We start from the raw sequence: 57,671 nt of genomic DNA, 5'->3' as shown, positions 1-57,671 counted from the left end.
CTCGCGCTGCTCCTCGGCGCGGCCGTGATCATCGCCGTCCTCCCCTCCGCCCGGGCCCTCGTCGACCTCTTCGGCGCCTCGGCGACAGCGGCGCCGTACGCGACGACCTATCTGCGCATCTCCGCGCTCGGTATCCCGGCCATGCTGATCGTCCTCGCCGCGACCGGTGTCCTGCGCGGCCTCCAGGACACCAGGACCCCGCTGTACGTCGCGATCGCCGGCTTCGTCGCCAACGCGGGCCTCAACGCCGGGCTCGTGTACGGCGCCGGCCTCGGCATCGCGGGGTCCGCCTGGGGGACGGTCATCGCGCAGTGGGGCATGGCCGCGGCCTACCTCGTGGTCGTCGTGCGGGGAGCCCGGCGCCACGGTGCCTCCCTGCGTCCGGACGCCGCCGGCATCAGGGCCTCCGCGCAGGCGGGGGCGCCCCTGCTGGTCCGTACGCTCTCGCTGCGGGCCATGCTGATGATCGCGACCGCGGTCGCCGCGCGCCTCGGGGACGCGGACATCGCCGCCCACCAGATCGTGCTGTCCCTGTGGAGCCTGCTCGCCTTCGCGCTGGACGCCATCGCGATCGCCGGCCAGGCGATCATCGGCCGCTATCTGGGGGCCGGCGACGCGGAGGGCGCCCGGCAGGCCTGCCGACGGATGGTGGAGTGGGGGATCGCCGTAGGGGTGGCCCTCGGCATCGTCGTCATCCTCACGCGCCCCCTGTTCCTCCCCCTGTTCACGAGCGACTCCGTCGTGAAGGACGCCGCGCTCCCCGCCCTCGTCCTGGTGGCCCTCTCCCAGCCGGTCAGCGGCATCGTCTTCGTCCTGGACGGCGTCCTGATGGGAGCGGGCGACGGCCCCTACCTGGCGGGCGCGATGCTGGTGACCCTGGCGGTCTTCGCCCCGATCGCCCTCCTGATCCCGACACTGGGCGGCGGCCTCACGGCCGTATGGGGGGCGATGACGCTGATGATGACGATCCGGATGCTGACGCTGTGGGCACGTACGCGTTCGGGCCGATGGATCGTGACGGGCGCTACGCGCTGAGCGTTTCACGTGAAACATCGCCCTGCTTAATCGCCCTGTTTCACGTGAAACATCGCCCGCCCGAGACCACGAACCCGAGCCCACGAAAAGGGACCGCACCTCAAGAGGTACGGTCCCTTTCCTGTCGGCTCAAGCCGAGCGCAGCGTTACGCTGCGACGACCTCGATGTTGACCTTCGCGGCCACCTCGGGGTGCAGGCGCACAGCCGCCTCGTGGGCGCCCAGCGTCTTGATGGGCGAGCCCAGCTCGACACGGCGCTTGTCGACCTTCGGGCCACCGGCAGCCGCGATCGCGGAAGCGACGTCGGCCTGGGTGACGGAACCGAAGAGACGGCCGGCGTCGCCGGAGCGAACGGCCAGACGGACCTTCACACCTTCGAGCTGGGCCTTGATGCTGTTGGCCTGCTCGATGGTCTGGATCTCGTGGATCTTGCGAGCACGACGGATCTGCTCGACGTCCTTCTCGCCACCCTTGGTCCAGCGGATCGCGAAGTTCCGCGGGATCAGGTAGTTACGGGCGTAGCCGTCCTTGACGTCGACGACGTCGCCCGCGGCGCCGAGGCCGGAGACCTCGTGGGTGAGGATGATCTTCATGTTTCGGTCACCCTTCCTTTATCGCGCCTGGGCGGTGTACGGCAGCAGCGCCATCTCACGGCTGTTCTTGACGGCCGTGGCGACGTCACGCTGGTGCTGCGTGCAGTTGCCGGTCACGCGACGGGCACGGATCTTGCCGCGGTCGGAAATGAACTTCCGCAGCATGTTCGTGTCCTTGTAGTCCACGTACTGGACCTTGTCCTTGCAGAACGCGCAGACCTTCTTCTTAGGCTTGCGCACAGGCGGCTTCGCCATGGTGCTTTCTCTCCTGTGTGATCAAGAAGTGTGAGTACGCCCCACCCCTCGGCCCTGGGGCCTAGAAGGGGGGCTCGTCCGAGTAGCCGCCGCCGCTCTGGCCGCCGCCGGAGTTTCCACCCCAGCCGCCGCCACCGGCGCCGCCGCCCTGCTGGCCACCGGCGGGTGCGCCGGTCGCCCACGGGTCGGCCTCGGGCGCACCGCCGCCGCCCTGCTGGCCGCCGCCGGAGCCTGCGCCCCAGCCGCCGCCGGCCTGACCGCCGCCGTAACCGCCCTGGCCGCCACGGGCACCGCCGCCACCGCCACCGCCACTGGTCTTGGTGACCTTGGCCGTGGCGCTGCGCAGGCTGGGGCCGACTTCCTCGACGTCCAGCTCGTAGACCGTGCGCTTGACGCCCTCACGGTCCTCGTAGGACCGCTGCTTCAACCGGCCCTGCACCATGACGCGCATGCCTCGCTGGAGCGACTCCGCGACGTTCTCCGCCGCCTGGCGCCAGACCGAGCAGGTCAGGAAGAGGCTCTCGCCGTCCTTCCACTCGTTGGTCTGGCGGTCGAAGGTGCGGGGAGTGGACGCGACACGGAACTTCGCGACCGCCGCACCGGAGGGGGTGAAGCGCAGCTCGGGGTCATCGACAAGGTTGCCGACGACCGTGATGACGGTCTCGCCTGCCATGGGGGAACCTCTCGGCGGGTTTGCTCTGGCTGCTTGCTGCTACTCGGATCCCGGGACCGGGTGAGCCGGAGCTCAGTGGGTCTCGGGGCGGAGGACCTTGGTCCGGAGGACCGACTCGTTCAGGTTCATCTGGCGGTCGAGCTCCTTGACGATCGCGGGCTCAGCCTGCAGATCGATGACCGAGTAGATGCCCTCGGGCTTCTTCTTGATCTCGTACGAGAGACGACGACGGCCCCAGGTGTCGACCTTCTCGACCTTTCCGTTGCCCTCACGGACGACGGAAAGGAAGTTCTCGATCAGGGGGGCGACAGCGCGCTCCTCCAGATCGGGGTCGAGGATGACCATCACCTCGTAGTGACGCATGTGGAACCCACCTCCTTCGGACTCAGCGGCCACGGTCGATCCGTGGCAGGAGGGTTGTGATGCGTAGCAGCGGTGTCGCCGGCAGAGCCAGGACAGACACCGATGCAGACGGTACAGACTACCCGCACCCCCGCTTGCGGTTGAAATCCGGCCGTCCGGACCCTCAATCTGTACACATCGGGTGTGTACGGCGCTACGATGCGCCGCCTTCCGCAGGAGGTGCCCCATGGCACAGGCATTGCGACCCAACACCGCCGGCTCTCTCTTCGCCACCGACGGCCGAGCCCACCCCCTCCAGGACACGCTGCTCGCGGTGACCCTGGTCCTCGGGGTGACGGCCTTCGTCACGGCGATGTTCCACAACCTGCATCTGCTCAGTTCCTGGACCGGTCTGGCCGGGATCCTCACCGGCGCCTACGGGCAGTGGGTCTCCGAGACCACGCGTGAGCGGTTCGGCCTGATCCTGGGCCTCGGCGCCAGCGCCGTCGGCTTCTTCCTCGGCATGGCCCACGGCGGCCTCTTCGGAGGCGTCATCGGGGGGTGACCCCTCCGCACGTGAGCAACGCGTAGGCCGGGTACGCCACCTGACGGATCGCGTCGGCCGTACCCGGGCCCGAACGCAGGTTCCGTACGCCCAGTCGAGGCGCTCGCGGGGCGCAGTAGGCTTCGGCGCTAGAGCCGGAGCCCCTGTACCCATGGGGACACCCCAGCCCGAGGAGCGCCCCGAATGAGCCTGACCCTGAGGACGATCAGCCGCGAGCAGCATCTGGCGTACATCCAGAGCCTGCCGGCGGCGAGCCACATGCAGGTACCCGCATGGGCCGACGTCAAGGCGGAATGGCGTTCGGAGAGCCTCGGCTGGTTCGACAAGGCCGGCCAGCTGGTCGGCGCGGGCCTGGTGCTCTACCGGCAGCTCCCGAAGATCAAGCGCTACCTGGCCTACCTGCCCGAGGGCCCGGTGATCAACTGGTACGCGCCGAACCTGAACGAGTGGCTGGAGCCGATGCTCGCGCACCTGAAGCACCAGGGCGCGTTCTCCGTGAAGATGGGCCCGCCGGTGATCATCCGCCGCTGGGAGGCCATCTCCATCAAGGCCGGGATCCAGAGCCCGGACGTGAAGCGGCTGCGGGACATCGAGGCCGACTTCATCGAACCGCGCGCCTTCGAGGTGGCCGACAAGCTGCGCCGGATGGGCTGGCAGCAGGGCGAGGACGGCGGCGCGGGCTTCGGCGACGTCCAGCCCCGGTACGTCTACCAGGTGCCGCTGGCGAACCGGTCCCTGGAGGACGTCCACAAGAACTTCAACCAGCTGTGGCGCCGCAACATCAAGAAGGCCGAGAAGGCCGGCGTCGAGGTCGTCCAGGCCGGCTACCACGACCTGGAGGAGTGGCAGCGGCTGTACGAGATCACGGCCGTGCGCGACCACTTCCGGCCGCGTCCGCTGTCGTACTTCCAGCGCATGTGGTCGGCCCTCAACTCCGAGGACCCCAACCGGATGCGGCTGTACTTCGCCCGCCACAACGGGGTGAACCTCTCGGCGGCGACGATGCTGATCGTCGGCGGCCACGTCTGGTACTCGTACGGCGCCTCGGACAACATCGGCCGCGAGTTCCGGCCGTCGAACGCGATGCAGTGGCGGATGCTGCGGGACGCGTACGCGCTCGGCGCGACCGTGTACGACCTGCGCGGCATCTCGGACTCGCTGGACGAGACGGACCACCTCTTCGGCCTGATCCAGTTCAAGGTCGGTACGGGCGGCCAGGCGGCCGAGTACCTCGGCGAGTGGGACTTCCCGCTCAACAAGCTGCTCCACAAGGCCCTCGACATCTACATGTCGCGCCGCTGACGTCACGTTCAGTGCTTCGATACTCCTGACACCTCACCCCCCAGAAAGGTCCCAGGTCCGGCCATGGCGCTCACCCTCTACGTCGACACCGCGCGCTGGCGGGCGCACCACAAGCACGTGCAGGACCAGTTCCCGGGCCTCGTCCCGGTCTGCAAGGGCAACGGCTACGGCTTCGGGCACGAGCGCCTCGCGGAGGAAGCGACCCGGCTGGGCTCGGACGTCCTGGCCGTCGGGACGACGTACGAGGCCGCGCGGATCAAGGACTTCTTCGGCGGCGACCTGCTGGTGCTGACGCCCTACCGGCGCGGCGAGGAGCCCGTCCCGCTGCCGGACCGGGTGATCCGCTCGGTCTCGTCGATCGACGGCGTGTACGGCCTGGTGGGCGCCCGGGTGGTCATCGAGGTGATGTCCTCGATGAAGCGGCACGGCATCAGCGAGCAGGACCTGCCGCAGCTGCACGCCGCGATCGAGAACGTCCGCCTGGAGGGCTTCGCGATCCACCTGCCGCTGGACCGCACGGACGGCTCGGACGCCGTCGAGGAGGTCATCGGCTGGATGGACCGGCTGCGCGCGGCCCGGCTGCCGCTGCACACGATGTTCGTCAGCCACCTGAAGGCCGAGGACCTGGGACGGCTCCAGCAGCAGTTCCCGCAGACGCGCTTCCGGGCGAGGATCGGTACGCGGCTGTGGCTGGGGGACCACGACGCCACGGAGTACCACGGCTCGGTCCTGGACGTCACGCGCGTCGCGAAGGGCGACCGGTTCGGCTACCGCCAGCAGAAGGCGGCCTCGGACGGCTTCCTGGTGGTCGTGGCGGGCGGTACGTCGCACGGGGTGGGCCTGGAGGCGCCGAAGGCGCTGCACGGCGTCATGCCGCGCGCCAAGGGCGTCGCCCGCGCGGGCCTGGCCACGGTGAACCGCAACCTCTCGCCGTTCGTCTGGGGCGGCAAGCAGCGCTGGTTCGCGGAGCCGCCGCACATGCAGGTGTCGATCCTGTTCGTCCCCTCCGACGCCCCGGAGCCGAAGGTCGGCGACGAGCTGGTGGCCCATCTGCGGCACACCACCACGCAGTTCGACCGCCTCCTCGACCGCTGACGAGGACCGCTGACGAGCACCGCACCGCACGACAGAGGCCGTACGCGACATCCCGCGTACGGCCTTCTGCGTACCCCAACAGGTCCGTTCGCCCAGAGCGAACGGGCCGTCAGGTCTCCTTGCCCCAGCTGACCTGCGGCCCGTCGAGCGGCTCGTCCCTGCGCATCGCGGCCCCGACGGCGCTGAGGACGAAACGGTCCTCGGCGCCGTCCAGCACCCCGCCGGACGGGTCGTCGTCCCCGCTCTGGCGTACGACGTCCCGCTCGGGCATGAGGATGTCGCGGACGACCATGCCGCAGAAGTAGAGCGTGCCCAGCAGATGGCAGGCGATGGCCCAGTGGTAGCCGTCCATCGACAGTCCCTTGTGGGCGTCCCCGCTGGTCGTGTACGCGAGGTACATCCAGATGCCGAGGAAGTACGCCACCTCGCAGACCTGCCAGGCGAGGAAGTCGCGCCACTTGGGCCGGGCGAGCGCCGCGAGCGGCACGAGCCACAGGACGTACTGCGGCGAGTAGACCTTGTTGGTGAGGATGAACGCGGCCACCACCAGGAAGGCGAGCTGCGCGAAGCGCGGGCGGCGCGGGGCGGTCAGGGTGAGGATCGCGATGCCGAGGAAGCACAGCAGCACGAGCAGCGTGGCCAGTGTGTTGACGCTGTCGGTGGTGAGCGGGTCGGAGGAGTTCTGGGCCAGGATCAGCCAGAAGGAGCCGAAGTCGACGCCCCGCTCCTGGCTGAACGTGTAGAACTTCGACCAGCCGTCGAAGGCGAACAGCATCACCGGCAGGTTGACCACGAGCCAGGCGACCGCGGTGCCCCCGAAGGCCTTGCCGAAGTCCTTCCACTTGCCCGCCCGCCAGCACAGCAGGAACAGCGGCCCGAGCAGGAAGACGGGGTAGAGCTTGGCGGCCGTGGCGAGCCCCAGGAGGACACCGAAGGCCAGCGAGCGGCCCCGCGCCCACATCAGCATCGCCGCGGCCGTCAGGGCGCCCGCCAGCAGGTCCCAGTTGATGGTGGCGGTCAGCACGAAGGCGGGCGCCAGGGCGACCAGCAGACCGTCCCAGGGGCGGCGGGCGTGCGTCCGGGAGACGCAGACCGCGATGACCGCGGCGCAGATCATCAGCAGCCCCGCGTTGACCATCCAGTACCACTGTTCCTGGTGCTGGATGGTGCCGCTGTGCGGGGTGAGCCAGCTCGCGACCTGCATGAACACGCCGGTCAGCACCGGGTATTCGAGGTACTGCATATCGCCGGCGAACCGGTCGAAGTACGGCACGAGCCCGTCGGCGAAGCCGCGTCCCTGGTAGAGGTGCGGGATGTCCGAGTAGCAGGCGTGCGTGTACTGCGTGGAGGCGCCGAAGAACCAGCCGCCGTCGTAGCAGGGCGCCTTCTGGATCAGCCCGAGGGCGAACATCCCGATCGCCACGAGGGCGACGACCCGGACGGGGGTCCACCAGGACGTCCCGGTCAGGGCACGCCGTCCGATGGGTCCGCCGATCAGCTCGCTGCCGGCCTCGGCGATCCGGTCTTCCTTGGTGGGCCGTACCGGGTCGGTGGGCCGTACCGGAGCCGGCTCGTGCTCGGTCGCGGGCGTCGATTCTGCACTGGGCATGGCGCACATCCTGCCGTACCGGGCTGGGAAAAAACCGAGGGCCGCCGCACCTCGTCCGGTGCGACGGCCCTCAAGGGTTCGGGGGGCGCTCCCCGGTGGCCGGGGGACGCTCTTCGTTTCACGTGAAACATCGCGATGTTTCACGTGAAACACCCGAGTCGGGCAAGTGGCCCGTTATCCGGTGGAGGTGCCTCCCGAGTTCGCTCCCCCGAAGAGGCCGCCCGAGCTGCCTCTGGACGTGTCCCCGGTGTCGTCGCTCGGCGACGGCGACGGAGTGGAGCCGGTACCGCCGTTGTCGCCGCCCTCCGTGGTGCCCGCGTCCGTGCCGCCGTTCTCGCACCCGAAGCCGAAGGCGCCGCAGGTGTCGGACGGGCTCGGCGAGGGCGAGGGGCTGTTCTGGCTGGGCGACGGGCTCGGCGACGCACTCGGCTCGTCGCTCTCGGAGGCCGAGGGCGACGGGCTCGGCGAGGGCTCGGGGTTGAGGACCTCACCGATCGGCTCCGGCTCCGGGAACGCCTTCACGGGCTGGCCCTTGAGGGCCTCCTCCATGTAGTCGTGCCAGATCTCCGCCGGGAACGAGGCGCCGTGGATCTTCTTCTGGCCACCCGTGCCGAACATCTTCAGGAACTCACGGTTCTTGTTGGTCTCGTCGTCGTCATACCGGAACATCGTGATCGCGGTCGACAGCTGCGGGGTGTACCCGACGAACCAGGCGGACCGGTTGCCGTCGGTGGTGCCGGTCTTGCCCGCCACGTCACGGCCGGTGAGCTGGGCGGCGGTGCCGGTGCCCTTGTCTACGACGGTCTTGAGGATGTCGGTGACGTTGTCGGCGACCTTCTTGGTGAAGGCGTCCTTGGAGACGGTCTCGTGCTTGAAGTTCACCTCCTTGCCCGTGGCCTCCGTGACGGAGAACGGCTCGCGCTGCTTGCCGCTGGCCGCGAAAGTGGCGTACGAGGACGCCATACGGATCGCGCTGGGGTCGGAGATGCCGATGGAGAACGACGGGAAGTTGGTGCCCGTCAGGCTGCCCGGCTTCAGACCCGCGCTGACCGCGGCCTCCTTCACCTTGTCCAGGCCGACGTCCATGCCGAGCTGCACGAAGGCGGAGTTCACGGACTCGCGCATCGCCTCGCGCAGGTCGATCTTGAAGTCGGGCGGGTTGCCCAGGGAGACGTTGCCGTCGTTGGTCTGGAGCCACTCCCCGCCCTTGTCGTCCTTCCAGACGTTCCCGTCGTACTCCTCGATCTTGAGCTTGTTCTTGCCGCTGAACATGCTCTTGGGGGAGACGATGGTGCGCTCGTCCTGGGCCTGGGAGGTGCCGAGGTCCGGGTTGCGCACGCCCCAGGTCATCGCGGCGGCGAGGACGAAGGGCTTGAAGGTCGAACCGACCTGCGCACCGGTCTGGTCGGCGTTGTTGGTGAAGTGCTGGGTGGAGTCCGTACCGCCGTAGATCGCCTCGATGGCGCCCGAGTCCGGGTTGACCGAGGCGCCGCCGAACTGGACGTGCGTGTCCTCGGGTCGCTCCTCGGGCTTGATGTTGGCGTCCTGGACCGCCTTGACCGACTTCTCCAGCTCGTCGACCTTCTTCTTGTCGAAGGTCGTGTAGATCGAGAGGCCACCGCGCTGGAGCCGGTCCTGGCTGATCCCGGTCGTCTGCTCGTTCGTCACCAGGTAGGCGTTCGCGAGGTCGACCAGGTAGCCGGTCTGGCCCTTCAGATTGGTGTTCGAGCGGGGGTTCTGCCACTTGGGGAGCGTCGTGTACTTCGCCCGCTCCGCCGCGTCGAGGTGGCCGTACTCGACCATCTTGTTCAACGTGTCCTGCATCTGGCGCGTGGCCCGGATGGTGTTCTTCTCGGCCGAGGCGTTCGGGTCGACGGACGGCAGGCCCGCCGGGTCGTAGTACGTCGCGCCCTTCAGCATCGCCGCCAGGAAGGCGCACTCACCGGGGTTGAGTTCCCTGGCCTTCTTGTTGAAGTACGCGTGCGCCGCGGCCTCGATGCCGTAGGCGTTGCGCCCGTAGTAGGCCGAGTTCAGGTACCCGGCCATGATCTCGTCCTTGGAGACGTTGTTGCCGACCTTGATCGACACGAAGATCTCCTTGAGCTTGCGGGAGATCGTCTGCGACTGGTCGGCGAGCATGGCGTTCTTGACGTACTGCTGGGTGATCGTGGAGCCACCCTGCGTCTGGCCGCCCCGGGCCATGTTGAAGACGGCGCGCGCGATGCCCTTGGGGTCGATGCCGCTGTCCGTGTAGAAGGACTTGTTCTCCTGCGAGATGACCGCGAACTGCATCGCCTTGGGGATCTCGGGGAGATCGACGATCTGGCGGTTCGTCTCACCCCCGGTGGCGACCATCTGGGTCTTGTCGCTCCAGTAGTAGACGTTGTTCTGCGCTGTGGCGGTCTCGTCGAGCTTCGGGATGCCCACGAAGGCGTACGCGACGCTCGCCGCGGCCATGAGGCTGCCGAAGAAGGCGAGGCACAGCCCCGTGACGAGCTTCCAGGACGGCACCCAGCGCTGCCAGCCGTACTTGTCCTGGCGCGGGTAGTCGATCAGGCGCTTGCGGCCGGAGGGCTGACGGCCCCGGCCCCGGCCGGGACCTGGATCGGGTGCCTTGCGGCGGCCTCCTGCGGAAGGTCTCTGCGCTGCGCGCCGGGCGTCGGCCCGGCCGCCGGACGGCCGTTCCTCGGCTCCCGACTGGTACAGACCGTCGGAAGGGGACTCGGTGTCGCCCCGCGGTGCCGCGCGGCGGCCGGAGGACGAGCCGGACTGGCCGCGCCGGGCCGCGGCACGTCCGCCTCCTTGCGGCTGCGACTGTTTGCGACGGTGCTCGCTCATCGAACGACTACTCCTCGGGCAGGCGCACCCGTGGGCGCCTGGAAACAACGGCGGCTTTTTTCCGGTCCCCCCGATGTACGGACGCGGCCGGTATCGCATTCATCCGTACGGCAGCGGGGGCGGTGGCGCCCTCCGGCGTCACATGGCTCCCGGTGGTCTGCATGGCGCACACACTACGCACCGCCAAAACCCGTCGAGCTCCGAAGTTCACCCCAAATCAGGCAAGTTGATTCGAACGTTTCGGTGATGTGATCCCGTTCACCGATCTCCCCCTTGTCCGCTCCGGAAGGTCGTTCTATCGTCGTGATGTATCGAGTCGATACATCGGAGCGACATAGACATGTCGGGGACGGAGGAGGAGTGATGAGCCGGCGGTCAGGAATCCTCGAGTTCGCCGTCCTCGGACTGCTCCGCGAGTCCCCGATGCACGGCTATGAGCTGCGCAAACGGCTCAACACCTCGCTGGGCGTGTTCCGGGCCTTCAGCTACGGCACGCTCTACCCCTGCCTCAAGACGCTGGTCGCGAACGGCTGGTTGATCGAAGAGGCGGGGAACACCCCCGAGGAAGCCCCGGCCGTCCCGCTCACGGGACGCCGCGCCAAGATCGTCTACAGGTTGACGGCGGAGGGCAAGGAACACTTCGAGGAACTCCTCTCGCAGACCGGGCCCGACGCCTACGAGGACGAGCACTTCGCTGCTCGCTTCGCGTTCTTCGGGCAGACCTCCCGTGACGTGCGCATGCGCGTCCTTGAGGGCCGGCGCAGCCGTTTGGAGGAACGGCTGGAGAAGATGCGCGCCTCGCTCGCGCGCACCCGGGAGCGCCTCGACGACTACACGCTCGAACTCCAGCGCCACGGGATGGAGTCCGTGGAGCGCGAAGTGCGCTGGCTGAACGAGCTGATCGAGAGCGAGCGGGCAGGCCGGGACCTCAAGAGCCCCGGCCAAGGAGAACCCGCTCGCGACACCACAGAGGGAGCGCCGGGCGTCCTGCCCCGGACCGGGGACAACCCCGGGCCGGATACGCCCGGCGACACCACCGCGTGAGGCTCCTGCCAGGGCCTCACTCATACAACAGGGAGCAACCGGAATGGGTTCGGTTCGCGTAGCCATCGTCGGTGTGGGCAACTGTGCCGCGTCGCTGGTGCAGGGAGTCGAGTACTACAAGGACGCCGACCCGGCGGCCAAGGCACCGGGCTTGATGCATGTGCAGTTCGGCGATTACCACGTCCGTGACATCGAGTTCGTCGCCGCCTTCGACGTGGACGCGAAGAAGGTCGGCCTCGACCTCGCGGACGCGATCGGCGCGTCGGAGAACAACACCATCAAGATCTGCGACGTCCCGCGCACCGGTGTGAAGGTCCGGCGGGGTCACACCCTCGACGGCCTCGGCAAGTACTACCGCGAGACCATCGAGGAGTCCGACGCCGAACCGGTCGACGTCGTCAAGATCCTCAAGAAGAAGCAGGTCGACGTCCTCGTCTGCTACCTGCCCGTCGGTTCCGAGGCCGCGGCGAAGTTCTACGCCCAGTGCGCCATCGACGCCAAGGTCGCCTTCGTCAACGCCCTCCCGGTCTTCATCGCCGGGACGAAGGAGTGGGCGGACAAGTTCACCGAGGCCGGTGTCCCGATCGTCGGCGACGACATCAAGTCGCAGGTCGGCGCCACGATCACGCACCGCGTCATGGCGAAGCTGTTCGAGGACCGGGGTGTGATCCTGGACCGCACGATGCAGCTGAACGTCGGCGGCAACATGGACTTCAAGAACATGCTGGAGCGCGACCGGCTGGAGTCCAAGAAGATCTCCAAGACGCAGGCCGTCACCTCCCAGATCCGTGACCGCGAACTCGGCGCCGACAACGTCCACATCGGCCCGTCGGACTACGTCGCCTGGCTCGACGACCGCAAGTGGGCGTACGTCCGCCTGGAGGGCCGCGCGTTCGGCGACGTCCCGCTGAACCTGGAGTACAAGCTGGAGGTCTGGGACTCCCCGAACTCCGCCGGCGTCATCATCGACGCGCTGCGCGCCGCGAAGATCGCCAAGGACCGCGGCATCGGCGGCCCGATCCTCTCCGCGTCCTCGTACTTCATGAAGTCCCCGCCGGTCCAGTACTTCGACGACGAGGCCCGCGACAACGTCGAGAAGTTCATCCGCGGCGACGTCGAGCGCTAAGCACCACCCCGGCGAGCCATGTTTCACGTGAAACATCGCGTTCCCGTTTCACGTGAAACACGGTCCGCCACCCACCGAAATTCGCTCCTGCCAGGGCTCATCAGAAAGGTCCCCGGGTCGACCGACCCGGGGACCTTTCCCTGTGTGAGGCTGTGCCCATGTCCGTCGTCCGTGATCTGCGCGTCCTGCTGCGCCTGGAGAACTTCCGCCGTCTGCTCGCCGTACGGCTGCTCTCCCAGTGCGCGGACGGCGTCTATCAGGTCGCGCTGGCGACGTACGTCGTCTTCTCCCCGGAGAAGCAGACCTCACCCGGCGCGATCGCCTCCGCGATGGCGGTCCTGCTGCTGCCGTACTCCCTCGTCGGCCCCTTCGCCGGCGTCCTGCTCGACCGCTGGCGGCGCCGGCAGGTTTTCCTGTACGGCAATCTCCTGCGCGCCGGCCTCGCCTCGGTCACGGCCGTGCTGATCCTGGCGGACGTGCCGGACTGGCTCTTCTACGGCTCCGCGCTGTGCGTCACCGCCGTCAACCGCTTCGTCCTCGCGGGACTGTCCGCCGCGCTGCCCCGGGTGGTCGACGCGGAGCGGCTGGTCGTCGCCAACTCCCTCTCCCCGACGGCCGGAACGCTCGCGGCGACGGCGGGCGGCGGTCTCGCCTTCGGCGTACGGATCCTGGTCGCCGACTCCGACGCGGCGGTGGTCCTGCTGGGGGCGGCGCTGTACCTGTGCTCAGCGCTGGCGTCCCTGCGGCTCGCCGTCGAGTTGCTCGGCCCCGAACTCGGTCCGGTCCGGCCCCGGTTGGCGGAGGCCCTGCGCGGTACGGCCCGGGGGCTCGCGGCCGGGGTACGGCACCTCGCCGCGCCGGAGCGACGCACCGCCGCGTGGGCGCTCGGCTCGATGACCCTCATGCGGTTCTGCTACGGCGCCCTCACCGTCACGGTGCTGATGCTCTGCCGGTACGCTTGGTCCTCGAACCCCGACGACGGTCTCGCCCTCCTCGGTCTCGCCGTCGGCATCTCCGGGGCGGGCTTCTTCGTGGCCGCGCTGGTGACTCCGTCGGCTGCGGGGCGGCTCGGTCCCGTCCGCTGGATCGTCACCTGCGCAGCGGCTGCCGCGCTCCTGGAACCGGCGCTCGGCCTGACCTTCGCCCAGCTCCCCGTCCTGATGCTGGCGTTCTTCCTGGGCCTCGTCACGCAGGGCGCGAAGATCGCCACCGACACGATCGTCCAGTCCGCCGTGGACGACGCCTACCGCGGCCGGATCTTTTCGCTCTACGACGTCCTCTTCAACGTCGCGTTCGTCGGCGCGGCGGGCGTCGCGGCGCTCATGCTGCCGCCGGACGGGCGTTCAATCTCGCTGGTGATAACAATCGCCGTTATCTACGCGGCAGTAGCTGGTGCTATGCGGCGTTTTGCCCGTTCGTAAGGTTCACGTCAAGGTCACAGATCATTTTTACGTACCGGCGATGTCAGTGGTGGCCGGTATTTTACGTGGGTCTTATCTCGCGCCGGGCGTTCGGACGTCCGGCATGCGCATCCACGTTCCAGGGGGGACACCTCAGCATGACGACTCCGCCGCCTCAGGGCCAGAACCCGTACGCCCAGCAGCCCGTCCCGATGGGCCAGCAGCAGACTCAGCCGTACGGCCAGTTCCCGGACCAGGGTGCACCGTTCCAGGGAGCGCCGGTTCCGCCCGCGCCGCCGAAGCGGAAGAGCAAGCTGGCCCGCGTCCTCGGCGTCGTCGTGGTCGCGGTGGTCGCCATCGTCGTCAAGCTGGGTATCGGCGCGGTGTTCAGCAGCGACACCGAAGCCGAGGGCACCTCGGTCGGCGCCTGCATGCACAACGACGGCACCGACTCCAAGCCCGACCTCACCGAGGTCGACTGCTCGTCGAGCAAGGCCGAGTACAAGGTCGTCCAGAAGTTCGACGACACCAGCGACGACTCGAAGTGCCAGGCCGTCAAGGAGGCCACCGTCTCCTACTACCAGATCGGCACCGGCCACAACGTCGTGCTGTGCCTGAAGGACGTCTGATCGGGCCCTGCCGATCGGGCTCCGCCTGAGAGGTTCCGAGGGGCGATGTTTCACGTGAAACATCGCCCCTCTTTCATGCCCTCACCCCTGCTCCGCCCACCACTCCTTGAGCGCCCCCACCGCCGCGTCGTACTCCATCGGCCCGTTCTCCAGCCGCAGCTCCAGCAGGAACTTGTACGCCTTCCCGATCGCCGGCCCCGGACGGATTCCCAGGATCTCCATGATCTGGTTGCCGTCGAGGTCGGGGCGGATCGCGTCCAGTTCCTCCTGCTTGCCGAGTTCGGTGATCCGCTCCTCCAGCCCGTCGTACGCACGCGAGAGGCTCACGGCCTTGCGGCGGTTGCGGGTCGTGCAGTCGGAGCGGGTCAGCTTGTGGAGGCGGGTGAGGAGCGGACCGGCGTCACGGACATAGCGGCGGACCGCAGAGTCGGTCCACTCGCCGGCGCCGTAGCCGTGGAAGCGCAGGTGGAGTTCGACGAGCCGGGAGACGTCCTTCACCAGCTCGTTGGAGTACTTCAGGGCCGTCATCCGCTTCGCGGTCATCTTCGCGCCGACCACCTCGTGGTGGTGGAAGGAGACGCGGCCGTCGTCCTCGAAGCGCCGGGTGCGCGGCTTGCCGATGTCGTGGAGGAGCGCGGCCAGACGCAGGACGAGGTCGGGGCCGTCCTCCTCCAGGGCCATCGCCTGTTCGAGGACGATCAGCGTGTGGTCGTACACGTCCTTGTGCCGGTGGTGCTCGTCGCTCTCCAGCCGCAGCGCGGGCAGTTCGGGCAGGACGCGGTCGGCGAGGCCCGTGTCGACGAGGAGCGTGAGGCCCTTGCGGGGGTGCGCGGAGAGGATCAGCTTGTTCAGCTCGTCCCGGACGCGCTCGGCGGAGACGATTCCGATCCGCTCGGCCATGTCCGTCATCGCGGTGACGACCTCGGGGGCGACCTCGAAGTCGAGCTGGGCGGCGAACCGCGCGGCCCGCATCATCCGCAGGGGGTCGTCCGAGAAGGAGTCCTCGGGGGTGCCGGGGGTCCGCAGGACGCGCGCGGCGAGGTCGTCGAGGCCGCCGTGCGGGTCGATGAACGTCCGCTCGGGGAGGGCGAGGGCCATCGCGTTGACGGTGAAGTCCCGGCGGACGAGGTCCTCCTCGATGGAGTCGCCGTAGGACACCTCGGGTTTGCGGGAGGTCCGGTCGTACGCCTCGGAGCGGTAGGTGGTGACCTCGATCTGCCAGCCGTCCTTCTGCGCGCCCACCGTCCCGAAGGCGATCCCGACCTCCCACACCGCGTCCGCCCACGGCCGGATGATCTTGAGGACGGCCTCGGGGCGGGCATCGGTCGTGAAGTCGAGGTCGTTGCCGAGCCGGCCCAGCAGCGCGTCCCGGACCGAGCCGCCGACCAGGGCGAGAGAGAACCCGGCCTCCTGGAATCGGCGGGCGAGGTCGTCGGCGACGGGCGCGACGTCGAGGTTGTCTTTGTTGGCGTTCGGCACAACAGAAAAGGGTACGTGGCCCCGGGGGCGCGGGGCTCCCGGATTACGGGCGGCAAACCCCGTGAAGACAGCCCGCCCGATACCTGCACAGAACCCGCGCGCACCCCGTCCAGAGGCGCTCCCCTATATAAGGGCCCCTTTACAAGGACACATTGGGGACGCCTCACCCGCACTTTCCGATCTTGTGGACCAGTCCGCGGCACTTCCCCTCAGCGCGCATCGTTACCATGCGTGGACGCACATTCCGACGACCACTGACGACGACGAGGGACGGCGAACGCGTGGCCGAGGCGGCAGACAACCCGGGGTCCACCCCCTCACCTGCCCGCCGCTGGCTGCGGCGCACCGGAGCACTGCTCGCGGGCGCGCCTCTGCTGGCCGGGCTGCTGCTGCCCGCTGCCACGACGGCGCAGGCGGCGCCCGAGGCCCCCAAGGAGGCGTCCGACGCGGGCACGGTGTCCGTCGCCGTCGACGCGCTCACGCCGAGCGTCCCGAAGGACGGCGACACGCTGACCGTGTCCGGCACGGTGACGAACAACGGCAAGCAGGCGGTGACCGACGCGCACGTCGATCTGCGCGTGGGCTCCGTGCTGACGACCCGCTCGGCCATCGCGGGCGCCGCCAAGCGCTCCGACTCCGTGTCCGGCGCGAGCGGCAGCCCGGTGGGCGGGGCGTACACGGCGAAGTTCACGACGCTCACGCCGGGCGTGGCCCAGCCGTTCACGATCACCGTCCCCGTCGACAAGCTGGAGCTGGACGGCAACGGCATCTACCCGCTGGGCGTCACGCTCTCCGGCGAGACGGCCGCACAGTCCTGGGACCAGGTGCTGGGCGCGCAGCGGACGTTCCTGCCGTGGCAGCCGGACGAGCCGGACGCGACGACGAAGACGACCGTCCTGTGGCCGCTGATCTCGACCGTCCACGTGACGGCGGAGACGGGCTCGAACCAGCAGCAGACCCCGGTCTTCCTCAACGACGACCTCGCGGCGGAGATCGCGCCCGGCGGCCGTCTCGAACAGCTCGTGGCGCTGGGCAAGACCCTGGACGTCACCTGGGTGATCGACCCGGACCTGCTGGCGTCCGTGGACGCGATGAGCGGCGGCTACCGCGTCGAGGCCGGCGACGACACCACCGTCGCGGGCACCCACTCGGCCGTCGCGAAGCAGTTCCTCGACGACCTCCAGGGCGCCGTGACCGGCAAGGAGGTCGTCGCGCTGCCGTTCGCCGACCCCGACCTGGCCGCCCTCGCGCACAACGGCACGAACGTCACGGGCATGCTGAGCCAGCTCAAGGCCGCCACGGACGTCGCCGCGACGACGGTGGAGACCGTCCTGCACGTCACGGCGTCCACGGACTTCGCGTGGCCGGTGAACGGCGCCGTCGACCCGTCGATCGTCAAGGTCGCGACCTCGGCGGGCGCCGACAAGGTGATCGCCCGCAGCGACAGCCTGGAGGACGACCTGTCGTACGCGCCCTCAGCGGCCCGCCCGATCGGCGGCGGCACCACGGCGGTCGTCGCGGACTACCGGCTGTCGGCGGCGTTCCAGGGCGACCTGACCAGCGCCTCGGCAGCGACGCTCGCCGTACAGAACTTCCTGGCGCAGAGCCTTTCGCTGAACCTCCAGAACGACAAGCAGCGCAGTGTCGTCGTCGCGCCGCAGCGGATGCCGACCGCCGCGCAGGCGCAGGCGCTCGCGAAGGCCGTGACCGCGTTGCAGGGCGGCCCCTGGTCCGAGGCGCAGGGGCTGGCGGCGACCTCGGCGGTCAAGCCCGACCCGGGTGCCACCACGACCGTGCCGGGCAGGTCGTCGTACTCGTCGGCGCTGCGCAAGCAGGAGATGGCGAAGACGGCGTTCCAGGACATCGCGGACACGCAGGACAAGCTCGACAACTTCAAGGTGATCCTGACCGACGAGTCGCGGGTCGTGACCCCCTTCGGGCGGGCCATAAACCGTGAGATGTCGACGTCGTGGCGCGGGCGCGGCACGGCGGCGAGCACCTACCGGCAGGGCGTCGCCGCGCATCTGACGACGCTCACCGACCAGGTCCGGCTGATCGACAAGTCGGAGACCAAGCTGTCGGGGCGCAGCGCCACGATCCCGGTGACCGTGCAGAACAGCCTGGTGCAGGGCGTCGACCACCTGGTCCTGCGGATCACGTCGACGAACTCGACCCGGCTGGAGATCGCCGGCCACGACTGGGCCGAACAGGACATCGCGGTCTCCGGCGGGCACAGCACGAGCGTGAAGTTCACCACGTCCGCCAACGCCAACGGCAAGACGGCGGTGATCGCGCAGCTCTACACCCAGGACGGCCAGCCGTACGGCAAGGAAGTCGTCTTCGACGTGAAGGTCACCGAGATCACGGCCACCGTCATGCTGGTCATCGGCGGCGGCTTCCTGCTGCTCGTCCTGGCCGGCTTCCGGATGTACACCCAGCGCAAGCGCGCCGCCGCCCGCGCGGCACAGAGCGACGCGGGCGAGCCCACCGAGGAGTCCACCGCCCGGCCGGGGGAAGACGACCCGCAGCAGCCGAGTGACGAGTCACCGGACACCGCAGCGGAAAGCACGGACCCGTCCGGCACGGGTGAGAGAGTGGACCGTTGAGGATGTCGTGGCCGGTCGGCCCGGGACGATGAGGTGGGGTAACCATGAACGCGCCGTACGACGGTGACCGGGGCCAGGGTGTGGGCGGCTCGGGCCACCCCGAGGGCCCGCCGCCGCCCGAGCACGGCCAGGTGCCGCAGCAGCCCGCCGACCCGTACCTCCAGGACGCCTTCGCCCAGGACCCCTACCGCGCGCAGGACCTCACCGCGCAGGACCCGGTCACCGAGGCGCTGTACGACCGCGCCGCGCACCCCCCGCCGCCGCCCGGCACCTACCCGGGCCCGCTCTACGGCCAGCCGCAGCAGTCGCCGTACGCCCCCGACCCGCAGGTCTGGGCCCAGCCCCCGGCGCCCGAGCCGGAGGGGCCGACGCAGTACCTGCCGTACGGCGACGACGCGCGCACCACGCAGTTCGTGGGCGTGGACGACCTGGTGACGCACTCCGGCGAGGAGCAGCCGCAGCCGGACGCGTTCGCGCACCTCTTCCGCGACCAGGGACAGGGCGGCGCGCCCCGGCCCTCCCAGGCGCCGCGCCCGCAGACCGACCGTCCGCACATGGAGAACCCGCAGGTGCCGGCGCCGCAGTACCCGGTGCCCGCCGACGACCGGACGATGAACCTCACGGCGGCGGTCTCCGAACCCCCCGAGCCGGTCCCCGCCGCTGCCGCCCCCGGCGCTCCCGCCCCCGCCCCCGCTCCCGCTTCGGCTCCGGCGAAGAAGAGCGGCAAGGCCGCCGGGCTGCTGAAGTCCAGCGCGGTGATGGCCGCCGGCACGATGGTCTCGCGCCTCACCGGCTTCGTCCGCTCCGCGATGATCGTCTCGGCGCTCGGCGTCGGCCTCCTCGGCGACACCTTCCAGGTCGCCTACCAGCTCCCGACGATGATCTACATCCTGACCGTCGGCGGCGGCCTCAACTCCGTCTTCGTGCCGCAGCTCGTGCGCGCGATGAAGGAGGACGACGACGGCGGCGAGGCGTTCGCCAACCGCCTGCTGACCCTCGTCATGGTCGCCCTCGGCGTCCTCACCGCCGCGTCGATCTTCGGGGCGCCGCTGCTGATCCGCCTGCTGTCGGACTCCGTCGCCAGCGACCCGGCCGCCAACAACGTCGGCGTCACCTTCGTCCAGTACTTCCTGCCGTCCATCTTCTTCATGGGCGTACACGTCGTGATGGGCCAGATCCTCAACGCGCGCGGCAAGTTCGGCGCGATGATGTGGACGCCGGTCCTCAACAACATCGTCATCATCGTGACGCTGGGCATGTTCATCTGGGTCTACGGCACCGCCGCCGACTCCGGCATGAAGGTCACCAACATCCCGCCGGAGGGCCAGCGCCTGCTCGGCGTCGGCATCCTGCTCGGGCTCGTCGTCCAGTCGCTCGCGATGATCCCGTACCTGCGCGAGACCGGCTTCCGGATGCGGCTGCGCTTCGACTGGCGCGGCCACGGCCTCGGCAAGGCCGTCACCCTCGCGAAGTGGACGTTCCTGTTCGTCCTCGCCAACCAGGCGGGCGCGCTCGTCGTCTCCCAGCTGTCCACCACGGCCGGGAAGGAGTCGCCGGTCGACGGCACCGGCTTCTCCGCCTACGCCAACGCGCAGCTGATCTGGGGCCTGCCGCAGGCCATCATCACGGTCTCGCTGATGGCCGCGCTGCTGCCGCGCCTCGCGCGCTCGGCCGCCGAGCACGACGCGGGAGCGGTCCGCGACGACATCTCGCAGGGCCTGCGCACCACGGCCGTCGCCATCGTCCCGATCGCCTTCGGCTTCCTCGCGCTCGGCATCCCGATGTGCACCCTGATCTTCGGCTCCTCCGGCACCTCGGAGGCCACGAACATGGGCTTCATGCTGATGGCCTTCGGCCTCGGCCTGATCCCCTACTCCGTGCAGTACGTCGTCCTGCGCGCCTTCTACGCGTACGAAGACACCCGCACCCCCTTCTACAACACGGTCATCGTCGCCGCCGTCAACGCGGGCGCCTCGGCGCTGTGCTACTTCGTCCTGCCGTCCCGCTGGGCGGTGATCGGCATGGCCGCCGCGTACGGTCTGGCCTACGCGATCGGCGTCGGGGTCGCCTGGGCGCGGCTGCGCAAGCGGCTCGGCGGCGACCTCGACGGCGCGCGCGTGCTGCGGACGTACGCGCGGCTGTGCATCGCCTCGGTGCCGGCCGCGCTGCTCAGCGGCGCCGCCTGCTACGGCATCGCCCACACCCTCGGGCAGGGCGTGATCGGCTCGTTCGCCGCGCTGCTGGCGGGCGGTGTGGTCCTGCTCGGCGTCTTCTTCGTGGCCGCACGGCGGATGCGGATCGAGGAGCTCAACTCGCTCGTCGGTATGGTGCGCGGACGACTCGGTCGCTGACCGGGGGCAAGCGCACAACCATCGCCCGCCGCCGTGTGTCGTGCATAGCGGCGGACTGTGGGCACAATTGGTTCGGTGTCGAACGGCGTGCACGATCGCCGACGACACGCGATGACTAGGGGAGGCAGGGAGCGACGGTGGCGGAACGGAGCACGGCTGCCGTCGACGTGGCAGCGAACGGTGGCGCCGAGCCGCCGACCGCACAGGCGGACGAGTCCACGGCCGACGGCGTGGCCCAGAACCGGGAGCGGGACACGGACAGCGACGAGGTACAGGGGAGTGACGGGACGGAGCGTCCCGGGAAGACCTCGGCACCGGAGCTGCACAGCGGCCACAAACTCGCCAGACGGTACCGGCTCGAAGAGTGCGTCACCCGTCTGGACGGGTTCAGCAGTTGGCGCGCGGTCGACGAGAAACTCCGCCGCGCGGTCGGCGTCCACATCCTGCCGGCCGACCACGCGCGAGCGCGGTCCGTGCTGGCGGCGGCCCGCTCGGCGGCGCTGCTCGGCGATCCGCGGTTCGTGCAGGTGCTGGACGCCGTCGAGGAGAACGACCTCGTGTACGTCGTCCACGAGTGGCTGCCCGACGCGGTCGAGCTGACCGCGCTGCTGGCTGCCGGGCCGCTGGAGCCGCACGACGCGTACCAGATGGTCAGTCAGCTCGCCGCGGCCATGGCCGCCGCCCACCGCGAGGGCCTGTCCCACCTGCGGCTCACGCCGGGCACCGTGCTGCGGACCTCCACCGGGCAGTGGCGCATCCGCGGGCTCGCGGTGAACGCGGCGCTGCGCGGCATGTCCTCCGACACCCCGCAGCGCACCGACACCGAGGCGATCGGCGCCCTGCTGTACGCGGCGCTCACCCAGCGCTGGCCGTACGAGAACGACGCGCACGGCCTGGCCGGGCTGCCCAAGGGCGTCGGCCTGATCGCCCCCGACCAGGTCCGCGCGCACGTCCACCGCGGCCTGTCCGAGCTGGCGATGCGGGCCCTCGTCAACGACGGCGCGACCGCCTCCCGGCACGAGTCCGCGTGCACGACGCCGGAGGAACTGGTCAAGGCGATCGGCGAGATGCCCCGCATCCGCCCCCCGGAGCCGGTCTTCACCGCGCCCCCGGAGTACCAGCGCACCACCTACCAGCAGGGCACGTACGGCCGTCCGGCCCCTCACGTCACCCAGCCGGTCCCGGCCCCGCCGCCCCCGCTCCAGAGCCGCACCGGCAAGGCCCTGAAGTGGGCGGTCTCCGCCCTCCTCATCGCCGCCCTCGGCCTCGGCAGCTGGCAGCTCGCGGAGGCCCTCCTCGGCCAGCGGGACTCCGACACCAACCAGACCCAGACGGACGACGACGGCGACAAGCCGAGCACGGCGCCGAAGCCGGTCAAGGCGCTCACGATCGAGGACGCCGCCGAGTACTACCCGGACGGCAAGCCGCAGCACCCGAGCGACGTGGGGCTCACGTACGACACGAAGGGCTCCACCTACTGGCGGACGTACACGTTCGTCAAAGGCCCCGTCCTCGCCCCCTTCAAGCAGGGTGTCGGGATCGTCTACGACCTCGGCTCCGAGCAGGAGGTGTCGGGTGCGTCGATAGAGCTGCTCTACGGCAGTGACCACACGACCGGCGCCCTGTACGCCACCGACTCCCTCTCCTCCTCGGCTCCGCTCAGCTCGATGAAGAAGATCGCCGAGAAGGAGACGACGAGCAGCCAACTCACGTTCTCCGCCAAGACCCCGGTGAAGACGCGGTACGTTCTCGTATGGCTGACGGCGCTGCCGTACTCCGGCGCGGACGAGTACAACGGCGCCGGGTACAAGCAGGCCATAACGAACGTGAAGTTCACGGGCTGACATCTCACCGGAGGGGGAGGAGGCCGATGGCGGAAGGCGCCGGGTTCGACGGTGTGAGCGATTCCGATCTGCTCGCCCGTCATGTGCAAGGCGACCCCGACGCCTTCGGTGAGATCGTGCGGCGCCACCGCGACCGGCTGTGGGCCGTCGCGCTGCGGACGCTGGGGGATCGGGAGGAGGCCGCCGACGCCGTGCAGGACGCGCTGGTGTCGGCGTACCGGGCCGCCCACACCTTCCGGGGGCAGTCGGCCGTCACGACCTGGCTGCACCGCATCACCGTGAACGCCTGCCTCGACCGGGCCCGCAAGGCGGCCTCCCGCAAGACCTCGCCGGTCGACGACACCGAGCGCCTCGAACAGCTCCTGGAACCCCACGAGTCGGCCTCCGCGCCGGTCGAGCGGGGCGATCTGCACCGGCAGCTCATCGAGGCGCTGGGCACCCTCCCGCCGGACCAGCGCGCCGCCCTCGTCCTCGTCGACATGCAGGGCTACCCCGTCGCCGAGGCGGCCAAGGTGCTCGACGTCCCCACCGGCACCGTGAAGAGCCGCTGCGCCAGAGGTCGCGCGAGACTCCTCCCCCTGCTCACCCATCTCCGGCCGGAAAACAGCGGCGACGAGAAGGAGCCGGGCACCAGACGGAACCGAGGAGCGGGGACATCCGTCCCACCGGCAGCGGATCCCTGCGAAAAGGGTCCGGACGGAGCCGGGACCGGCGATTCAGCTACCGCGAAGGGCGGAGGTGGGCGAGCGTGACATCGACGACGGACACGGCCGGGCACCCGGACGTCGCTGAACTCTCCGACCTCGCCGAGGGCCTCCCCACGCCGACCCGGACCACGGAACTGCGCCGGCATCTGGACGGGTGCGAGGTCTGCGCCGACACGTACGCGTCGCTGGCGGAGATCCGGGAGCTCCTCGGGACGCTGCCTGAGCCGGTGGCGATGCCGGAGGACGTCGTCCTGCGGATCGACGCGGCGCTGGCAGCGGAGGCGGGAACGTCTGAAGAGACGGCGACCGAAGGTGCTGATGTTTCACGTGAAACATCGGTCGCCGATCGCCCCTCCGGTCACGCCCGTACCGCCACCACCGGCCCCGGCCGCAAGGGCACGGGCAAGGACCGCCCCCGCACCCGCCGCCGCAAAGCAGCCGTCCTCGGCGTCTTCACGGCCGCGGCCCTGGGTCTGGGTTCCGTCCTGCTCTCCTCCCTCATGAGCGAGGGAGACGGCGGGGGCCGTGCCACGGCCGCGGACACCTTCTCCCAAGGCACCCTCCAGGACTCCGTGGGCACCGCCCTCCAGAGCAACCGGTCGTCGTCCCGCGCCCCGAAGGGCGAGGTCGGCATCCAGGGCACGGTCGAGAGCCCCCAGGTGCTCAGCGCGCCGAACATCCCGTCCTGCGTCCTGAAGGGCACGGCCCGCACGGACACGGCGCTCGCCTCGAAGCCAGGCGTCTACGAGGGCAAGGACGTCCTCCTCGTCGTCTTCCGCAACGCCTCCGACCGCACCCACGTCGACGCCTACCTCGTCGACCGCGCCTGCGAACAGCACCCCGCCACCCACGCCGACGTGCTGCTCAAGCGCTCCTACGCCCACCCGTAACCCCCGGCGCCCCGTCCCCCGCGTCGACCGCCGCGCCCGCGTCTCCGTGTGCCCGGACACACCGGGAATGCGCGCCCCTTAATATCCGTTGGGTGGGGTGAGAGCGCAGTGATGCTCCCACCGGTCGAACGACGCAGACCAGAGACGAGGAACCTAGCCGTGAGCGACGTCCGTAACGTGATCATCATCGGCTCCGGGCCCGCCGGCTACACGGCGGCCCTCTACACCGCGCGCGCGTCGCTGAAGCCGCTGGTGTTCGAAGGCGCCGTCACGGCAGGCGGCGCCCTGATGAACACCACCGAGGTGGAGAACTTCCCGGGCTTCCGCGACGGCATCATGGGCCCCGACCTGATGGACAACATGCGCGGCCAGGCGGAGCGCTTCGGCACCGAGCTGATCCCGGACGACATCGTGTCCGTCGACCTCACCGGCGAGATCAAGACCGTCACGGACACCGCGGGCACGGTCCACCGGGCGAAGGCCGTCATCGTCACGACCGGCTCCCAGCACCGCAAGCTCGGCCTGCCGAACGAGGACGTGCTCTCCGGGCGCGGTGTCTCGTGGTGCGCCACCTGTGACGGGTTCTTCTTCAAGGACCAGGACATCGCCGTGATCGGCGGCGGCGACACCGCGATGGAGGAGGCGACGTTCCTCTCGCGCTTCGCCCGGTCCGTGACGATCGTCCACCGCCGGGACTCCCTGCGCGCCTCCAAGGCGATGCAGGAGCGCGCCTTCGCCGACCCGAAGATCAAGTTCGTCTGGGACAGCGAGGTCGCCGAGATCCAGGGCGAGCAGAAGCTCGCGGGGCTGAAGCTGCGCAACCTGAAGACCGGTGAGCTGTCCGACCTCCCGGTGACCGGCCTGTTCATCGCGATCGGCCACGACCCGCGCACCGAGCTCTTCAAGGGCCAGCTCGACCTGGACGGCGAGGGCTACCTGAAGGTCCAGGCGCCGTCGACCCGGACCAACCTGACCGGTGTCTTCGCGGCGGGTGACGTCGTCGACCACACCTACCGCCAGGCGATCACCGCCGCCGGTACCGGCTGCTCCTCCGCGCTCGACGCCGAGCGTTTCCTCGCGGCCCTCGCGGACGAGGAGCAGGCCGCCGAGAAGACCACCGTCTGACCTCCCCCTCTCCCCCCTGCACAGAAGATCTAAGGAGCCCCTGTGGCCGGCACCCTCAAGCATGTGACCGACGCCGACTTCGAAGAGGTCGTCCTCAAGAGCGACAAGCCCGTCCTGGTGGACTTCTGGGCCGAGTGGTGCGGCCCGTGCCGCCAGATCGCGCCCTCCCTCGAAGCGATCGCCGCCGAGTTCGGCGAGAAGATCGAGATCGTCAAGCTGAACATCGACGAGAACCAGGAGACGGCGCTCAAGTACGGCGTCATGTCGATCCCGACCCTGAACGTCTACCAGGGCGGCGAGGTCGCCAAGACGATCGTCGGCGCCAAGCCGAAGGCCGCGATCCTGCGCGACCTGGACGAGTTCATCGCCGAGTAGGGCTCAGCGCCGAATGAGGTTCAGCGCCGAATGAGGCGATGTTTCACGTGAAACATCGAAGGGCCGACCCGTGAGGGCCGGCCCTTTCTCATGCCCCGAAGGCGTCACAGCGGTCGCAGCACCGGTTCCTTCTGTACCGCCCCCAGCAACCGGTCCAGCGCCAGCTCCACGTCTTCCTTCCAGGAGAGCGTCGTCCGCAGCTCCAGCCTCAGCCGAGGGTGCACGGGATGCGGCCGGACCGTCTTGAAGCCGACCGCCAGCAGATGCTCGGCGGGCAGCACACAGGACGGCTCGTCCCACCGCGCGTCCCCGAACGCCTCGACCGCCCTGAACCCCCGCCTCAGCAGATCCTTGGCGACCGTCTGGACCATCATCCGCCCGAGCCCCTGCCCCTGATACCCCGGCAGGATGAACCCGGTCATCAACTGCACGGCATCCGGCGAGACCGGACTCGTGGGGAACGCCGTGGAGCGCGGGACATAGGCGGGCGGCGCGTACAGCACGAACCCGACGGGTGCCTCGTCGACATAGGCGACCCGCCCGCAGGACCCCCAGTCGAGCAGGACGGCGGAGATCCACGCCTCCTTCTCCAGCGCCGGGGTCCCCGCCTTCACCGCTGCTCCGCCGCTGACGGGGTCCAGCTCCCAGAAGACACACGAGCGGCAGCGCTGGGGAAGGTCCTGGAGGTTGTCCAGCGTGAGCGGTACGAGCCGACGCCCCATGAAGCCTGTTCCTCGCTTCTCTCGCCCGCGGCGTCGCGAGCGGCTGCCAGGGCGCTGCGTTCTCTGAGCAAACTGCCGACGAACCCGCCGACCGCACTCAGCCCGAGGCCCACGCTCACCAGTCCGGTCCGGCTCATCGTTCGCATGGCCTCCGCCCTCCCCCTCAGAGGTGCTGCCCGGTGGATGTGCCATACCCGTCTGCATCGTATCCAGGGAAGCGATGGCCTCGATACGCCGGAAAGGCAAAGAGCGGGCCGTGTTCCGGCACCCACCGGACACGACCCGCTCACCCTCCCGACAGGGCGTCAGACTCCCCTGTCGGCCGGAGACTTACGCCTCCTCGTCCTCACCGCCGCCGCCATCGAGGAGCCCCTTCTGCAGGGCCGGCCCCTCGCCCGGGGCGAGGGAGTCGAGGATGCGCTCCAGGTCCTCCATCGACGCGAACTCGACGGTGATCTTCCCCTTCTTCTGCCCGAGGTCGATCTTCACCCGTGTCTCGAAGCGGTCCGAGAGCCGGGTCGCGAGGTCCGACAGCGCCGGGGAGACCCGGGCACCGGCACGCGGCCCCTTGGCCCGCTGCGGCGTCTGCGGCCGGGACCCCATGAGGGTCACGATCTCCTCGACCGCCCGCACCGAGAGCCCCTCGGCGACGATGCGGTGGGCCAGCCGGTCCTGCTCCTCCGAGTCGTCCACGGAGAGCAGCGCGCGGGCGTGCCCGGCGGAGAGCACCCCGGCGGCGACCCGGCGCTGGACGGAGGGGGAGAGCCTCAGCAGCCGCAGGGTGTTGGAGACCTGAGGGCGGGACCGGCCGATGCGGTCCGCCAACTGGTCGTGCGTGCAGTTGAAGTCCCTCAGCAACTGGTCGTAGGCCGCGGCCTCTTCCAGCGGGTTGAGCTGGGCCCGGTGGAGGTTCTCCAGGAGCGCGTCCAGAAGAAGCTTCTCGTCGTCCGTGGCCCGCACGATCGCCGGAATGGCCTCAAGCCCCGCCTCGCGGCAGGCCCGCCAGCGCCGCTCGCCCATGATGAGCTCGTAGCGCGAGGGCCCCGTCTGCCGGACGACGACCGGCTGGAGGAGGCCGACCTCCTGGATGGAGGTGACCAGCTCGTGCAGCGCGTCCTCGTCGAAGACGTCACGGGGCTGACGCGGGTTGGGGGCGATGTCGTCGAGGGGGATCTCGGCGAAGTGGGCGCCGATGGGCGGCGCCGGCAGCTCCGGTTCGGCCGACTCCGTCGATGTTTCACGTGAAACAGGCGCCGGAAGCGTGGCCACCTTCGCCGCGGCCACCCCGCGGTCACCGGACAGCAGCGGGACCGACGCGGGGGACGTGGAGCCGCCTCCCAGCGCGGCCTGGGCCGGTGTCTTCTCGGTCGGGGCGGCTGGGATCAGTGCGCCCAGGCCGCGGCCCAGGCCGATCTTCCGTCGGTCACTCACTGGATCCCCTCCACCATGTTCGGGTTGTTCTGAGCGCCGATATGGGCGTGGGGCTCATAGCTGAGACCGACGCCCTTCAGCGCGAGCTCGCGTGCCGCCTCAAGATAGGAGAGGGCGCCGCTCGATCCCGGATCGTAGGTCAGCACCGTCTGCCCGTAGCTCGGCGCCTCGGAGATACGGACCGAGCGGGGAATGCTCGTCCGCAGCACCTCCTCACCGAAGTGGGTGCGCACCTCTTCCGCGACCTGCGACGCGAGGCGCGTCCGGCCGTCGTACATGGTGAGCAGGATGGTCGACACATGCAGCGTGGGGTTGAGGTGCCCCCGTACCAGGTCGACGTTGCGCAGGAGTTGGCCCAGGCCCTCCAGGGCGTAGTACTCGCACTGGATCGGGATGAGGACCTCCGCGCCGGCCACCAGCGCGTTGACCGTCAGGAGGCCGAGGGAGGGCGGGCAGTCGATGAGGACGTAGTCCAGCGGCTGCTCGTACGCCTGGATCGCGCGCTGGAGCCGGCTCTCGCGGGCCACCAGGGAGACCAGCTCGATCTCCGCGCCGGCGAGGTCGATCGTGGCCGGGGCGCAGAAGAGGCCCTCGACGTCCACGACGGGCTGGACGACCTCGGACAGCGGGCGGCTGTCGACCAGCACGTCGTAGATGGACGGCACTTCGGCGTGGTGGTCGATCCCGAGGGCCGTCGAGGCGTTGCCCTGCGGGTCGAGGTCGACCACCAGGACTCGGCCGCCGTGCAGAGCCAGGGACGCGGCCAGGTTGACGGTCGTCGTCGTCTTGCCCACGCCGCCCTTCTGGTTGGCGACCACGATGATGCGGGTCTGCTCGGGTCGTGGCAGACCCTCACCGGCACGACCCAGCGCCTCTACCGCCACTTGGGCAGCACGACCGATCGGGGTGTCATCCATCGGGGGCGGTGTTTCACGTGAAACATCGTCCCCCAACGGTTCGGTACGGGGACCGGGGACCGGATCGGTCATCGGTCCCGCGATGTTGGCGTCGGACCGCAAGGATTCACTCTCCTCGACATCAGGCTCGCTATGCACAGAGCCTCCCATGCCTCCGGGGTCATGAACCAGTGAGGTCTGGTCTTCTGTGGAGAAATCCACCTCTGTGGACAACTCCGTTCCCTCATCGAGTGAACCGAGAGGCTTACGGTCGCGGGGTTCGGCCGCGGCGCGGCCACGGCTGATGATGCCGTGCAGCAGGGAGCGACGTTTCACGTGAAACACGATGCCCAGCGCCGAGCGCCGAACGGCCGCGACACTCCGTCAGATACCGACCCAAACGCCTTACCTACGGCGTCGGACCCGTCCCGTCCGCGCCGCCTTGGCCCGCTTCGCCGCGAACCGCACCCCGCCGGGGCTCTCGCCGACCTCGACCCGGACGACCGTGGAGAGCGGGTCCACGATGCCCTCGCCGACGTGGAGGATCGACGTCTCGACCGCGCCGAGCTTCGTCAGGGCGGTCGCCGCGCTCTTGAGTTCGTCCTCGGCGGCGTCCCCCTTGAGCGCGAGCATCTCGCCGTAGGGACGGAGCAGGGGGATGCCCCAGGTGGCGAGGCGGTCGAGGGGGGCCACGGCGCGGGCGGTCACGACGTGGACGGGCTGGAGCTTGCCCATGACCTCCTCGGCACGGCCCCGGACGACGGTGACGTGGTCGAGGCCGAGCAGCTCGACGACCTCGTTGAGGAAGTTGGTGCGGCGCAGCAGCGGCTCCAGCAGGGTGATCTTGAGGTCGTCCCGGACCAGCGCGAGCGGGATGCCGGGCAGCCCGGCGCCCGAGCCGACGTCGCACACGGTCACGTCGTCGGGCACCGCCTCGGAGAGCACCGCGCAGTTGAGGATGTGCCGCTCCCAGAGCCGGGGCACCTCGCGGGGGCCGATGAGACCGCGCTGCACGCCCGTCTCGGCCAGCAGCTCGGCGTACCGGACCGCGTCCGCGTAGCGATCGCCGAATACCTCACGAGCCTGCTCGGGCGCGGGGGGGAGTTCCGCTGCCTCCGTCACGGGGACCGTCCTTCCGTACCGCACCGGCGCACCGAGCGCCGGCCGAAACCACAGGGGCTGACAAAAGACCGGCCCCGTCTGCACGACTGGACAGACGGAGCCGGGAAAAACGCGTTGTCTGAATCGGGCGTTCTAGCGGATTCAGCTGGGGAGCACGACGACGAAGCGCTCAGGCTCCTCGCCCTCGGACTCGCTGCTCAGGCCCGCCGCCTTGACCGCGTCGTGCACGACCTTGCGCTCGAACGGCGTCATGGGCTTGAGGCGGACCGGCTCGCCGGAGTTCTTCGCGTCGGCCGCGGCCTTGGCGCCCAGCTCGGAGAGCTCGGTGCGCTTCTGGGCGCGGTAGCCCGCGATGTCCAGCATCAGCCGGCTGCGGTCACCGGTCTCCCGGTGCACGGCGAGCCGCGTCAGCTCCTGGAGCGCCTCCAGCACCTCGCCGTCGCGGCCGACCAGCTTCTGGAGATCGCGGCCGTGTGCGTCGCTGATGATCGACACAGAGGCACGATCGGCTTCGACGTCCATGTCGATGTCGCCGTCGAGATCGGCGATGTCCAGCAGACCCTCAAGGTAGTCCGCGGCGATCTCGCCCTCCTGCTCCAGGCGGGTCAGGGTGTCTGCACCCTCGGCGGCAGCGGAGGTGGTGCCTTCCGTCACGGGATGAGCTCCTTCTTACTTCTTGGAGGGGGACTTGGGGCGCTGCGGGCCGCCCTTGCGCTGCCCTGACTGGGCCTTGCTGCGGCCACCGCCGGTACCCGGCTTGGGCGCGGCAGGCTTGGCGGCAGCAGCGGGCGGAGTGTCCTGCGGCTCGTCGGACTTGGTGAGCGACGTCGTCGGGGCGGACTCACCGGCCGGCTTGGCGGCAACGGGGCCGGACTGCCGCTGGGACTTCGACTGGCGCTTGGGCTGCTGGCGCTTGGGCGCGCCGGCCGGCGTCGTCGTGCCGTCCTCGTTCTCGACGACCTCGGCCTCGCTCTTGATGACGGTGCCGTCGGCCTGGGCGGCGAGGCCCAGCTTGGTCAGGCCGTTGATGAACTTGCGCTCGGCCTCGTTGCGGTCGCGCCCCTTGGCGACGATCGCCTTGACGATGACCTTCTCACCGCGCCGGCTGATCTTGCCGTGGTGCGTGACGTGCTTGGTGAGCCGCTCCAGGAACGCGGCCTGCGCCTTCGAACCCGGCGTCGGGTTGTTGCGGATGACGAACATCTGCTGGCCCATGGTCCACACGTTGGTGGTCAGCCAGTAGACAAGGACACCGACGGGGAAGTTGATGCCGAAGACGGCGAACATGACCGGGAAGATGTACATGAGCATCTTCTGCTGCTGCATGTACGGCGTCTTGACCGTGGTGTCGACGTTCTTCGTCATCAGCTGGCGCTGCGTGAAGAACTGCGACGCCGACATCAGGACGATCATGATCGCGGTGACGACCCGGACGTCGGTGATGTGAGCGCCGAGCGCTTCGACCTTCGAGGCGCCGTCCGTGAACTTCACGGCCAGCGGGGCGCCGAAGATGTGCGCCTGACGCGCGCTCGCCAGGAGGTCGTTGTTGATGACCCCGATCGTCTTGCCCGAGGCGATGGCGCTGAGGACGTGGTACAGGGCGAAGAAGAACGGCGACTGGGCGAGGATCGGAAGGCACGAGGACAGCGGGTTGGTACCCGTGTCCTTGTACAGCTTCATCATTTCCTCGGACTGGCGCTGCCGGTCGTTCTTGTAGCGCTCCTGGATCTTCTTCATCTCGGGCTGGAGCGTCTGCATGGCGCGGGTCGCCTTGATCTGCTTCACGAAGAGCGGGATCAGGCAGATCCGGATGAGGATCACCAAAGACACGATCGACAGGCCCCAGGCCCACCCGGTGTCGGGGCCGAAGATGGCCCCGTACACCTTGTGGAACTGGACGATGACCCAGGACACAGGTGTCGTGATGAAGCTGAACAGGCTGGCAATCGTGTCCACTAATCATGCTCCTTGGGCATGGGACGGGGGCTCTGCTGCCGACCCCGGAGGTTTGGTGCCTTCGGTGGCCGGTTCGGCGGCGGAGGTCCCGCCCGTGCGCGCACGCCAGGCGTCGCGCAGCATCTCGTGCCACCGCGGTCGTTTCCGCGGGGGCACGTGGTCCACACCGCCCAGGGACCACGGGTTGCACCGCAGGATGCGCCAGGCGGTGAGCGCCGTTCCCTTGACCGCGCCGTGCCGGTCGATGGCCGTATATCCGTAGTGGGAGCACGACGGGTAGTACTTGCACACCGGCCCGAGCAGCGGACTGATCGTCCACTGGTACAGCTTGATCAGGGCCAGCAGCGGGTACTTCATCGCGTGCCCCCTCCCAACAGCCGTCGCAGGGCGGCATCGAGGTCCTGGGCCAGTTGTGCATGGCCGGCGTCGCCCGATCCGGGCAGCGCTCGTACTACTACCAGGCTACCGGGGGGCAGCGAGGCGATCCGCTCGCGCATCAGGTGCCGCAGCCGGCGCTTCACCGTGTTGCGTACCACGGCGTTCCCGACGGCCTTGCTCACGACGAAACCCGCACGCGTCGGGGGAGCGCTCTCCCCAGGCGCGTGCGGGTCCGTTGCATCGCTGCGAAGGTGGACGACGAGAGTCGGGCGTCCGGCCCGACGGCCTCGCCGTACCGCGGTCGCGAAGTCCTCGCGCCGCCTCAGCCGGTTCTCGGTGGGCAGCACGACGGCATGACCTGACCGGGATCAGGCGGACAGACGGGCGCGACCCTTGCTGCGGCGGGTCGCCAGGATCGCGCGACCGGCACGGGTACGCATCCGCAGGCGGAAGCCGTGGGTCTTGGCACGACGGCGGTTGTTCGGCTGGAAGGTGCGCTTGCTCACTCGGGGGCTCCAGAAATCAAATCGGGGGCGGCGGGTGCCGTCCTGGCTGTCACCGTGCGCCCACGAGTAGCTCTCGCTTACGCCCGAGTGCACCGCTTCCCGATCACCTGACGCGATCTGTGCCCATCGGAGGCAGGCGGCAGCAGCCATCGACAACTCGACCTGGTTACGGTACGCGGGGCTGCGCCATCCGGTCAAACCAGAGGCTCGCGGGAGACACTGTCCACAGCCTGGGGACAACAACTTGAACCGTACCCCGCGCGCTGACTACCGTGACTGGACTCCGATTCGTTCCCATGTCCACCGCCCCACCCGATTTACATCCCGCACCGTCCCGAGATCACACGATCGTGGGACCTTCGAGAGAGCGTGCCCTGTGGCTGACGTACCTGCCGATCTTGCCGCAGTGTGGCCGCGAGTACTGGAGCAGCTCCTCGGCGAGGGCCGCGGCCAGGGGGTGGAGGTCAAGGACGAACGGTGGCTGCGGCGCACCCAGCCGCTCGCGCTGGTCGCGGACACGGCCCTGCTCGCCGTACCGAACGAGTTCGCGAAGAACGTCCTGGAGGGGCGGCTCGCGCCGATCGTCAGCGAGAGCCTGAGCCGCGCGTGCGGGCGGCCGATCCGGATCGCGATCACCGTCGACGAGTCCGCGGGCGAGCCCCCGGCCCAGCCGCAGCCCCCGTACGACGAACCCGAGCCGCCTCCGCAGTCGTACGACAAACCGCCGTACGACGCTCCGTCCCGGGGCGACTACGAGCAGCAGTACGACGATCCCTACGACGGCGGCTACGGCCGGCACCGGCCCGAGCCCTCCGGCGAGCGGCCCCTGCCGACCGTCCGCCCCGCCTACCCCGGCGAGTACCAGCGTCCCGAGCCCGGCGCGTGGCCGCGCGGCGCGGAGCGCCCCGAACGGTCCGAGGAACCCGGCGCGTGGCCGCGCGGGGAGCGGTCCGAGCGGGGGGAACGCCCCGAGCGGTCCGAGCGCTCAGAGCGAGCTGAACGGGCCGAGCGGGCTGAGCGGTCCGACGACTACGGCGGGTGGCAGCAGCAGCGGCTGGGCTTCCCCGAGCGTGATCCGTACGCGGGCGCGCCGCAGGAGCCGTACGGGCAGCAGGAGCCGTACCCCTCCGCCCCCGAACGGCGGCCCGGGGGGTACCGGCCCGCGCCCGCCGAGCGGGGGGCCTACGAGCCGCCCTCGCGGCCCGACTACGACCAGCGCGATCCCGTACGGCGTGAGCTGCCCGAGCCCTCGCACCGGCCCGGGGGGGCGCCCGCGCCGGTGTCCTCCGCAGGCGGCGGCAAGGGGCCGGGGGAGCCGACCGCGCGGCTCAATCCCAAGTACCTCTTCGACACGTTCGTCATCGGCGCGTCCAACCGGTTCGCGCACGCCGCGGCCGTCGCCGTCGCCGAGGCGCCCGCCAAGGCGTACAACCCGCTGTTCATCTACGGCGAGTCCGGGCTCGGCAAGACGCACCTCCTGCACGCCATCGGGCACTACGCGCGCAGCCTGTACCCCGGTACGCGCGTGCGGTACGTGTCCTCCGAGGAGTTCACCAACGAGTTCATCAACTCCATCCGGGACGGCAAGGGCGACAGCTTCCGCAAGCGGTACCGGGAGATGGACATCCTGCTCGTCGACGACATCCAGTTCCTCGCGGACAAGGAGTCGACGCAGGAGGAGTTCTTCCACACGTTCAACACGCTGCACAACGCCAACAAGCAGATCGTGCTGTCCTCCGACCGGCCGCCCAAGCAGCTCGTCACCCTGGAGGACCGGCTGCGGAACCGTTTCGAGTGGGGGCTCATCACCGACGTGCAGCCGCCCGAGCTGGAGACGCGGATCGCGATCCTGCGCAAGAAGGCCGTCCAGGAGCAGCTGAACGCGCCGCCGGAGGTCCTGGAGTTCATCGCCTCCCGGATCTCCCGCAACATCCGGGAGCTGGAGGGCGCGCTGATCCGGGTCACCGCGTTCGCGTCCCTCAACCGGCAGCCGGTGGACCTCGGCCTGACCGAGATCGTCCTCAAGGACCTCATCCCCGGGGGCGAGGACTCGGCGCCCGAGATCACCTCCACGGCGATCATGAGCGCCACGGCGGCGTACTTCGGCCTGACGGTCGAGGACCTGTGCGGGACCTCACGGGGGCGGGCGCTGGTCACGGCCCGGCAGATCGCCATGTACCTGTGCCGCGAGCTGACGGACCTCTCGCTGCCCAAGATCGGCGCCCTGTTCGGCGGCCGGGACCACACGACGGTCATGCACGCGGACCGCAAGATCCGCAACCTCATGGCCGAACGCCGGTCGATCTACAACCAGGTGACGGAGCTGACGAACCGCATCAAGAACGGCTGAGACAGTACGAGGCTGAGGGCGCTCCCGGTGGTCCGGGGGCGCCCTTCGCCGTTGCCGGGGCAGTAGATGGGGCCGTTGCCGAGGCCGTCGCCGGGCCGCGGGCGGCCGGGGGTGTTCGAATTTCCGTGGAGGTTACGGGTGTTGTCCACAGATTGCTCGGGTTTCTGGCCTCCACAGGGTGTGGACTGCGAAGTTGTCCAGACTGTGTCCACAGGCTGGGGGTGTGCGAGATCATCTGGGCAGGTCAGGTGCCTGTGGATTCGTGGATAAAGGTTATCCACAGGCTGTGGATAGTCTCGGGGTCTACAGGGTGGGGAAAAAGTTTTCCACCGGGTTTCCCCAGGTTGGAGGGCGTTTTCCCCAGGGTGGAGGGGGTTCTCCACAGCGTTGTCCACTGTTCGGCAACACGACGCGCCTCCTCACCGGGTCGAGTGAAAGGCGTCACATGAAGGTGCCGGGTTGGCCTGTGGGAAACGTGGGTAAACCTGGGGACGCAGCTGGGGACAACCGGCCCTGATCTGTGGACGGGGTGTGCAGAACTTTTCGTTCTCCACAGATGAGGTGGGTTATCCACCGGTGCCATCCACAGGGTCGGTGGATAAAATTTGGGCTCTGAGCTGGGAAAACGGGGTTATCCACCGTATCCACAGGCCCTACTACTAAGACCAACTAGAGAGAGCCTGGGAATCGGTTCGAAGCGGGGCCTGTGCACAACTCGCTCCGCCGCCTCCGGCTGCCCGTGGTCACGACTTGACCCCGAGGGGCACCAGGTGTCAGTGGGGTGCGTCAGACTGGTCCCCGGATGTCCTTCCCCTCGCCGAGGGCCGTGACACCCAGACAGACGACCAAGGCGAAGCAGGCCGAGAAGCGCCGGCAACAGCAGGAGGCGGCAAGAGTGAAGATCCGGGTGGAACGCGACGTACTCGCGGAGGCCGTGGCCTGGGCGGCACGCAGCCTCCCGGCCCGCCCGCCGGCGCCTGTCCTCGCCGGGCTCCTGCTGAAGGCCGAGGAAGGCCAGCTGAGCCTGTCGAGCTTCGACTACGAGGTCTCGGCGCGGGTCGGCGTCGAGGCCGAGGTCGACGAGGAGGGCACGGTGCTCGTCTCCGGCCGCCTGCTCGCCGACATCTGCCGGGCGCTGCCGAACCGGCCGGTGGAGATTTCCACAGACGGTGTACGGGCCACGGTGGTGTGCGGCTCCTCGCGGTTCACGCTGCACACACTGCCTGTGGAGGAGTACCCGGCGCTGCCGCAGATGCCGAACGCGACGGGTACCGTGCCGGGCGAGGTCTTCGCCTCCGCCGCCGCCCAGGTCGCCATCGCCGCCGGTCGTGACGACACGCTGCCGGTGCTGACGGGTGTGCGCATCGAGATCGAGGGCGACACGGTGACGCTCGCGTCGACGGACCGGTACCGGTTCGCCGTCCGCGAGTTCCTGTGGAAGCCGGAGAACCCCGAGACGTCCGCCGTGGCCCTGGTGCCCGCGAAGACGCTGCTCGACACGGCCAAGGCGCTGACCAGCGGCGACAGCGTCACCCTGGCGCTCTCCGGGTCGGGGTCCGGCGAGGGCCTGATCGGCTTCGAGGGCGCCGGCCGACGGACGACCACGCGTCTCCTGGAGGGCGACCTCCCGAAGTACCGGACGCTCTTCCCGACCGAGTTCAACTCCGTCGCCGTGATCGAGACCGCGCCGTTCGTCGAGGCGGTCAAGCGCGTGGCCCTCGTCGCCGAGCGGAACACGCCGGTGCGGCTCAGCTTCGAGCAGGGTGTGCTCATCCTGGAGGCCGGGTCCAGCGACGACGCACAGGCTGTGGAGCGGGTCGACGCGAACCTCGACGGCGACGACATCTCGATCGCCTTCAACCCGGGGTTCCTGCTGGAGGGCCTGAGCGCGATCGGCTCGCCGGTGGCGCAGCTGTCGTTCACGACGTCCACGAAGCCGGCGCTGCTGAGCGGCAAGCCCGCGCTGGATGCCGAGGCGGACGAGGCGTACAAGTACCTGATCATGCCGGTGCGGCTGAGCGGCTGAGCGGCTCGACCGCAGCGCTGCTGGGGGTGTGGGGGTCGTCCCCCACAAGATCGCAGTATGCCGGTGCGCCTCAGCGGCTGAGCGGACGTGGCGGGAGGGTGCCGCATCTGAGCGGTTGTCCCCACAACTGTGCGCTGACCTCCGGGTTTAGGGTCGTACGCGGTGCACACGCACCCCTCCCGCCCCACCGCAACCTAAGGAACCACTGATGGAGCTCGGTCTCGTCGGACTCGGCAAGATGGGTGGCAACATGCGCGAGCGGATTCGCCGCGCGGGCCACACCGTCGTCGGGTACGACCGCAACCCGGACCTCGCGGACGTCCACAGCCTCAAGGAGCTGGTGGACACGCTCCAGGCACCGCGCGTGGTGTGGGTGATGGTCCCGGCGGGTGCGCCGACGCAGGCGACCGTCGACGAGCTGGCCGAGCTGCTGGAGCCCGGGGACGTCGTCGTGGACGGCGGCAACTCCCGCTGGACGGACGACGAGAAGCACGCCGAGGAGCTGGCCGCCCAGGGCATCGGGTTCGTCGACTGCGGTGTCTCCGGCGGCGTCTGGGGCCTCACCAACGGGTACGCGCTCATGTACGGCGGCGCCGCCGAGGACATCGCCAAGGTCCAGCCCGTCTTCGACGCCCTCAAGCCCGAGGGCGACTTCGGCTCCGTCCACGCGGGCAAGGTCGGCGCCGGGCACTTCGCGAAGATGGTCCACAACGGCATCGAGTACGCCATGATGCAGGCGTACGCCGAGGGCTGGGAGCTGCTGGAGAAGGTCGACTCCGTCACCGACGTACGCGAGGTCTTCCGGTCCTGGCAGGAGGGGACGGTCATCCGTTCCTGGCTGCTCGACCTCGCCGTGAACGCCCTCGACGAGGACGAGCACCTGGACACGCTGCGCGGCTACGCGCAGGACTCCGGCGAGGGGCGCTGGACCGTCGAGGCCGCCATCGACCACGCCGTACCGCTTCCGGCGATCACCGCCTCGCTGTTCGCGCGGTTCTCGTCCCGGCAGGACGACTCGCCGCAGATGAAGATGATCTCGGCGCTGCGCAACCAGTTCGGCGGGCACGCCGTCGAGTCCAAGTAACACCCCGGAGAGGTCGGCCATGCACGTCACGCATCTGTCGCTGGCCGACTTCCGTTCGTACGCCCGGGCCGAGGTTCCGCTCGACCCGGGCGTCACCGCGTTCGTGGGCCCCAACGGGCAGGGCAAGACGAACCTCGTCGAGGCCGTCGGCTATCTCGCGACCCTCGGCAGCCACCGCGTCGCCTCGGACGCGCCCCTCGTCCGGATGGGCGCCGACCGGGCGATCATCCGCGCGCAGGTGCGGCAGGGCGAGCGGCAGCAGCTGGTCGAGCTGGAGCTGAACCCCGGCCGGGCGAACCGCGCGCGCATCAACCGGTCGAGTCAGGTCCGCCCCCGGGACGTGCTCGGCATCCTGCGCACGGTGCTGTTCGCGCCGGAGGACCTCGCGCTCGTCAAGGGCGACCCCGGCGAGCGCCGCCGCTTCCTGGACGACCTGGTCACGGCCCGCTCCCCGAGGATGGCCGGGGTCCGCTCCGACTACGAGCGCGTCCTGAAGCAGCGCAACACCCTCCTCAAGTCGGCCGCCCTGGCGCGCAGGCACGGCGGCCGGACCATGGACCTCTCCACCCTGGACGTCTGGGACCAGCACCTCGCCCGCGTGGGCGCCGAACTCCTCGCGCAGCGCCTCGATCTGGTCGCCACCCTCCAGCCGCTCACGGACAAGGCGTACGAGCAACTCGCCCCCGGCGGCGGCCCGGTGGCCCTGGAGTACAAGCCGTCCGCGCCCGGCGAGGCGCAGACCCGCGAGGAGCTGTACGAGCAGTTGATGGCCGCCCTCGCGGAGGCCCGCAAGCCGGAGATCGAACGGGGCGTCACCCTCGTCGGCCCCCACCGCGACGACCTCCTCCTCAAGCTCGGCCAGCTCCCCGCGAAGGGGTACGCCTCGCACGGCGAGTCCTGGTCGTACGCCCTCGCGCTGCGCCTCGCCTCCTACGACCTGCTGCGCGCCGAGGGCAACGAGCCGGTGCTCGTCCTCGACGACGTCTTCGCCGAACTGGACGCCCGCCGCCGCGAACGCCTCGCCGAGCTGGTGGCCCCCGGCGAGCAGGTGCTGGTGACGGCGGCGGTGGACGACGACGTGCCGGGCGTACTGGTCGGGACGCGGTTCTCGGTGGCGGACGGATCGGTGGAGCGGGTATGAGTTCCGACGAACGGGACGCGAAGGAAGTTCCCGGCAAAACGCCCGCACAGCAAGAACCTTCCGGCGTCGACCTCGCCCGCGTCGCCCTCAAGGCCGCCCGCGAACAGGCCCGCGCGCGCGGCGACGCGGTCCAGCAGAAGAAGCAGGCCCGTCGCGGCGGTGGCCTGCGCTCCGGCGCGCGCGCGGACGGCCGCGACCCCATGGCGCTCGGCGCCGCGATCAACCGTCTGCTGAACGAACGCGGCTGGGAGACCCCGGCGGCCGTCGGCGGGGTGATGAACCGCTGGCCGGAGATCGTCGGCGAGGACATCGGCAAGCACTGCGTGCCCGAGCGGTACGACGAGGACGCGCGCGAACTGGTCGTGCGCTGCGACTCGACGGCGTGGGCGACGAACCTGCGGCTGCTGGCGCCGACCCTGGTGGCCCGCCTCAACCAGGACCTCGGGCACGGCACCGTACGGCACATCAAGGTGCTGGGTCCCAACGGCCCCGCGCGCCGTTACGGGCCCCTGCGCGCCCCCGGGAGCACCGGCCCCGGCGACACTTACGGGTGACTTACATCACGCACCTCTCGCGTCGTGCCGGATGGCGTGGCGCCGGTGTATCCCTCGCGCACGCGCGCGCGGGTTCGTCCTGACGACGCGCGCGGGATCGGCGTACTCCTTCGGCGCCTGCTCGGACGTACCCAAAACGCTTGTCCCGCAAGGCTGCAGAGGACGTATGCGGTGGTGAATCCCGACCTGACTCGCCGGTAGCCAAGGGTTGACAGCCGGAAGCGCTGAGTGCCGCTGTGAGCCTCTTGGAGCCCCCGTCCGTATATCGGGAGTCGTGAGAGGCGGGTTGAGGGCGGCACATGCGGACTCAGGTACCGGCAAACCCCCATCACTGTCGGTGCTACCGGTAGACTGGAAGCCAATCCCGCCCCAAACGTGGGGACCGCCCGGGACCCGCTGAGCAACGCTGATCAAGGCTTACCAACGCAACACGCCGCAGCCGCTCCGGCAACCTGCCGAGGAGTCTGGCTCGTGCTGTGCCAGAAAGGGCGCTTCGTGGCCGATTCCGGCAACCCCAACGAGAACATCCCGTCCACCGGCGCGGGCCTGAACGGCGAGGTCACCGCCTCGTACGACGCCAGTGCCATCACCGTCCTCGAAGGGCTGGACGCGGTCCGCAAGCGGCCCGGTATGTACATCGGCTCGACCGGTGAGCGGGGTCTGCACCACCTCGTGTACGAGGTCGTGGACAACTCCGTCGACGAGGCCCTGGCCGGTCACGCCGACACCATCGACGTCACGATCCTGCCCGACGGCGGGGTGCGCGTCGTCGACAACGGCCGCGGCATCCCGGTCGGCATCGTGCCGTCCGAGGGCAAGCCGGCCGTCGAGGTCGTGCTGACGGTGCTGCACGCGGGCGGCAAGTTCGGAGGCGGCGGCTACGCGGTCTCCGGCGGTCTGCACGGCGTCGGCGTCTCGGTCGTGAACGCCCTGTCGTCGAAGGTCGCCGTCGAGATCCGCACCGACGGCCACCGCTGGACGCAGGACTACAAGCTCGGCGCTCCGACGGCCCCGCTGGCACAGCACGAGGCCGTCACGGAGACGGGCACCTCGGTGACGTTCTGGGCGGACCCGGACATCTTCGAGACGACCGTCTACTCCTTCGAGACGCTCTCGCGGCGCTTCCAGGAGATGGCGTTCCTCAACAAGGGCCTGACCATCAAGCTCACCGACGAGCGCGAGTCGGCGAAGGCGACGGCCGGGGCGGACGAGGCGGGTGCGGACGAGAAGGACGAGGTCAAGACCGTCACGTACCACTACGAGGGCGGCATCGTCGACTTCGTGAAGTACCTCAACTCCCGCAAGGGCGAAGCGGTGCACCCCACGGTCATCGACCTGGAGGCGGAGGACAAGGACAAGAGCCTCTCCCTCGAAGTCGCCATGCAGTGGAACAGCGGCTACAGCGAGGGCGTCTACTCCTTCGCCAACATCATCCACACGCACGAGGGCGGCACCCACGAAGAGGGCTTCCGCTCGGCGCTCACCAACCTGATCAACAAGTACGCGCGCGACAAGAAGCAGCTGCGCGAGAAGGACGACAACCTCACGGGCGACGACATCCGCGAGGGTCTGACGGCGATCATCTCGGTGAAGCTGAGCGAGCCGCAGTTCGAGGGCCAGACCAAGACCAAGCTGGGCAACACGGAGGCCAAGACCTTCGTGCAGAAGGCGGTCTACGAGCACCTCAACGACTGGCTGGACCGCAACCCGGTGGAGGCCGCGGACATCGTCCGCAAGGGCATCCAGGCGGCCACCGCGCGCGTCGCCGCCCGCAAGGCGCGCGACCTGACGCGCCGTAAGGGCCTGCTGGAGTCGGCGTCGCTGCCGGGCAAGCTCTCCGACTGCCAGTCGAACGACCCCACCAAGTGCGAGATCTTCATCGTCGAGGGTGACTCCGCCGGCGGTTCGGCCAAGTCGGGCCGCAACCCGCAGGTCCAGGCGATCCTCCCGATCCGCGGCAAGATCCTGAACGTCGAGAAGGCGCGGATCGACAAGATCCTCCAGAACCAGGAGATCCAGGCGCTGATCTCCGCGTTCGGCACCGGCGTGCACGAGGACTTCGACATCGAGAAGCTCCGCTATCACAAGATCATCCTGATGGCGGACGCCGACGTCGACGGCCAGCACATCAACACCCTGCTGCTGACCTTCCTGTTCCGCTTCATGCGGCCCCTGGTCGAGGCCGGGCACGTCTTCCTGTCCCGCCCCCCGCTGTACAAGATCAAGTGGGGCCGCGAGGACATCGAGTACGCCTACTCCGACCGCGAGCGCGACGCCCTCCTGGAGATGGGCCGCCAGCGCGGCAAGCGCGTGCGCGAGGACTCGATCCAGCGCTTCAAGGGTCTCGGCGAGATGAACGCCGAGGAGCTGCGCGTCACGACCATGGACCAGGACCTGCGCGTCCTCGGCCAGGTCACCCTCGACGACGCCGCCCAGGCCGACGACCTGTTCTCGGTCCTCATGGGCGAGGACGTCGAGGCCCGTCGCGCGTTCATCCAGCGCAACGCCAAGGACGTCCGCTTCCTCGACATCTGAGTCGGTCTCAGCTGACCGCCACAGAAGGGATCTTCACCAGCAATGACCGACGAGACCACTCCGGCGACCCCGGAAGACAGCACCGTCCGTATCGAGCCCGTCGGGCTGGAGACGGAGATGCAGCGCTCGTACCTGGACTACGCGATGTCCGTCATCGTGTCCCGCGCGCTGCCGGACGTCCGTGACGGCCTCAAGCCCGTGCACCGCCGCGTCCTGTACGCGATGTACGACGGCGGCTACCGGCCCGAGAAGGGCTTCTACAAGTGCGCCCGCGTCGTCGGCGACGTCATGGGCAACTACCACCCGCACGGCGACTCCTCGATCTACGACGCGCTGGTGCGCCTCGCGCAGCCGTGGTCGATGCGGATGCCGCTGGTCGACTCCAACGGCAACTTCGGTTCCCCGGGCAACGACCCGGCCGCCGCCATGCGGTACACCGAGTGCAAGATGATGCCGCTGTCCATGGAGATGGTCCGCGACATCGACGAGGAGACCGTCGACTTCACGGACAACTACGACGGCCGCTCCCAGGAGCCGACCGTCCTCCCGGCGCGCTTCCCGAACCTGCTGATCAACGGCTCGGCGGGCATCGCGGTCGGCATGGCCACCAACATCCCCTCGCACAACCTGCGCGAGGTCGCGGCCGGCGCCCAGTGGGCGCTGGAGCACCCGGAGGCCTCGCACGAGGAGCTGCTGGACGCGCTGATCGAGCGCATCAAGGGCCCCGACTTCCCGACCGGCGCCCTCGTCGTCGGCCGCAAGGGCATCGAGGAGGCGTACCGCACCGGGCGCGGCTCCATCACGATGCGCGCGGTCGTCGAGGTCGAGGAGATCCAGAACCGCCAGTGCCTGGTGGTCACGGAACTGCCGTACCAGGTCAACCCGGACAACCTCGCGCAGAAGATCGCCGACCTGGTGAAGGACGGCAAGGTCGGCGGCATCGCGGACGTCCGCGACGAGACCTCGTCCCGTACCGGCCAGCGCCTCGTCATCGTCCTGAAGCGGGACGCGGTCGCCAAGGTCGTCCTGAACAACCTCTACAAGCACACCGACCTCCAGACGAACTTCGGCGCCAACATGCTGGCGCTGGTCGACGGCGTGCCGCGCACCCTGTCGCTCGACGCGTTCATCCGGCACTGGGTGGCGCACCAGATCGAGGTCATCGTCCGCCGTACGCGCTTCCGGCTCCGCAAGGCCGAGGAGCGGGCGCACATCCTGCGCGGCCTGCTGAAGGCCCTGGACGCCATCGACGAGGTCATCGCGCTGATCCGGCGCAGCGACACCGTCGACATCGCGCGCACGGGCCTGATGGACCTCCTGGAGATCGACGAGATCCAGGCGAACGCCATCCTGGAGATGCAGCTCCGCCGCCTCGCGGCCCTGGAGCGGCAGAAGATCATCCAGGAGCACGACGAGCTCCAGGCGAAGATCACCGAGTACAACGCGATCCTGGCCTCCCCCGTGCGCCAGCGCGGGATCGTCAGCGAGGAACTCGCCGCGATCGTCGAGAAGTACGGCGACGACCGCAAGACCATGCTGGTGCCCTACGACGGTGACATGTCCATCGAGGACCTGATCGCCGAGGAGGACATCGTCGTCACCGTCACGCGCGGCGGCTACGTCAAGCGCACCAAGGCGGACGACTACCGGGCGCAGAAGCGCGGCGGCAAGGGGGTGCGCGGAGCGAAGCTGAAGGAGGACGACATCGTCGACCACTTCTTCGTCTCCACCACCCACCACTGGCTGCTGTTCTTCACGAACAAGGGCCGCGTGTACCGCGCCAAGGCGTACGAGCTTCCCGACGCCGGCCGGGACGCGCGCGGGCAGCACGTCGCGAACCTCCTCGCCTTCCAGCCGGACGAGGCGATCGCCGAGATCCTCGCGATCCGCGACTACGAGGCGGCGCCCCACCTGGTGCTCGCCACGAAGGCGGGTCTGGTCAAGAAGACGCCTCTGAAGGATTACGATTCGCCGCGCTCCGGCGGGGTCATCGCGATCAACCTGCGGGAGCGGGAGGACGGTTCGGACGACGAACTGATCGGCGCTGAACTCGTCTCCTCGGACGACGATCTGCTCCTGATCAGCAAGAAGGCGCAGTCGATCCGGTTCACCGCCACCGACGACACCCTGCGTCCCATGGGCCGCGCGACCTCGGGTGTGAAGGGCATGAGCTTCCGCGAGGGCGACGAGCTGCTCTCGATGAATGTGGTGCGACCCGGTACGTTCGTGTTCACCGCCACCGATGGTGGGTACGCGAAGCGAACCAATGTCGATGAATATCGCGTCCAAGGGCGTGGGGGCCTCGGAATCAAGGCCGCCAAGATCGTCGAGGACCGGGGTTCGCTCGTCGGTGCGCTGGTGGTCGAGGAGACCGACGAGATCCTCGCCATCACGCTCGGCGGCGGTGTGATTCGTACGCGAGTCAACGAGGTCAGGGAGACGGGCCGTGACACCATGGGCGTCCAACTGATCAACCTGGGCAAGCGCGATGCCGTCGTCGGCATCGCCCGTAACGCCGAGGCGGGGCGCGAGGCGGAGGAGGTCGAGGGCGACCTCGAAGCTGCCGAGGGTGTCGTCGAGGCCGGCACGGACGAGGGCGACGCGCCCTCGGCCGAGTAGCACCGAGGAGAGAGTCATCGTGAGCGGAGCCACGGGCGCCGGTACGTCTACCGGATCTGCCGGTACTTCCGGGCCTTCCGGTTCGTCCGGGTCGGAGAAGGACGGCGGCGGTCGTGGCTCCGCCGCGGACTCCCCCACGGCGGGGGGTGCGGTGGAGGGCGTCGAGCAGCGTGACGCGCACACGACGCAGTTGAAGGCGATCAAGCCGGATACGCAGGCGCCGGGGGCCGGGGCTTTGGGTGAGGGTGCGGGGTCCGCCAAGGGTGGCCGCGGCAAGGGCGCTCAGCGCGGTCCTGGCGGCTCCGGGAGCAACGGGCGGGGTGCGCAAGGGAGTTCGGGGGCTGCGGGGGCTCAGCAGGGCGCCGGCGTCCAGCAGGGTGCGCGTGGTGGGGCCGGTACGCAGGTCGGGCAGCAGCAGACCTCCTCGCCGCTTCCCGGTGAGCGGCGGCAGGACCAGCAGGGTTCCGTGCCGTACCACCCGCCGCAGGCGTACGCCGCCGAGGAGACGACGCCCGACGATGCCGTCCGGCGGCCCCGTACCGGTGCGCGGACCGCGCCTCGTGTGCGCAAGGCGCGGCTGCGGGTCGCCAAGGCCGATCCCTGGTCCGTGATGAAGGTCAGCTTCCTGCTGTCCATCGCGCTCGGGGTGTGCACGATCGTCGCCTCGGCCGTGCTGTGGATGGTCATGGACGCGATGGGGGTCTTCTCCTCCGTCGGTTCCACGATCTCCGAGGCGACCGGGTCCAACGAGTCCAACGGGTTCGACCTCCAGTCCTTCCTGTCCCTCCCCCACGTCCTGATGTTCTCGACGATCATCGCGGTCATCGACGTCGTCCTCGCGACGGCGCTGGCGACGCTCGCGGCGTTCATCTACAACCTGTCCGCCGGGTTCGTCGGCGGGGTCGAGCTGACGCTCGCCGAGGACGAGTGACCTGCGGAGAAACCCTCCCGGGCGGGGTGGTCCCAACCGATTTTGGGACTGCCCCGGTCGTGCGCTAACCTTCAGGGGTCAGCGCGCGGGACACACACCGCAAGCGCGGCGGGGCTATAGCTCAGTTGGTTAGAGCGCATCCCTGATAAGGATGAGGCCACAGGTTCAAATCCTGTTAGCCCCACATCGGCATAACGCCTGGTCAGACGGCCGGTAGATCTCCACGATCTACCGGCCGTCTACATTTGTTGATCTTGGTTCCCCGCTACTTCCCCGTAACTTACGCTCGGACGGCTCCAGTTCGCCCGAACGGGGATCCGGGGGCGTGCACCGGGGGTTCGACGCACCCTTCTCCTGGCGCTCTTCGCTCGCTAGTTTCTGTCCCTACAGAAACGAGGTGGACCATGGGCAGGCCCAAACGCGGAGAGACCCCCAAGAGCCGCGAAAGCGAGCGCGCCATTCCGCTCACACCCGCCCTTGTCGAGCTGATGCACGCGCACCAACTCGATCACCCCGGCGGTACGGCGTTCCGGCCCGGCACCGCACAGCTCAGAACGTTCGTCGCGCCAGGGCGGCGCACGGTGATGCTGGACTCCAGCGAAGTTTCCGCGATGCTTCGCGCTGTCAGCGTTGGGTATCGGGCGCCCGCCTACGCGGCTGTCAGGGAAGACCTCATCCAACTGGCCGACGCCCTCGACATGCAGGCGCTCCAGGCCCTCGTCGGCACCGAGGGTAGAGGGGGCGAGGAGGTGTGAAAGCGGTGTAACAACCTGCTGATGCCAAACAGGGTGCTTGACCTTTATGGTGAACGTAAAAGCGTCCCCTGCCGATTCAGACCAGGGCGGCTTCAAGTTCCGGGTTCGCGTGGTTGGTGACCGTTGGGGGCGTACAGCAGAGCAGGCACGGGCTTCGTGATCATTGTGGTGTCTAAGCCCGATGATCATGAGGTAACCCGTGCCTGCTGCTGCATCCTCTCCCATCCCTGCCGCGTTGATGAAACTGGGGTCGCTGGACGGCGACCGGGTCGCGGACCTGCGCCCGTACCTCGACTCGGTGCCCGACCCACGCGCGCGGCAGGGCCGGTGGTACTCGCTGACAGCGATCCTGCTGGTGGGTGCCTGCGCGGTCGTCTCGGGAGCCCGGAGCATCGACGAACTCGCCGAGTGGGGCCAGCGCGCGGCAGACACACTGCTGAACGCCACCGGCATCCGCCGCCACCTCCTCGGCTGGCGGCGGACACCGTCGGCGGCCACAATCGGGCGCGTGCTGGGGGCTGTTGACGGTGACGCCCTGGACCGGGCCGTGGGCGCCTACCTGGCCGACCGGCACCGCACCGCCGCCGGGAACCGCACCGCGAACCCCCGCCGGGCAGCGGTGACAGCCGTCGACGGCAAAGCCCTCAAGGGGTCCTCCCGCCTCGAAGCGCCAAGGCGGCACCTGCTCTCCGCGGTCACCCACGGCACGGTCGTGACCCTCGCCCAGGGCGAAGCCGGCACCAAGACGAACGAGACGACGCACTTCCAGCCGCTGCTGGCGTCACTGGACCTGGCCGGCACGGTCGTGACCTTCGACGCCCTGCACTCGGTCAAGGCGAACATCACCTGGCTGGTCGAGACGAAGAACGCGCACTACATCGCCGTGATCAAGACCAACCAGCCGACCGCCCACCGCCAACTCGCGGCCCTGCCCTGGCCGGACGTCCCCGTCCAGCACACCGCCTCCGCCACCGGCCACGGCCGCCGGGAGTCCCGCTCGATCAAGACCTGCGCGATCGCGGACGAACTCGGCGGCATCGCCTTTCCCCACGCCCGCCTGGCCATCCGCGTCCACCGCCGCCGCAGGCAGACCGGAAAGCGCGAGACCCGCGAGAGCGTCTACGCCGTCACCAGCCTCGACGCCCACCAGACCAGCCCCAGAGACCTCGCCGCCGCGATCCGTGGCCACTGGGGAGTGGAGAACTCCTCGCACCACATCCGAGACGTCACCTTCGCCGAGGACGCCTCCACCGTCCACACCGGGACCGCACCCCGCGCCATGGCCACCCTGCGCAACCTCGCCATCGGCGCACTGAAAACCCTCGGAGCCGACAACATCGCCAAGACCACCCGAGCGATCCGCGACGAACCAGCCCGAGCACTCCCCGTCCTGGGTATCACCGTCAATCCAGACGCTTACGGAACTTGATCAAGCCCTGACTTCGGTGGCCCGCACGTTCAGTACGTCTTGAACGAGAACCCCATGAGTTTCTGATCAATAGTCGTTGCGCGATTAAATTTCCGATGCGATCATGACAGTAAGCGCGAGTGTTCGGTGTTCCATCGCTCGCGCTTTTCAGTCAATCACCGGTAAAGGGGGAGTGGTTGGGGGTACGGCGGGGCAACGCTGCTATCCCGGCCCGGCACCGGTCCGCACATCAGGAGAAATTAATATGGCGGAGTTCACTCAGTCCGCGCCGCGAGCGCGAAAGAAGATGGCGCAAGCGTTTGCGATCGCGGGCCTGGCCGCGGCGGCCGTCACCGTGACCGCCCCGACTGCGCTGGCCAGTGGCACGAGCACCACGACATACGGCTGCTATTCCACCTGGGGCAACACCGGGTCCAACGGGCACTGCCAGTCGGTGGGGCGTACCGGTGATTTCCAGAACGAGGTCGACTGCAGCTTCGGGGGAGATTCGTCGGTTTGGTACCTGTTCCACAAGGGTGACTCCAAGCCCACCTGGGGTTATGCGGAGTGCACCTTCTCTGCCAACAAGTCCTGGATCAACTTCAAGATTGACTCATAAGAGGCGATACTAGGTTAGTACTTCAGGGGTGTCCCGACTCGGGGCACCCCTGAAGTGCGTGTATTGAGCGTACTCAGGGAAAATCAAAGGATTCACGTACGCTGCGGTTAATTCTCCTGCCTGTTATCTGCTCCGTCGAAATGCGCGCCGCAATCGGGTGATGCGCCACGGAGTCAGCGCCATCGCGGCTCCGCCCGTAAGCAGGCTGGCGACGGCGATCCCCCAGCAGGGAATCGAGTGTCCGGGCTGATCTGTCCAGGCCCACCACCGCAACCGTCCGAGGGAGTCCGTCTGCCAGTAGGTCAGGGGGAACAGGGTGACCAGGGGGAGGATCCAGGAGAATCTCCATCCCCATATCCGCCCGGACAGGAGGGCGAGCCCGACCCAGATCACCAGACCTCTCAGCAGGAGCAGAACGGTATCCATGGGGCTGACGAGTGCCTCTGCTGTGACGAGCAGCAGCGACGCCGCGGTGACGGCCCCGACGAGGTAGGAGATCTCGACTCTTCTGAAGCCCTTCGCTGCCGTCTCCTCCAGAGAGTTCATGGCGCTGCCGAGGCCCCCTACGGCGATCACGGCCAGGGCGAGGGGGATCTCATGTCTCAAAGGGGTACTGGAGGCTCCGCTGCCACTGAAGGGGAAAACGAGGCGGGTGGCCCCGAAGGCCACATCGCACGCGATCACCAGGGCCCAGCCCACGGCGATTCCACGGAAGCGATGAGCCCGCAGGTAGCGGACCCAGGGCTCACCGAGATCAGGCACAGCGTGTCCCCTCGATCACCGTGATCCGCTTCTTCGCCCAGATCTCCTGTGCCGCCTCGGGCTGCTTGATCAGCCTTGCGATCGCTGCCTGGTCGACACCGGGGGGCCCTCCGTGGATGTTGGACGGCTGCCCGGCGCCCGAGATCCGGGCTGCGAGCCAGGAGTCGAGCTCGAAGTACGCCTGCGTGCGCCGGTCTTCACTGGCGCTGTCCACCGCCTCGCAGTAGGGCGGAGTGGATGTCCGGGTGATGGCGATGGACATGCTGTCGGCCACCTCCCACATGGAGCCCTCGAAGATCGAGAAGTCGACGTCCTGCGCTTTGTCGCCCCTCAGCCCCTCCTCGTAGAACGCCGAGGGGGATTTGATGACCGGAGGAAGCGCGGATATACGCCGTGCCATCGCTTCCAGGCGCGGCAGGTACATGCGCTCTTCGGGCCATACGCAGATCTTCGGCTCGGCGTGCGTGCACAGCGGAGCACTCGGATTCGCTCGCGCCGTCTGCACAGGTCCTGCCGTGAGAACGCCTGCCAGGCATGCGACGGCCAGCGCCGAGGTACCGATGGCAGGCAGTCTGGCGATCACTTTTCCGCGTTCTCCGGTGTATCCAGGCAGCGTACGTGGAGTGAGAACGGCGACGGCCACCGCGGAGAGCGCCAGAGCCCATCGGACGGCGAGATGCTCCGGGGTCACTTCCATGGCAGGGCCGCCGGAGAGTACGAACAGGCCGGCCTTCGTCGGGCTGCCGTTCATCGTCACCACCAGGAAGCAGGCCAGACCGGAGACGACCGGGGTGGCGAAAGCGGACGGGAACCAACGCCCGGCGAGGTGTCCGACCGCGATGCACAGGAGGATGAGTGCCGCCCCCAGCAGGAGGTAACTGGGCCACAGGAATCCGGGGCCGGCGTCGTGGTAACTGACTGCCGCGGCAACTGCGGCGCCCATGAGGTAGGCGACGTAACCGTAAACGGCGACTGCCGCGATGTGCGCTCCCTCGACCTGCCACCTGGGCCTGGTTCCTGCCGTGTGCTGGTCCTCGAAGCCGAGCCGGTAGATCCGGCCGGAGGCCCAGGCGGCATAGGCCGCCAAGAACGGGCCGAGGTAGAAGGCGGGTACCTGGGCCGCCGCACTGGCCTGCGGCCAGACGCCGATCCACCACTGAGACCGTCCGAAAAGAACCGCCACGTCCAGGGCGACGAGGGCGGGGAACCACCATCGCAGGGGGGAGCGCCGCAACTCCATCCAGAAGATACGCATCAGGAAAGCTCCCCCTGCCCCGACAAGGCCGCCATGTAGCCGCGCTCCAACGGGCTGTCGCCCGCCACTCCCGAACGGGTGTTGCCCGCAAGGGCCTCGGGCGTATCGCGGAAGAGGAACCTTCCGGACTGCATGACGACGACCTGGTCACAGACGGCAGCCACATCCTCCACGAGATGTGTGCTCAGTACGATCGCCGAGCCCGTCAGCGATCTGATCAACTCACGGAACTGCAAGCGCTGTTCAGGGTCCAGACCGACGGTCGGCTCGTCCAGCAACAGGAGCCTTGGAGAGCCGACAATGGCCGCGGCAATGCCGGCGCGCCGCAGCATGCCACCGGAAAGAGACTTCATCTGGGCATCCGCCCGCCCGTCGAGAAGGACGGATGCGATGGCTTTCACGGACGCGCCATGCGCCTCACGGTCGGGCACCCCGCGCAGCCATGCGCTGTACCTGACGAAATCATAGACCGAAAAGGTCGGATAATACCCGAATTCCTGAGGCAGGTAGCCGATCATGGGGCGCGCCGCCCTCGCCGACCGCTCGGAGTTGACCCTTCTGCCGCAGATCTCCAGGTTTCCCTCCTGAGGGGGCGCAACCGTGGCGAGGGTGCGGAGAAGCGTTGTCTTTCCCGCACCGTTGGGGCCCAGAAGTCCATAGACGCCGCCGCCGAGCTGCCAGTCGAGTCCTGTGATCACCTGGTGTCGGCCATAGCCCTGAGCAAGTCCCGACAGTGATGCGATCGGTTCCACGTCGTTCCTTTCACATGCGCGACCGGGCGCCACCCGAGGGCGGCACCCGGTCACATCATCTCTACGTGCCGAAGCGCATCAATCCGTGTACATAATGAAAGACTTCTCGATGTCGAACGTGCACTCGACTCCGCCCCACTTCGGGTTCGACTCCCCGCCCTGGAAAAACTTCCAGAGCGAGTCCTCGTTACCGAAGGTGCACACGCCGCGGTTCTTGTACTGCCCGCCCCTCGTCACGGAGACGCAGTGGGCCACCGATCCCGTGCTCCCCCATGTGGAGTAGCAGCCGTTGAGCTTGGGGCTCGTGCCGCTCGCCATTGCAGACGGCGCGGACAGGGCGACGACTGCGATCGCCGCACCCGCGAACGCGGCGGCGCGCGCTATGGTGTTCCGCGTCCGTCTCACGGGCTGAATGTGCTCCGTCATCACTGTCTCCTCCTGATGTGCAGACCGATGGCGGGGGCGGGGTCGCAGCGTTGCCCCGCTGCGGCCCCAACCATGCTGATCCGTCATCGATGGTCGATTGCGAAGGCTTGGTAAGCACTTCGACAGTTATGTCATGATCACACCAAGTTTTGGATCTTGCAACCGATATTGCGTGGAGGGTGACGTTCCGTATCAGTCGCGCCAGATACGCCTTACGTCACTCCTCCAACCACCTTCCGCACTAAAGGCGTTGTGTGTGGGGGCCGGGGTCGACTTATTGCGGCACATACACCAAGCACTGACTGATGATCATCGATGCCCCGTTCGTAGCCGCTGTCTGTCCGGCACGCCCGCCGACAAGGCAGCGGCGAAGCGAGGCCAAGCCAGCAGGACGATCGGGTATATGGCGTAGCCGACGCGAGTGGCCGGCGACAGCACTATCGCCAGGATCAGGCCGAGTGCCAGTCGGTCGGCACCAGCCACGACGCTCCGCGGTGGGCGGACCAAGAGTGAGAGGCCCACACCCGCGGCGCTCAGCGCGATGAGTGCCGTCGTGACGGCCTTGCCGTGCGGGACCAGCATCGTGATCAGATGCCCCAACAAGGGACTCTGCGCGGACGAGGCCGTGGGACCGAGGCCCAGCGGGTAGAGGACGACGTTGCGGTAGAAGGCACCGCTGTCCACCAAGACCGCGGGCAGCACGGCGAGCAGGGCGATCCCCGCAGCTCCCGCTGCGCATCTGACCGCGGCACGCCGCCCGCCGCGCACCGCCAGTACGGCGATGAGCACCGGGATGGCCGGCCAGGCGGTCCACTTCAGCGCGGCCGCCGCACCCAGGGCCAGCCCGGCACGTCCGGCATCGCCCCCCTGTGTGAAGGCCATGGCCAGGCACACCAACCCTATGACCGGCGGGTCCACACCACCGATGGTGAGCGGCAGCGCGACGACGGGGCAGGCGATCAGCCACAACAGGCCCGTCCTGCCGGTGACCCCGCGCGAGGTACTGTACCGGTCGGCGTCTGTGTCCCGGCCGTCGGTCAGCACCCGTATCGCGCCTGCTACGGCCGCAAGGAAGCCGACGAAGAACCACAACCGGGCGCTGGTGAACGGGATGTCGCCGAACAGCATGTGCGGTATGCCGAAGAGCGCCATGCCGGGAAGGTAGGGGTTGAAGTCCCGCACCACGTGTGGTGTGGGGTGGTACGGGCTTCCGGAGGCGAACAGCAGGTCAGCTGCCCGCTCCACGACGCCTACCTCCATCTGCTCCTTGCTGATCACCGTCAGGTACAGCAGGGGCACGGCGACCGCACCGACGACCGCGACCACGGCGGGAGCGGGTGCCCACGACGCGGACGACCGGGCCGCGACCAGTGCGGCAGCGCCGTAACCCAATGCGGCAGTCAGGCCCCACGCTTCCTGGGAGGTGTCGGTTGGCGACAGTAGACCCACCACGAGTGCGGAAACAGCGCAGCCCAACAGCAGCAGCCAGTCCCACCGTCGGCCAACACGAGGTAGCTTGTCGGTGATGGTGGCGGCAGCGCCTGGCCGCTGTGCACGAGCAACAGTTGACATCAGGCGCTGGGCTTTCGCCGGATGCGGAGGCCGAGGTCGGCCGCGCAGCACCACCCCTGACACGTGTACGCGTCAGGGACAGCAGAGATCCCTGGATGTATGCACATGGCGCTGAAAATTCCCCGTTTTGGTGTTCAAACCGCCGTGGTCAGAGGCGGCGCTTAGCGACGTGATCATGCCACATTGAGACGGTGAAACCCCCGCCCGTCTCTGCGATGCGCCTCACACAGGTGACTGCCTGGAGGTCGCCGACGGCGTCCTCAACCTCCTCTTCACCCCCACCCACCTGCAGCCCTCGATGAACCAGGGACCTGCCGATCAATAACTCTTCGGTTTTTGTGGGCTGTTGGGTTGTAGGGTGCGGGGGTGTCGGAGGGGACGAAGGCAGAGCTGGTGGACGTGTTGGGGCTGTTGCTGCCGCATCTCGATGAGCGCCAGCAGCGCCTGACGCTGGGTGCCGTGGCCCGCGTTCTGGGCCACGGCGGGATCCGCGTGGTGGCCGGAGCGGCCGGGGTGGCGGAGTCCACGGTGTCGCGTGGGAAGCGGGAGCTGGAGCACGCGGAGGAGCCCGCCGGCCGGGTCCGGGCACCGGGCGCGGGTCGGAAGCCCTTGCGGGAGGCCGATCCGGGGCTGGTGCCCGCGTTGCTGGCGCTGGTCGAGCCGGACCAGCGGGGTGACCCGGAGTCTCCGCTGCTGTGGACGGTGAAGTCCACCCGGAATCTGGCGGGCGAGCTGACGCGTCAGGGGCACCGGGTCGGTTCGGACACGGTGGCTACGCTGTTGAAGGCGGAGGGCTTCTCTCTGCAGGGCACCTCCAGGACCACCGAGGGGGCCCGGCATCCGGACCGGGACGCCCAGTTCCGCTACATCAACGACCAGGTCACGGCGTACCTCGCCGAGGGGCAGCCGGTCATCAGCGTGGATGCCAAGAAGAAGGAGACGCTGGGCAGCTACGCGGTGATCGGACGCGAGTGGCACCGCGCCGGACAGCCGGTGCAGGTCCGCGCACACGACTTCCCCGAGAAGGGCGCCCAGAAAGCGGTGCCGTACGGGATCTACGACATAGGCGCGGATACCGGCTGGGTGTCGGTGGGCTGCGACGGGGACACCTCTGCCTTCGCGGTGGCCACTTTGCGCCGCTGGTGGAACGGTGAGGGGCGCCGCCGCTACCCGCACGCGTCCCGCCTGCTGGTCACCGCCGACGCCGGAGGCTCCAACGGCTACCGTGTGCGCGCCTGGAAGAAGGAACTCGCGGACTTCGCCTACGAGACAGGCCTTGAAGTGACTGTCTGTCACTTTCCACCGGGAACATCGAAGTGGAACAAAATAGAGCACAGGCTGTTCTCACAGATCAGCGTCAACTGGCGTGGCAGGCCCCTGACCAGCCACGAAGTCGTCGTCAGCACCATCGGAGCGACCACGACACGCAGCGGACCGTCCGTCCACGCCGAGCTCGACCCCGGCGTCTACCCCACCGGCGTCACCGTCCCCGACACCGTCATGGAACGCCTGCCCCTGACGCCGCACGAGTGGCACGGCACGTGGAACTACACCCTGCGCCCCGAACCGCTCGCTCCTGAATTGTCCCCACCCAGCGCCGGGTTCGGGCGCTTTCCCACCGGCGACAAGCTCCCCATGTGGCTGCGGCACCCCAGCCTCACCGGACTCGAACCCGCCGCCTTCGGCGATCTCGCCGCCCGTTACCAAGCCTGGTGTGCCGAGCACCCGCCGATCTTCCTGCCCGGCAAACGCCCCGACGGCGGCCCCGGCGCCGGCAGCGGACGACTCTCCGTCGCCGACCAGCTTGTCGTCTTCCTCCTCACGAAGCGCTGGTCCATGGCCCGGACGCCACTCGCCGAGGCAACCGGCCTGGCCAAGAGCCGGATCGGCGCGACCCTCCGGGAGGCCACCCCCGTGCTCACCGCGCTGGGGTACACGGTCCCGGTCGGCGCCCTCACCGTGACCACGGCACAACAGCTCGCCGAGATCGCCGGGCACGACCTCACACCCCCATAATCCTCACCAAGATCTAGGAATTATTGATCGGCAGGTCCATGGGCCCCGGCGAGTGCCTGGATCGTCCGGTTTGATCATGTGATGCCGTAGAGGGCGAGGACGCGGGGGCGTTCGGTGTGGGCTCGTCGTCCGGCGGTGGTGTTGACGTAGCCGGCGAGCTTGAGCGCGCTGCGGATCAGGTCGCGGAGGGCGGCGAGTACGGCGGGCAGCTACGACTCCAACGGCTGGCCGGACGACCTCGTCGTCCGCTGGTCCGACGGCGAGACCACCATGTACCCACACACCGGCGCCACCTTCGGCCCCGACCACATGCTCGTCGCCCCGAAGTAGCCACCTCACCGACTGCACCCTTCACCACCACGGCAGCAGGATCCTGTCTGGCCCACGCTCCAATCAGTGCCGGCTCAACGCTTCCCTGAAGGAGCTAAGAGGCTGTCTTACGTGGTGATGCCGTGGGCTACGGCATGATGTCTCTTCGTAGGTGCCGATCTGTCGCGGCGGCTGGTTCCTGACGGTCTGTGGGAACTGGTCGCCCCGTTGCTGCCGTCGTTCAACTCCCGTCCGCAGGGCGGCGGGACCGTGCCGCTGGACGAGCGTGCCGTGTTCACGGCGGTGGTGTACGTGCTGACCAGCGGGTGTGCCTGGCGGTATCCGCCGGAGACGTTCGGGGTGTCGCCCGCGACGCCGCACCGCCGGTTCACCGTGTGGACGGAGGCGGGGTTGCGGCGGCGACTGCACCGGGCGGTCCTGGACGAGCTCGGCGCCTGGAGATCGACTGGACCTCGGCGATCGTGGATGCCGCGTCGGTGCGGGTGAAAAGGGGCGGCGTTGACCAGGCCGAACCCGGTCGACCGAGGCAAGAAGGGCAGCAAGCTGCACGTGCTGTCCGAGGCCCAGGGCCTGCCTCACGCCGCCGCTGTGTCCGGCGCCAACGAAAGGCTCCGGCCCCGGAGACTGGATGCTTCCGGGGCCGGATCGGTACTGCCTACTGCTCACCGCTTACCGCACGTCAACGAAGTCGCCCGCGGCGGCGACCGCCGAGGTGCCAGCGTTGCCCGCGAAGGAGAAGCTGTAGGAGCCGTCCGCTGTCGCGGTGGTCGTGGCCTTCAGGTTGCCCCTGGAGTCCGTCTTGACGGTCTTCAGCGTGATGTAGCCGCTGGAGCCGTTCTTGCGGAACTGGAGCTTGACCGACTGGCCGCTGTAGCCGGAGAACTTGGCCGCGTCCCAGTCGGCTCGGGTCAGCGCACCGGTGACAGTGAGGGTCTTGCCCTTCTTCACCGGCTCCGGGGCGGCGTCGACCGTCAGCTTGGACTGACGCTGGGCCTGGAAGGTCTTGACGTTGTCCCGCTGGACGTAGTTGGTGTCCTTGGCTCGGGCGACCGCCCAGACCTTCCACGTGCCGGCCACCTTGTTGATGAGGTTGGCGTGGGCCTTCAGGGTGTAGGTCGCGGTGCAGGTCGACGTGGTGGCGCTGACCTTGGTGCACTTGGACCGTTGGTCGCTCGTGTTGGCGACTGCACCGCTGTCGGACTCGTCGATGCTCGGGCCGTGGTACAGGATCGCCTGCGCCCAGTCGACGCCCGAGTCGTCCGTGACGGTGAAGGTCACGGAGAAGGTCTTGCTCCCGGTCGCGCCGACGATGACGGGCTTGCCCCCGTTGACCACGACGTTCGAGATCTTGGTGTCACCGCGGCCCGCGTCGGCGTGGGCGGCCGGGACGGCGAAGGCGGACAGGGCCAGGGCGCCGGTGACGATGGCGCCGGCGGCTCGGATACGCATGGGTGGGTTCCCCGCATGGAGTGGTCATGGAGCCGGTTGACTCGCATGACCAGATCCGCAGGAGACGGGAATGGTTGTACGGAAAGCGTAATTTTGTCGACCGCGTGTTCGAGATCACGGTGTGGGGCAGGGCCGCTGTTGGCCAACGCCTCAGCCGCCGTCGGGGGCAGTCCGTCGGGGAGATTTCTCCCAG

Annotated in this window: 50 protein-coding genes, 1 tRNA gene and 3 pseudogenes (1 of these 54 running past the window's edge); 31 read left to right on the top strand and 23 right to left on the bottom strand. The window is 69.0% G+C overall.

From position 1 onward, the window contains the following. On the top strand, positions 1–1,035 hold the 3' portion of the coding sequence (locus J8M50_RS03295) for an MATE family efflux transporter (RefSeq protein ID WP_029183911.1). Its footprint begins 303 nt before the window's first position; 1,035 of the gene's 1,338 nt are visible here — the last part of the coding sequence; its start codon lies off the left edge, out of view; the stop codon is at positions 1,033–1,035. 146 nt (positions 1,036–1,181) lie between these two features. Here J8M50_RS03295 and rplI read toward each other — a convergent pair whose 3' ends face one another. From rplI to rpsF, 4 genes are all read right to left on the bottom strand, one after another. After that, a complete protein-coding gene (gene rplI, locus J8M50_RS03290) occupies positions 1,182–1,628 on the bottom strand; it encodes a 50S ribosomal protein L9 (RefSeq protein ID WP_010354089.1) in 447 nt (148 codons plus the stop codon). A gap of 18 nt (positions 1,629–1,646) precedes the next feature. Then, positions 1,647–1,883 carry a 30S ribosomal protein S18 gene (rpsR, locus tag J8M50_RS03285; RefSeq protein ID WP_010354088.1) on the bottom strand — a complete coding sequence of 79 codons (237 nt, stop codon included), beginning with the start codon at positions 1,881–1,883 and terminating at the stop codon, positions 1,647–1,649. 61 nt (positions 1,884–1,944) lie between these two features. Beyond that, on the bottom strand, positions 1,945–2,556 hold the full coding sequence (locus J8M50_RS03280; protein WP_059044608.1) for a single-stranded DNA-binding protein: 612 nt from the start codon (positions 2,554–2,556) through the stop codon (positions 1,945–1,947). A gap of 72 nt (positions 2,557–2,628) precedes the next feature. After that, positions 2,629–2,919 (bottom strand): 30S ribosomal protein S6, encoded by a 291-nt coding sequence (gene rpsF / locus J8M50_RS03275; protein WP_010353482.1) that lies wholly within the window; start codon positions 2,917–2,919, stop codon positions 2,629–2,631. 226 nt (positions 2,920–3,145) lie between these two features. Between rpsF and J8M50_RS03270 the strand changes: the two genes are divergently transcribed. From J8M50_RS03270 to J8M50_RS03260, 3 genes are all read left to right on the top strand, one after another. After that, entirely contained in the window at positions 3,146–3,463 is a 318-nt protein-coding gene (locus J8M50_RS03270; RefSeq protein WP_010353481.1) for a hypothetical protein, read from the top strand. Between the two features lie 183 nt (positions 3,464–3,646). Further along, positions 3,647–4,765, top strand: a complete 1,119-nt coding sequence (locus J8M50_RS03265) for a lipid II:glycine glycyltransferase FemX (RefSeq protein WP_010353480.1) — start codon at positions 3,647–3,649, stop codon at positions 4,763–4,765. Between the two features lie 63 nt (positions 4,766–4,828). Continuing rightward, a complete protein-coding gene (locus J8M50_RS03260; RefSeq protein ID WP_010353479.1) occupies positions 4,829–5,860 on the top strand; it encodes an alanine racemase in 1,032 nt (343 codons plus the stop codon). Positions 5,861–5,969: 109 nt separating this feature from the next. Here J8M50_RS03260 and J8M50_RS03255 read toward each other — a convergent pair whose 3' ends face one another. Together J8M50_RS03255 and J8M50_RS03250 are read right to left on the bottom strand one after the other, a co-directional pair. Then, positions 5,970–7,469: a glycosyltransferase family 87 protein gene (locus J8M50_RS03255; protein ID WP_010353478.1), complete on the bottom strand. Its 1,500-nt coding sequence runs from the start codon at positions 7,467–7,469 to the stop codon at positions 5,970–5,972. A gap of 174 nt (positions 7,470–7,643) precedes the next feature. Continuing rightward, entirely contained in the window at positions 7,644–10,307 is a 2,664-nt protein-coding gene (locus tag J8M50_RS03250; RefSeq protein WP_010353477.1) for a transglycosylase domain-containing protein, read from the bottom strand. Positions 10,308–10,670: 363 nt separating this feature from the next. Here J8M50_RS03250 and J8M50_RS03245 point away from each other — a divergent pair, with 363 nt between their 5' ends. The 4 genes from J8M50_RS03245 (at position 10,671) to J8M50_RS03230 (ending at position 14,506) form a co-directional block, all read left to right on the top strand. Beyond that, positions 10,671–11,351, top strand: coding sequence for a PadR family transcriptional regulator (locus tag J8M50_RS03245; protein ID WP_010353476.1), 681 nt, complete (start codon positions 10,671–10,673; stop codon positions 11,349–11,351). Positions 11,352–11,394: 43 nt separating this feature from the next. After that, complete coding sequence (locus J8M50_RS03240) at positions 11,395–12,477, top strand: inositol-3-phosphate synthase (RefSeq protein WP_010353475.1); 1,083 nt, start codon at positions 11,395–11,397, stop codon at positions 12,475–12,477. 158 nt (positions 12,478–12,635) lie between these two features. Next, positions 12,636–13,898 (top strand): MFS transporter, encoded by a 1,263-nt coding sequence (locus J8M50_RS03235; RefSeq protein WP_010353474.1) that lies wholly within the window; start codon positions 12,636–12,638, stop codon positions 13,896–13,898. Between the two features lie 137 nt (positions 13,899–14,035). After that, positions 14,036–14,506: an LppU/SCO3897 family protein gene (locus J8M50_RS03230; protein ID WP_010353473.1), complete on the top strand. Its 471-nt coding sequence runs from the start codon at positions 14,036–14,038 to the stop codon at positions 14,504–14,506. A gap of 81 nt (positions 14,507–14,587) precedes the next feature. Here J8M50_RS03230 and J8M50_RS03225 read toward each other — a convergent pair whose 3' ends face one another. Next, positions 14,588–15,985 carry a CCA tRNA nucleotidyltransferase gene (locus J8M50_RS03225; RefSeq protein WP_010353472.1) on the bottom strand — a complete coding sequence of 466 codons (1,398 nt, stop codon included), beginning with the start codon at positions 15,983–15,985 and terminating at the stop codon, positions 14,588–14,590. Positions 15,986–16,266: 281 nt separating this feature from the next. Here J8M50_RS03225 and J8M50_RS03220 point away from each other — a divergent pair, with 281 nt between their 5' ends. From J8M50_RS03220 to trxA, 7 genes are all read left to right on the top strand, one after another. Next, positions 16,267–18,591, top strand: a complete 2,325-nt coding sequence (locus J8M50_RS03220; RefSeq protein ID WP_010353471.1) for a DUF6049 family protein — start codon at positions 16,267–16,269, stop codon at positions 18,589–18,591. Positions 18,592–18,635: 44 nt separating this feature from the next. After that, a complete protein-coding gene (gene murJ, locus J8M50_RS03215; protein WP_010353470.1) occupies positions 18,636–20,942 on the top strand; it encodes a murein biosynthesis integral membrane protein MurJ in 2,307 nt (768 codons plus the stop codon). Positions 20,943–21,079: 137 nt separating this feature from the next. Then, positions 21,080–22,786, top strand: coding sequence for a protein kinase family protein (locus tag J8M50_RS03210; protein ID WP_010353469.1), 1,707 nt, complete (start codon positions 21,080–21,082; stop codon positions 22,784–22,786). Positions 22,787–22,812: 26 nt separating this feature from the next. Continuing rightward, complete coding sequence (gene sigM / locus J8M50_RS03205) at positions 22,813–23,538, top strand: RNA polymerase sigma factor SigM (RefSeq protein WP_010353468.1); 726 nt, start codon at positions 22,813–22,815, stop codon at positions 23,536–23,538. Beyond that, a complete protein-coding gene (locus tag J8M50_RS03200) occupies positions 23,535–24,383 on the top strand; it encodes an anti-sigma factor family protein (RefSeq protein WP_010353467.1) in 849 nt (282 codons plus the stop codon). The genes sigM and J8M50_RS03200 overlap by 4 nt, the downstream gene beginning before the upstream one ends. Positions 24,384–24,542: 159 nt before the next feature. Continuing rightward, positions 24,543–25,508, top strand: a complete 966-nt coding sequence (trxB, locus tag J8M50_RS03195) for a thioredoxin-disulfide reductase (RefSeq protein ID WP_010353466.1) — start codon at positions 24,543–24,545, stop codon at positions 25,506–25,508. A 42-nt stretch (positions 25,509–25,550) separates the two neighbouring features. Beyond that, on the top strand, positions 25,551–25,883 hold the full coding sequence (gene trxA / locus J8M50_RS03190) for a thioredoxin (RefSeq protein WP_010353465.1): 333 nt from the start codon (positions 25,551–25,553) through the stop codon (positions 25,881–25,883). 104 nt (positions 25,884–25,987) lie between these two features. Here trxA and J8M50_RS03185 read toward each other — a convergent pair whose 3' ends face one another. The 9 genes from J8M50_RS03185 to rpmH form a co-directional block, all read right to left on the bottom strand. Then, on the bottom strand, positions 25,988–26,605 hold the full coding sequence (locus J8M50_RS03185) for a GNAT family N-acetyltransferase (protein ID WP_010353464.1): 618 nt from the start codon (positions 26,603–26,605) through the stop codon (positions 25,988–25,990). Between the two features lie 330 nt (positions 26,606–26,935). After that, on the bottom strand, positions 26,936–28,036 hold the full coding sequence (locus J8M50_RS03180) for a ParB/RepB/Spo0J family partition protein (RefSeq protein WP_010353463.1): 1,101 nt from the start codon (positions 28,034–28,036) through the stop codon (positions 26,936–26,938). Next, positions 28,033–29,103 carry an AAA family ATPase gene (locus J8M50_RS03175; protein ID WP_075661441.1) on the bottom strand — a complete coding sequence of 357 codons (1,071 nt, stop codon included), beginning with the start codon at positions 29,101–29,103 and terminating at the stop codon, positions 28,033–28,035. Before J8M50_RS03175 ends, J8M50_RS03180 begins: the two co-directional genes overlap by 4 nt. A gap of 234 nt (positions 29,104–29,337) precedes the next feature. Then, positions 29,338–30,054 (bottom strand): 16S rRNA (guanine(527)-N(7))-methyltransferase RsmG, encoded by a 717-nt coding sequence (gene rsmG, locus J8M50_RS03170; protein ID WP_010353461.1) that lies wholly within the window; start codon positions 30,052–30,054, stop codon positions 29,338–29,340. Between the two features lie 141 nt (positions 30,055–30,195). Continuing rightward, complete coding sequence (locus J8M50_RS03165) at positions 30,196–30,708, bottom strand: Jag family protein (RefSeq protein WP_010353460.1); 513 nt, start codon at positions 30,706–30,708, stop codon at positions 30,196–30,198. A gap of 15 nt (positions 30,709–30,723) precedes the next feature. Beyond that, positions 30,724–32,010 (bottom strand): membrane protein insertase YidC, encoded by a 1,287-nt coding sequence (yidC, locus tag J8M50_RS03160; protein ID WP_010353459.1) that lies wholly within the window; start codon positions 32,008–32,010, stop codon positions 30,724–30,726. Between the two features lie 3 nt (positions 32,011–32,013). Then, a complete protein-coding gene (gene yidD, locus J8M50_RS03155) occupies positions 32,014–32,367 on the bottom strand; it encodes a membrane protein insertion efficiency factor YidD (protein ID WP_010353458.1) in 354 nt (117 codons plus the stop codon). Continuing rightward, complete coding sequence (gene rnpA, locus J8M50_RS03150) at positions 32,364–32,735, bottom strand: ribonuclease P protein component (protein WP_010353457.1); 372 nt, start codon at positions 32,733–32,735, stop codon at positions 32,364–32,366. The genes yidD and rnpA overlap by 4 nt, the downstream gene beginning before the upstream one ends. A 21-nt stretch (positions 32,736–32,756) precedes the next feature. Next, positions 32,757–32,894 (bottom strand): 50S ribosomal protein L34, encoded by a 138-nt coding sequence (rpmH, locus tag J8M50_RS03145; RefSeq protein ID WP_003975051.1) that lies wholly within the window; start codon positions 32,892–32,894, stop codon positions 32,757–32,759. Positions 32,895–33,270: 376 nt separating this feature from the next. Here rpmH and dnaA (J8M50_RS50515) point away from each other — a divergent pair. From dnaA (J8M50_RS50515) to J8M50_RS03085, 13 genes and pseudogenes are all read left to right on the top strand, one after another. Continuing rightward, positions 33,271–33,795 (top strand): annotated as a pseudogene (gene dnaA / locus J8M50_RS50515) (chromosomal replication initiator protein DnaA); the annotation flags it as partial. Positions 33,796–33,918: 123 nt separating this feature from the next. Further along, positions 33,919–35,244 (top strand): annotated as a pseudogene (gene dnaA, locus J8M50_RS03140) (chromosomal replication initiator protein DnaA); the annotation flags it as partial. Positions 35,245–36,139: 895 nt separating this feature from the next. Continuing rightward, a complete protein-coding gene (dnaN, locus tag J8M50_RS03135) occupies positions 36,140–37,270 on the top strand; it encodes a DNA polymerase III subunit beta (protein WP_010353455.1) in 1,131 nt (376 codons plus the stop codon). Positions 37,271–37,478: 208 nt separating this feature from the next. Then, positions 37,479–38,354, top strand: coding sequence for a phosphogluconate dehydrogenase (NAD(+)-dependent, decarboxylating) (gene gnd, locus J8M50_RS03130; protein ID WP_010353454.1), 876 nt, complete (start codon positions 37,479–37,481; stop codon positions 38,352–38,354). Between the two features lie 19 nt (positions 38,355–38,373). Continuing rightward, the gene (gene recF, locus J8M50_RS03125; RefSeq protein WP_075661439.1) at positions 38,374–39,495 is read left to right on the top strand and encodes a DNA replication/repair protein RecF; all 1,122 of its coding nucleotides are present in this window, start codon (positions 38,374–38,376) and stop codon (positions 39,493–39,495) included. Beyond that, on the top strand, positions 39,492–40,049 hold the full coding sequence (locus J8M50_RS03120) for a DciA family protein (RefSeq protein WP_029183820.1): 558 nt from the start codon (positions 39,492–39,494) through the stop codon (positions 40,047–40,049). Before recF ends, J8M50_RS03120 begins: the two co-directional genes overlap by 4 nt. Positions 40,050–40,520: 471 nt before the next feature. Continuing rightward, positions 40,521–42,584 carry a DNA topoisomerase (ATP-hydrolyzing) subunit B gene (gyrB, locus tag J8M50_RS03115; RefSeq protein WP_029183819.1) on the top strand — a complete coding sequence of 688 codons (2,064 nt, stop codon included), beginning with the start codon at positions 40,521–40,523 and terminating at the stop codon, positions 42,582–42,584. A gap of 42 nt (positions 42,585–42,626) precedes the next feature. Continuing rightward, positions 42,627–45,203, top strand: a complete 2,577-nt coding sequence (gene gyrA, locus J8M50_RS03110; RefSeq protein WP_010353452.1) for a DNA gyrase subunit A — start codon at positions 42,627–42,629, stop codon at positions 45,201–45,203. A 19-nt stretch (positions 45,204–45,222) separates the two neighbouring features. Further along, complete coding sequence (locus J8M50_RS03105; protein WP_063748060.1) at positions 45,223–46,134, top strand: DUF3566 domain-containing protein; 912 nt, start codon at positions 45,223–45,225, stop codon at positions 46,132–46,134. Between the two features lie 110 nt (positions 46,135–46,244). After that, positions 46,245–46,318 (top strand) — tRNA-Ile (locus J8M50_RS03100). 220 nt (positions 46,319–46,538) lie between these two features. Next, a complete protein-coding gene (locus J8M50_RS03095) occupies positions 46,539–46,889 on the top strand; it encodes a hypothetical protein (protein ID WP_010353450.1) in 351 nt (116 codons plus the stop codon). A gap of 199 nt (positions 46,890–47,088) precedes the next feature. Then, positions 47,089–48,318 (top strand): ISAs1 family transposase, encoded by a 1,230-nt coding sequence (locus tag J8M50_RS03090; protein WP_029183818.1) that lies wholly within the window; start codon positions 47,089–47,091, stop codon positions 48,316–48,318. Between the two features lie 244 nt (positions 48,319–48,562). Beyond that, on the top strand, positions 48,563–48,916 hold the full coding sequence (locus J8M50_RS03085) for a hypothetical protein (RefSeq protein ID WP_010353448.1): 354 nt from the start codon (positions 48,563–48,565) through the stop codon (positions 48,914–48,916). A 123-nt stretch (positions 48,917–49,039) separates the two neighbouring features. Here the strand turns inward: J8M50_RS03085 and J8M50_RS03080 are convergent, their stop codons facing one another. The 5 genes from J8M50_RS03080 to J8M50_RS03060 all read right to left on the bottom strand — a co-directional run bounded on the left by J8M50_RS03080 (position 49,040) and on the right by J8M50_RS03060 (position 53,503). Beyond that, complete coding sequence (locus tag J8M50_RS03080) at positions 49,040–49,522, bottom strand: hypothetical protein (protein WP_141655580.1); 483 nt, start codon at positions 49,520–49,522, stop codon at positions 49,040–49,042. Between the two features lie 148 nt (positions 49,523–49,670). After that, positions 49,671–50,933, bottom strand: a complete 1,263-nt coding sequence (locus J8M50_RS03075) for an ABC transporter permease (RefSeq protein ID WP_010353446.1) — start codon at positions 50,931–50,933, stop codon at positions 49,671–49,673. Then, complete coding sequence (locus J8M50_RS03070) at positions 50,933–51,685, bottom strand: ATP-binding cassette domain-containing protein (RefSeq protein ID WP_223786150.1); 753 nt, start codon at positions 51,683–51,685, stop codon at positions 50,933–50,935. The genes J8M50_RS03075 and J8M50_RS03070 overlap by 1 nt, the downstream gene beginning before the upstream one ends. Positions 51,686–51,763: 78 nt before the next feature. Beyond that, a complete protein-coding gene (locus tag J8M50_RS03065) occupies positions 51,764–52,111 on the bottom strand; it encodes a hypothetical protein (RefSeq protein ID WP_010353444.1) in 348 nt (115 codons plus the stop codon). A 309-nt stretch (positions 52,112–52,420) separates the two neighbouring features. Then, on the bottom strand, positions 52,421–53,503 hold the full coding sequence (locus J8M50_RS03060) for a glycosyltransferase 87 family protein (protein ID WP_010353443.1): 1,083 nt from the start codon (positions 53,501–53,503) through the stop codon (positions 52,421–52,423). Between the two features lie 573 nt (positions 53,504–54,076). On the opposite strand from J8M50_RS03060, the gene J8M50_RS03055 reads away from it, so the two are divergent. Continuing rightward, positions 54,077–55,699, top strand: a complete 1,623-nt coding sequence (locus J8M50_RS03055) for an ISAzo13-like element ISSaci1 family transposase (RefSeq protein WP_010353442.1) — start codon at positions 54,077–54,079, stop codon at positions 55,697–55,699. Positions 55,700–55,773: 74 nt separating this feature from the next. Here J8M50_RS03055 and J8M50_RS49995 read toward each other — a convergent pair. After that, positions 55,774–55,905, bottom strand: a pseudogene (locus J8M50_RS49995) (ISAs1 family transposase); the annotation flags it as partial. Here J8M50_RS49995 and J8M50_RS03050 point away from each other — a divergent pair. Together J8M50_RS03050 and J8M50_RS03045 are read left to right on the top strand one after the other, a co-directional pair. After that, on the top strand, positions 55,859–56,029 hold the full coding sequence (locus tag J8M50_RS03050) for a hypothetical protein (protein WP_158002797.1): 171 nt from the start codon (positions 55,859–55,861) through the stop codon (positions 56,027–56,029). The pseudogene J8M50_RS49995 and the gene J8M50_RS03050 sit on opposite strands and share 47 nt — an antisense overlap. Before the next feature lie 159 nt (positions 56,030–56,188). After that, a complete protein-coding gene (locus J8M50_RS03045) occupies positions 56,189–56,515 on the top strand; it encodes a transposase (RefSeq protein ID WP_099049004.1) in 327 nt (108 codons plus the stop codon). Positions 56,516–56,698: 183 nt separating this feature from the next. On the opposite strand, the gene J8M50_RS03040 is transcribed toward J8M50_RS03045, so the two are convergent. After that, on the bottom strand, positions 56,699–57,478 hold the full coding sequence (locus J8M50_RS03040) for a DUF5707 domain-containing protein (protein WP_010353440.1): 780 nt from the start codon (positions 57,476–57,478) through the stop codon (positions 56,699–56,701). Positions 57,479–57,671 lie beyond the last annotated feature (193 nt).

The sequence above is a fragment of the Streptomyces acidiscabies genome, from assembly GCF_020010905.1.
Lineage (GTDB): Bacteria > Actinomycetota > Actinomycetes > Streptomycetales > Streptomycetaceae > Streptomyces > Streptomyces acidiscabies.
This window is presented reverse-complemented; position numbering and strand designations above follow the sequence as displayed.

What these genes read in the sequence shown, in the direction of transcription:
- J8M50_RS03230 (WP_010353473.1), top strand. Translation starts at nt 14,036, where the DNA reads ATGACGACTCCGCCGCCTCAGGGCCAGAACCCGTACGCCCAGCAGCCC.
- J8M50_RS03250 (WP_010353477.1), bottom strand. Translation starts at nt 10,307, where the DNA reads ATGAGCGAGCACCGTCGCAAACAGTCGCAGCCGCAAGGAGGCGGACGT.
- gnd (WP_010353454.1), top strand. Translation starts at nt 37,479, where the DNA reads ATGGAGCTCGGTCTCGTCGGACTCGGCAAGATGGGTGGCAACATGCGC.
- J8M50_RS03235 (WP_010353474.1), top strand. Translation starts at nt 12,636, where the DNA reads ATGTCCGTCGTCCGTGATCTGCGCGTCCTGCTGCGCCTGGAGAACTTC.
- J8M50_RS03065 (WP_010353444.1), bottom strand. Translation starts at nt 52,111, where the DNA reads ATGACGGAGCACATTCAGCCCGTGAGACGGACGCGGAACACCATAGCG.
- rpsR (WP_010354088.1), bottom strand. Translation starts at nt 1,883, where the DNA reads ATGGCGAAGCCGCCTGTGCGCAAGCCTAAGAAGAAGGTCTGCGCGTTC.
- sigM (WP_010353468.1), top strand. Translation starts at nt 22,813, where the DNA reads ATGGCGGAAGGCGCCGGGTTCGACGGTGTGAGCGATTCCGATCTGCTC.
- J8M50_RS03280 (WP_059044608.1), bottom strand. Translation starts at nt 2,556, where the DNA reads ATGGCAGGCGAGACCGTCATCACGGTCGTCGGCAACCTTGTCGATGAC.
- J8M50_RS03270 (WP_010353481.1), top strand. Translation starts at nt 3,146, where the DNA reads ATGGCACAGGCATTGCGACCCAACACCGCCGGCTCTCTCTTCGCCACC.
- J8M50_RS03255 (WP_010353478.1), bottom strand. Translation starts at nt 7,469, where the DNA reads ATGCCCAGTGCAGAATCGACGCCCGCGACCGAGCACGAGCCGGCTCCG.
- J8M50_RS03095 (WP_010353450.1), top strand. Translation starts at nt 46,539, where the DNA reads ATGGGCAGGCCCAAACGCGGAGAGACCCCCAAGAGCCGCGAAAGCGAG.
- yidD (WP_010353458.1), bottom strand. Translation starts at nt 32,367, where the DNA reads ATGAAGTACCCGCTGCTGGCCCTGATCAAGCTGTACCAGTGGACGATC.
- J8M50_RS03265 (WP_010353480.1), top strand. Translation starts at nt 3,647, where the DNA reads ATGAGCCTGACCCTGAGGACGATCAGCCGCGAGCAGCATCTGGCGTAC.
- recF (WP_075661439.1), top strand. Translation starts at nt 38,374, where the DNA reads ATGCACGTCACGCATCTGTCGCTGGCCGACTTCCGTTCGTACGCCCGG.
- rpsF (WP_010353482.1), bottom strand. Translation starts at nt 2,919, where the DNA reads ATGCGTCACTACGAGGTGATGGTCATCCTCGACCCCGATCTGGAGGAG.
- J8M50_RS03040 (WP_010353440.1), bottom strand. Translation starts at nt 57,478, where the DNA reads ATGCGTATCCGAGCCGCCGGCGCCATCGTCACCGGCGCCCTGGCCCTG.
- J8M50_RS03245 (WP_010353476.1), top strand. Translation starts at nt 10,671, where the DNA reads ATGAGCCGGCGGTCAGGAATCCTCGAGTTCGCCGTCCTCGGACTGCTC.
- J8M50_RS03185 (WP_010353464.1), bottom strand. Translation starts at nt 26,605, where the DNA reads ATGGGGCGTCGGCTCGTACCGCTCACGCTGGACAACCTCCAGGACCTT.
- J8M50_RS03085 (WP_010353448.1), top strand. Translation starts at nt 48,563, where the DNA reads ATGGCGGAGTTCACTCAGTCCGCGCCGCGAGCGCGAAAGAAGATGGCG.
- J8M50_RS03260 (WP_010353479.1), top strand. Translation starts at nt 4,829, where the DNA reads ATGGCGCTCACCCTCTACGTCGACACCGCGCGCTGGCGGGCGCACCAC.
- rplI (WP_010354089.1), bottom strand. Translation starts at nt 1,628, where the DNA reads ATGAAGATCATCCTCACCCACGAGGTCTCCGGCCTCGGCGCCGCGGGC.
- gyrA (WP_010353452.1), top strand. Translation starts at nt 42,627, where the DNA reads ATGACCGACGAGACCACTCCGGCGACCCCGGAAGACAGCACCGTCCGT.
- murJ (WP_010353470.1), top strand. Translation starts at nt 18,636, where the DNA reads ATGAACGCGCCGTACGACGGTGACCGGGGCCAGGGTGTGGGCGGCTCG.
- J8M50_RS03120 (WP_029183820.1), top strand. Translation starts at nt 39,492, where the DNA reads ATGAGTTCCGACGAACGGGACGCGAAGGAAGTTCCCGGCAAAACGCCC.
- J8M50_RS03175 (WP_075661441.1), bottom strand. Translation starts at nt 29,103, where the DNA reads ATGGGAGGCTCTGTGCATAGCGAGCCTGATGTCGAGGAGAGTGAATCC.
- J8M50_RS03240 (WP_010353475.1), top strand. Translation starts at nt 11,395, where the DNA reads ATGGGTTCGGTTCGCGTAGCCATCGTCGGTGTGGGCAACTGTGCCGCG.
- J8M50_RS03075 (WP_010353446.1), bottom strand. Translation starts at nt 50,933, where the DNA reads ATGCGTATCTTCTGGATGGAGTTGCGGCGCTCCCCCCTGCGATGGTGG.